Origin of the sequence: Caballeronia sp. INML2, assembly GCF_023631365.1 — a bacterium.
GTDB classification, from domain to species: domain Bacteria; phylum Pseudomonadota; class Gammaproteobacteria; order Burkholderiales; family Burkholderiaceae; genus Caballeronia; species Caballeronia turbans.
The window spans coordinates 1-52,472 of record NZ_JALQDH010000052.1; the positions used below are offsets into that span (position 1 = coordinate 1).

Annotated in this window: 45 protein-coding genes, 1 tRNA gene and 1 pseudogene; 14 read left to right on the forward strand and 33 right to left on the reverse strand. The window is 64.4% G+C overall.

The window, feature by feature from the left end; all coding sequences use genetic code 11:
• Positions 1 to 185: 185 nt before the first annotated feature.
• Positions 186 to 284: a DDE-type integrase/transposase/recombinase gene (locus NCT32_RS37620; RefSeq protein ID WP_409219297.1), complete on the reverse strand. Its 99-nt coding sequence runs from the start codon at positions 282 to 284 to the stop codon at positions 186 to 188.
• 765 nt (positions 285 to 1,049) lie between these two features.
• On the opposite strand from NCT32_RS37620, the gene NCT32_RS19380 reads away from it, so the two are divergent.
• The gene (locus NCT32_RS19380; protein WP_250490486.1) at positions 1,050 to 1,853 is read left to right on the forward strand and encodes a DUF2092 domain-containing protein; all 804 of its coding nucleotides are present in this window, start codon (positions 1,050 to 1,052) and stop codon (positions 1,851 to 1,853) included.
• Between the two features lie 485 nt (positions 1,854 to 2,338).
• Positions 2,339 to 2,671, forward strand: a complete 333-nt coding sequence (locus tag NCT32_RS19385; RefSeq protein ID WP_143756323.1) for a hypothetical protein — start codon at positions 2,339 to 2,341, stop codon at positions 2,669 to 2,671.
• Here the strand turns inward: NCT32_RS19385 and NCT32_RS19390 are convergent.
• Positions 2,670 to 3,133 (reverse strand): annotated as a pseudogene (locus NCT32_RS19390) (transposase); the annotation flags it as partial. The gene NCT32_RS19385 and the pseudogene NCT32_RS19390 overlap by 2 nt on opposite strands.
• A gap of 467 nt (positions 3,134 to 3,600) precedes the next feature.
• Between NCT32_RS19390 and NCT32_RS19395 the strand changes: the two are divergent.
• On the forward strand, positions 3,601 to 4,779 hold the full coding sequence (locus tag NCT32_RS19395) for a porin (protein WP_061117936.1): 1,179 nt from the start codon (positions 3,601 to 3,603) through the stop codon (positions 4,777 to 4,779).
• Between the two features lie 233 nt (positions 4,780 to 5,012).
• Here the strand turns inward: NCT32_RS19395 and NCT32_RS19400 are convergent, their stop codons facing one another.
• The 10 genes from NCT32_RS19400 to fdnG form a co-directional block, all read right to left on the reverse strand.
• Positions 5,013 to 5,300, reverse strand: a complete 288-nt coding sequence (locus NCT32_RS19400) for a hypothetical protein (protein ID WP_143756322.1) — start codon at positions 5,298 to 5,300, stop codon at positions 5,013 to 5,015.
• A gap of 295 nt (positions 5,301 to 5,595) precedes the next feature.
• Positions 5,596 to 5,691 (reverse strand) — tRNA-Sec (locus tag NCT32_RS19405).
• Between the two features lie 69 nt (positions 5,692 to 5,760).
• A complete protein-coding gene (locus NCT32_RS19410; RefSeq protein WP_061117935.1) occupies positions 5,761 to 6,384 on the reverse strand; it encodes a DedA family protein in 624 nt (207 codons plus the stop codon).
• A 43-nt stretch (positions 6,385 to 6,427) separates the two neighbouring features.
• Positions 6,428 to 8,431, reverse strand: a complete 2,004-nt coding sequence (locus NCT32_RS19415) for a bifunctional DedA family/phosphatase PAP2 family protein (RefSeq protein ID WP_061117934.1) — start codon at positions 8,429 to 8,431, stop codon at positions 6,428 to 6,430.
• 37 nt (positions 8,432 to 8,468) lie between these two features.
• A complete protein-coding gene (gene selB / locus NCT32_RS19420) occupies positions 8,469 to 10,376 on the reverse strand; it encodes a selenocysteine-specific translation elongation factor (protein WP_061117933.1) in 1,908 nt (635 codons plus the stop codon).
• Positions 10,373 to 11,809: an L-seryl-tRNA(Sec) selenium transferase gene (selA, locus tag NCT32_RS19425; RefSeq protein WP_061117932.1), complete on the reverse strand. Its 1,437-nt coding sequence runs from the start codon at positions 11,807 to 11,809 to the stop codon at positions 10,373 to 10,375. The genes selB and selA overlap by 4 nt, the downstream gene beginning before the upstream one ends.
• Positions 11,806 to 12,780 carry a formate dehydrogenase accessory protein FdhE gene (gene fdhE, locus NCT32_RS19430; RefSeq protein ID WP_061117931.1) on the reverse strand — a complete coding sequence of 325 codons (975 nt, stop codon included), beginning with the start codon at positions 12,778 to 12,780 and terminating at the stop codon, positions 11,806 to 11,808. The genes selA and fdhE overlap by 4 nt, the downstream gene beginning before the upstream one ends.
• A gap of 104 nt (positions 12,781 to 12,884) precedes the next feature.
• Entirely contained in the window at positions 12,885 to 13,535 is a 651-nt protein-coding gene (locus NCT32_RS19435) for a formate dehydrogenase subunit gamma (RefSeq protein WP_061117930.1), read from the reverse strand.
• Positions 13,522 to 14,466, reverse strand: a complete 945-nt coding sequence (gene fdxH / locus NCT32_RS19440; RefSeq protein ID WP_061117929.1) for a formate dehydrogenase subunit beta — start codon at positions 14,464 to 14,466, stop codon at positions 13,522 to 13,524. Before fdxH ends, NCT32_RS19435 begins: the two co-directional genes overlap by 14 nt.
• Positions 14,467 to 14,476: 10 nt before the next feature.
• Positions 14,477 to 17,545 carry a formate dehydrogenase-N subunit alpha gene (gene fdnG / locus NCT32_RS19445; protein ID WP_143756321.1) on the reverse strand — a complete coding sequence of 1,023 codons (3,069 nt, stop codon included), beginning with the start codon at positions 17,543 to 17,545 and terminating at the stop codon, positions 14,477 to 14,479.
• A 224-nt stretch (positions 17,546 to 17,769) separates the two neighbouring features.
• Between fdnG and NCT32_RS19450 the strand changes: the two genes are divergently transcribed.
• Both NCT32_RS19450 and NCT32_RS19455 read left to right on the forward strand, forming a co-directional pair.
• On the forward strand, positions 17,770 to 19,113 hold the full coding sequence (locus NCT32_RS19450; RefSeq protein ID WP_061117926.1) for a YhjD/YihY/BrkB family envelope integrity protein: 1,344 nt from the start codon (positions 17,770 to 17,772) through the stop codon (positions 19,111 to 19,113).
• A 321-nt stretch (positions 19,114 to 19,434) separates the two neighbouring features.
• Entirely contained in the window at positions 19,435 to 20,589 is a 1,155-nt protein-coding gene (locus NCT32_RS19455; protein WP_061117925.1) for a porin, read from the forward strand.
• Between the two features lie 109 nt (positions 20,590 to 20,698).
• Here NCT32_RS19455 and NCT32_RS19460 read toward each other — a convergent pair whose 3' ends face one another.
• The 4 genes from NCT32_RS19460 to NCT32_RS19475 all read right to left on the reverse strand — a co-directional run bounded on the left by NCT32_RS19460 (position 20,699) and on the right by NCT32_RS19475 (position 24,815).
• On the reverse strand, positions 20,699 to 21,562 hold the full coding sequence (locus NCT32_RS19460) for a proteasome-type protease (protein ID WP_086960970.1): 864 nt from the start codon (positions 21,560 to 21,562) through the stop codon (positions 20,699 to 20,701).
• A gap of 69 nt (positions 21,563 to 21,631) precedes the next feature.
• Positions 21,632 to 22,429 (reverse strand): transglutaminase family protein, encoded by a 798-nt coding sequence (locus tag NCT32_RS19465; protein ID WP_061117923.1) that lies wholly within the window; start codon positions 22,427 to 22,429, stop codon positions 21,632 to 21,634.
• A 3-nt stretch (positions 22,430 to 22,432) separates the two neighbouring features.
• Positions 22,433 to 23,386 (reverse strand): alpha-E domain-containing protein, encoded by a 954-nt coding sequence (locus tag NCT32_RS19470; RefSeq protein WP_061117922.1) that lies wholly within the window; start codon positions 23,384 to 23,386, stop codon positions 22,433 to 22,435.
• Between the two features lie 22 nt (positions 23,387 to 23,408).
• Positions 23,409 to 24,815, reverse strand: a complete 1,407-nt coding sequence (locus tag NCT32_RS19475; RefSeq protein ID WP_061118126.1) for a circularly permuted type 2 ATP-grasp protein — start codon at positions 24,813 to 24,815, stop codon at positions 23,409 to 23,411.
• A 140-nt stretch (positions 24,816 to 24,955) separates the two neighbouring features.
• Here NCT32_RS19475 and NCT32_RS19480 point away from each other — a divergent pair, with 140 nt between their 5' ends.
• The gene (locus NCT32_RS19480; RefSeq protein WP_061117921.1) at positions 24,956 to 26,530 is read left to right on the forward strand and encodes a 3'-5' exonuclease family protein; all 1,575 of its coding nucleotides are present in this window, start codon (positions 24,956 to 24,958) and stop codon (positions 26,528 to 26,530) included.
• A 5-nt stretch (positions 26,531 to 26,535) separates the two neighbouring features.
• Here NCT32_RS19480 and NCT32_RS19485 read toward each other — a convergent pair whose 3' ends face one another.
• Positions 26,536 to 27,279 (reverse strand): SDR family oxidoreductase, encoded by a 744-nt coding sequence (locus NCT32_RS19485; protein WP_250477486.1) that lies wholly within the window; start codon positions 27,277 to 27,279, stop codon positions 26,536 to 26,538.
• Positions 27,280 to 27,393: 114 nt separating this feature from the next.
• Between NCT32_RS19485 and NCT32_RS19490 the strand changes: the two genes are divergently transcribed.
• Complete coding sequence (locus tag NCT32_RS19490; RefSeq protein ID WP_061117919.1) at positions 27,394 to 28,293, forward strand: LysR family transcriptional regulator; 900 nt, start codon at positions 27,394 to 27,396, stop codon at positions 28,291 to 28,293.
• Between the two features lie 114 nt (positions 28,294 to 28,407).
• Here the strand turns inward: NCT32_RS19490 and NCT32_RS19495 are convergent, their stop codons facing one another.
• From NCT32_RS19495 to NCT32_RS19505, 3 genes are all read right to left on the reverse strand, one after another.
• Positions 28,408 to 28,866: an HU family DNA-binding protein gene (locus NCT32_RS19495; RefSeq protein ID WP_061117918.1), complete on the reverse strand. Its 459-nt coding sequence runs from the start codon at positions 28,864 to 28,866 to the stop codon at positions 28,408 to 28,410.
• Between the two features lie 221 nt (positions 28,867 to 29,087).
• Positions 29,088 to 29,855 carry an endonuclease/exonuclease/phosphatase family protein gene (locus tag NCT32_RS19500; protein ID WP_061117917.1) on the reverse strand — a complete coding sequence of 256 codons (768 nt, stop codon included), beginning with the start codon at positions 29,853 to 29,855 and terminating at the stop codon, positions 29,088 to 29,090.
• The gene (locus NCT32_RS19505) at positions 29,852 to 32,152 is read right to left on the reverse strand and encodes a VTT domain-containing protein (protein ID WP_061117916.1); all 2,301 of its coding nucleotides are present in this window, start codon (positions 32,150 to 32,152) and stop codon (positions 29,852 to 29,854) included. The genes NCT32_RS19500 and NCT32_RS19505 overlap by 4 nt, the downstream gene beginning before the upstream one ends.
• Before the next feature lie 113 nt (positions 32,153 to 32,265).
• Here NCT32_RS19505 and clcA point away from each other — a divergent pair, with 113 nt between their 5' ends.
• The 6 genes from clcA to NCT32_RS19535 all read left to right on the forward strand — a co-directional run bounded on the left by clcA (position 32,266) and on the right by NCT32_RS19535 (position 36,316).
• Complete coding sequence (gene clcA / locus NCT32_RS19510; protein ID WP_061117915.1) at positions 32,266 to 33,591, forward strand: H(+)/Cl(-) exchange transporter ClcA; 1,326 nt, start codon at positions 32,266 to 32,268, stop codon at positions 33,589 to 33,591.
• A gap of 115 nt (positions 33,592 to 33,706) precedes the next feature.
• Entirely contained in the window at positions 33,707 to 34,735 is a 1,029-nt protein-coding gene (locus NCT32_RS19515; protein WP_061117914.1) for an aldo/keto reductase, read from the forward strand.
• Between the two features lie 140 nt (positions 34,736 to 34,875).
• Entirely contained in the window at positions 34,876 to 35,490 is a 615-nt protein-coding gene (locus NCT32_RS19520; protein WP_061117913.1) for a LysE family translocator, read from the forward strand.
• A gap of 287 nt (positions 35,491 to 35,777) precedes the next feature.
• A complete protein-coding gene (locus NCT32_RS19525) occupies positions 35,778 to 35,945 on the forward strand; it encodes a hypothetical protein (protein ID WP_250477487.1) in 168 nt (55 codons plus the stop codon).
• Positions 35,896 to 36,078 (forward strand): hypothetical protein, encoded by a 183-nt coding sequence (locus tag NCT32_RS19530; protein ID WP_143756320.1) that lies wholly within the window; start codon positions 35,896 to 35,898, stop codon positions 36,076 to 36,078. Before NCT32_RS19525 ends, NCT32_RS19530 begins: the two co-directional genes overlap by 50 nt.
• Before the next feature lie 76 nt (positions 36,079 to 36,154).
• The gene (locus NCT32_RS19535) at positions 36,155 to 36,316 is read left to right on the forward strand and encodes a DUF1328 family protein (protein ID WP_008352793.1); all 162 of its coding nucleotides are present in this window, start codon (positions 36,155 to 36,157) and stop codon (positions 36,314 to 36,316) included.
• 171 nt (positions 36,317 to 36,487) lie between these two features.
• Here the strand turns inward: NCT32_RS19535 and NCT32_RS19540 are convergent, their stop codons facing one another.
• The 9 genes from NCT32_RS19540 to NCT32_RS19580 all read right to left on the reverse strand — a co-directional run bounded on the left by NCT32_RS19540 (position 36,488) and on the right by NCT32_RS19580 (position 47,262).
• The gene (locus tag NCT32_RS19540) at positions 36,488 to 37,018 is read right to left on the reverse strand and encodes a contractile injection system protein, VgrG/Pvc8 family (protein ID WP_250477488.1); all 531 of its coding nucleotides are present in this window, start codon (positions 37,016 to 37,018) and stop codon (positions 36,488 to 36,490) included.
• 401 nt (positions 37,019 to 37,419) lie between these two features.
• Positions 37,420 to 38,538 (reverse strand): diguanylate cyclase, encoded by a 1,119-nt coding sequence (locus NCT32_RS19545; RefSeq protein ID WP_284502335.1) that lies wholly within the window; start codon positions 38,536 to 38,538, stop codon positions 37,420 to 37,422.
• Between the two features lie 45 nt (positions 38,539 to 38,583).
• Positions 38,584 to 39,582 (reverse strand): chemotaxis response regulator protein-glutamate methylesterase, encoded by a 999-nt coding sequence (locus tag NCT32_RS19550; RefSeq protein WP_061117910.1) that lies wholly within the window; start codon positions 39,580 to 39,582, stop codon positions 38,584 to 38,586.
• Positions 39,579 to 41,843, reverse strand: a complete 2,265-nt coding sequence (locus tag NCT32_RS19555; RefSeq protein WP_061117909.1) for a hybrid sensor histidine kinase/response regulator — start codon at positions 41,841 to 41,843, stop codon at positions 39,579 to 39,581. The genes NCT32_RS19550 and NCT32_RS19555 overlap by 4 nt, the downstream gene beginning before the upstream one ends.
• Positions 41,840 to 42,571, reverse strand: coding sequence for a chemotaxis protein CheW (locus NCT32_RS19560; RefSeq protein ID WP_061117908.1), 732 nt, complete (start codon positions 42,569 to 42,571; stop codon positions 41,840 to 41,842). The genes NCT32_RS19555 and NCT32_RS19560 overlap by 4 nt, the downstream gene beginning before the upstream one ends.
• Entirely contained in the window at positions 42,568 to 43,896 is a 1,329-nt protein-coding gene (locus tag NCT32_RS19565) for a protein-glutamate O-methyltransferase CheR (protein ID WP_061117907.1), read from the reverse strand. Before NCT32_RS19565 ends, NCT32_RS19560 begins: the two co-directional genes overlap by 4 nt.
• A complete protein-coding gene (locus tag NCT32_RS19570) occupies positions 43,893 to 44,363 on the reverse strand; it encodes a chemotaxis protein CheW (protein ID WP_061118124.1) in 471 nt (156 codons plus the stop codon). Before NCT32_RS19570 ends, NCT32_RS19565 begins: the two co-directional genes overlap by 4 nt.
• A 22-nt stretch (positions 44,364 to 44,385) precedes the next feature.
• On the reverse strand, positions 44,386 to 46,011 hold the full coding sequence (locus tag NCT32_RS19575; protein ID WP_061117906.1) for a methyl-accepting chemotaxis protein: 1,626 nt from the start codon (positions 46,009 to 46,011) through the stop codon (positions 44,386 to 44,388).
• A 75-nt stretch (positions 46,012 to 46,086) separates the two neighbouring features.
• Positions 46,087 to 47,262 carry an MBL fold metallo-hydrolase gene (locus NCT32_RS19580; RefSeq protein WP_250490487.1) on the reverse strand — a complete coding sequence of 392 codons (1,176 nt, stop codon included), beginning with the start codon at positions 47,260 to 47,262 and terminating at the stop codon, positions 46,087 to 46,089.
• Positions 47,263 to 47,543: 281 nt separating this feature from the next.
• On the opposite strand from NCT32_RS19580, the gene NCT32_RS19585 reads away from it, so the two are divergent.
• Positions 47,544 to 47,876: a hypothetical protein gene (locus NCT32_RS19585; RefSeq protein WP_061117905.1), complete on the forward strand. Its 333-nt coding sequence runs from the start codon at positions 47,544 to 47,546 to the stop codon at positions 47,874 to 47,876.
• 18 nt (positions 47,877 to 47,894) lie between these two features.
• On the opposite strand, the gene NCT32_RS19590 is transcribed toward NCT32_RS19585, so the two are convergent.
• The 4 genes from NCT32_RS19590 to NCT32_RS19605 all read right to left on the reverse strand — a co-directional run bounded on the left by NCT32_RS19590 (position 47,895) and on the right by NCT32_RS19605 (position 52,251).
• Complete coding sequence (locus NCT32_RS19590) at positions 47,895 to 48,662, reverse strand: SDR family NAD(P)-dependent oxidoreductase (protein WP_061117904.1); 768 nt, start codon at positions 48,660 to 48,662, stop codon at positions 47,895 to 47,897.
• Between the two features lie 10 nt (positions 48,663 to 48,672).
• Positions 48,673 to 50,457, reverse strand: coding sequence for an IlvD/Edd family dehydratase (locus NCT32_RS19595; RefSeq protein ID WP_061117903.1), 1,785 nt, complete (start codon positions 50,455 to 50,457; stop codon positions 48,673 to 48,675).
• A gap of 79 nt (positions 50,458 to 50,536) precedes the next feature.
• Positions 50,537 to 51,577 carry a LacI family DNA-binding transcriptional regulator gene (locus NCT32_RS19600; RefSeq protein WP_061117902.1) on the reverse strand — a complete coding sequence of 347 codons (1,041 nt, stop codon included), beginning with the start codon at positions 51,575 to 51,577 and terminating at the stop codon, positions 50,537 to 50,539.
• Between the two features lie 29 nt (positions 51,578 to 51,606).
• On the reverse strand, positions 51,607 to 52,251 hold the full coding sequence (locus NCT32_RS19605) for a hypothetical protein (RefSeq protein WP_061117901.1): 645 nt from the start codon (positions 52,249 to 52,251) through the stop codon (positions 51,607 to 51,609).
• Positions 52,252 to 52,472 lie beyond the last annotated feature (221 nt).

The window sequence follows — 52,472 nt, forward strand, 5'->3', positions numbered from 1 at the left end:
GACGCCGGCCGAAGCTCTGGACGGGTATCTGCAATCTGTTCAACAATCCAGTGTTGCGACGACCGGTTGAATCCGCCTTGACAGCCCTGGTCCGAATGCAGAATAACTCCCTCATGGCGCCGCTGCTGAAACGCGATGTCCAGCGCGTGCCACATTAGTGCGGTATCCAAAGGGTTCGACATCGCTCAACCAACGATGCGCCGGCTGAATACGTCAAGCACCACGGCCAGATAGAGAAACCCCTCGCCGGTCGGAATATAAGTGACATCGGCCACCCAAAGTATGTCCGGACCCTCAGCACTGAAGTGCCGGCGTACCCGGTCCGGCGCACGTCGTGGCCCCGCACGTTGCCGCGTAGTACGCGGCCAGCGCCGTCGGCTTGCCCCGAATAGAGCAGGCGTGCCATTGTGACATGGGCCAACCGGCTCGGTCCGCTTTCAAGAATCCGCATCCTTCGAGGATGCGGCTCCTGTCCCGCCGGGAGAATCAGGCCGCCGCGTGAGCGAGAATGTCGCGCTCGATTTTTAATTGCCGATTTTCGCGGCGCAGACGTGTGAACTCCTAACGCTCGGCCGTCGTCGGGCCATCGTGACGCACGCCGGCGTCCATGTCAGCCTGTGCTACCCCGTCGACTATTGTCTGCACGCTAGGTTCGAACGCCTGCGCCGACTCCTCAGCCGTTCGCTCCGCCTTCACCAGCTCGACCAGGTGAGCCCGGAACTCCGCCGGCTACGGTGTTCGATGCTTGCCCATTTGGCACCCCTCATCCAAAGGATAGGAGTCCGTTTTGGCGGGTCAATTTCACGTTCCGATAGTTCGGCATTATTAGGTAATGCTTCACGAGCAACGGCGCGGTGATGGTCACCCCTGCGTCCTGACGCCGCTTTTCACCCGCCCAGTAAGCCACTTTAAACCGAATGGAAAAAATTCTGCGAACCACTATTCTTTATGCGGGAGGCCGGCGGTTGAGAGGTATTCGAGCAGAAGGAGTTAACAAATTGATCACTAACATATTGCGCCGCGCGTCCAGGGCTACGTGGGTATCGGTTTTGCTGCTGACCACCGCTCCTCACGCCTACTCTGGCTCCGGGCAGAAAGAACCACCGGTCCGTGCCGCGCCAGCTGAGCACGACACCGCCTCCCAAGCCCAGGCTCGGGCGATTCTGATGAAAATGGCGGAGTTCCTTGGGGGGACGCCGAGCTTTCGTGTCGGTGTGCGCAGCGGGTACGACGCCGTGCAGCCGTCCGGGCAGAAAATCGAATTCGGCGAATACCGCACCGTTACGTTGAGCCGGCCGGATCGTATGCGCGTGGAAAGCGAGCGCAGCGATGGCGCAAAAACGCTCGTTGTGCTCACCGGGAAAGAGATCGTTCTGGTCGATCTCGCCAGCAAAGTCTATGCGACGGCGCCGCAACCTGGCAGTCTGGACGAGAGCATCGTGTATTTCGTCAAGGATCTCGGCATGCGCCTGCCGCTCGCGGCGCTCCTGTTGAACTCGCTGCCTGAAGAATTGCAAGCCCGGGTACGGTCGGTGGACTATGTGGAGAAGACGAGTATCTCCGGCACTGCGTCCTATCATTTAGCCGCGCGTACCGACACGGTGGATTTTCAGGTGTGGATAGCCGATGGCGACAAACCTCTGCTGCAGCGGATCGTACTAACTTACAGAAAGGCGGTGGGCCAGCCTCAGTTCTGGGCGGACTTTGTCGACTGGGATCTTGCGCCCCAGCTTAACGATGCGACATTCTCGGCACAGATTCCCGATGGCCTGCAAAAAGTCGCGTTCGCAGCGCAGCTTCCCCGTGCGTCGCCCACGGCTCGCCAGTCGTCTGCGAAGAAGGGGGCGAAATGATGAAAACCGGATCATGGGATCGTGTCGTCACGGCACTCGTCGCCGGAGTATTCGCGCTGGGCTTGATGAATCAAGCGGAGGCACGAGGCGAGAGAGGCGGTGGTGCTCGCGGTGGTGGTGGCGGCGACGGCGGCTTTTCCCGTGGCGGGGCGGCGTCGTCTGGAGGGTTGTCATCCGGCGGCACAACCGCGGCGCAAGGAGGCGCGAAGCGTGGTGGCGGCCAATCAGCGGCGGCCCAACAAACTCTGGCCTCGCGCCAAGCCACCGCAACTTCAACTTCAAGTGCGAATCAGAGTGCGCGCCAGAGTTCGGCGAGTTCGAGGCAGGCAACCTCCAGCCAAAATCAGGCTAACCGGCAGCAGAGCACGAGCGAGAACCAGGCGCAGCGCCAAGCTACGTCGAGTCAGAACCAGAACGCACGACAGACCGCGGCGGCTCAAACGACCAGCCAAAACCAGAGTGCGCGTCAATCCACCGCTAAGGAGATGCAAAACACGCGTGCTACGAACGTGACCAACGTGCAGAACAACTACTCGGGCGGTTGTTACGACTGCAACTCGGATTGGGACGGCGGTTCTGCGGCGGCCGGATTTGTGGCCGGGGCAATGGTGGTCGGTGCGGCCGCTGCCGCAACCACACCGCCGCCCGCAACCACCACCGTCGTCGCTGCGCCTGCGCCTGTCGCGCCGCCGTGCAACGTCGCCCCCATCGCCGTTAAGGACGTGCCGTACTATAAGTGTGGCGCGACGTGGTACGCGACGGGATATGGGAGCGGCGGCGTGGTGTACACGCAAGTTCCGCCACCGCCCGGATACTAGGCAGAACGTGCAGCAAGAACCGCCGCGCGAACTCATCGAGTTCGAGTGTCATAGTCTTGTTGCACGTGCGTCCGTTGACGCGATAGTCCTTCCAGGGCGAGGTGACGCCATGTTCGTCGAGCGCCACCAGACGTTGGTTGGAGATCCGCGACTCGGTGCGTGTAACGCGACAGATAGGCCAACACCGCTTTGGGCCCGGCAAAGGGGCGCTTGGCATACACCACCCGCTTCCATGCGCGCATTGACGCGAGCCACTTGGTAAAAGCAGCCACATCGTCGAGGTGCACGTATTCGCCGAAGAAGCGCAACTGGCCGCGGCGATAGGTGGGCCTCGAGTTCTGCGAGGAAGCGTCGCCGGAACAAACGCGAGTGCACGCGCACTGGAAGGAAGAAACCCGGCCTGCATGCGACCCACCGGTTTCCATCCGGAAGATGGTCAAATCTCGAACCGCACGTAAATAGTTGGCCTGGGTCTTCGGCGCGAGTCGGCGCATGCGCATGTTGTCCATGAGGACGTTCAACTTGCTCGGCCGCATGAACGCCACTGTCGCGAACACGCGGACGAAAAAAACCCGCCGAAACGGGTGAACCACCGTGGAGATCTGCTTCAGCTCAATTCCAATGGCGAAGAGGAAGGTTATCTCGTAAACGAAAAACGCAAACCGAAGATATATCGCTGGCATTTGAACGCTATTTTTAATCGCAGGATGCCGAACGAACACACATGTTGCTTTCGTCGCGGACAGTAACTCCAGGCGACGTGACCGCGCGTGTTGCTGTCGAGCGACAAACTTTACGACACGATAGATTCGGACACCCAATTGCGATTATCGTCGTATCGCGACAGCAACTTCTCCGCAGAGAGGACGGCGCGGTACGGGGTGACGTGAAGCGTTTAACGAAGACAGCCCACAACCCTGGAGTAGCAAATGAAGAAAACTCTCATTGCCGGTGCGGCGCTGGCTACCTTGGCCGGCTCGGCGCAGGCGCAAAGCAATGTCACGCTTTACGGTCTGATCGACGCAGGTCTGACTTACACGAACAGCCAGATCACCGGCACCGGAGCAGGAGGTCACAGCAACTGGCAGATGACGAGTGGCGGCGTACAGTACAGTCGTTGGGGGCTGCGCGGAGCGGAAGATCTCGGCGGCGGGTTGCAGGCGATCTTCACTCTGGAGAACGGCTTCAATCTGAACAACGGGCAGTTGTCGTCGGCCAATCGCATCTTCAACCGCTTGGCGTACGTCGGAGTGTCCAGCCGGGATTTTGGCTCACTGACCTTGGGACGTCAGACTGACGGCATGGTTGACTTCGTAGGGCCGCTCTCGTTGACCGGCACACAGTATGGCGGCACCCACTTCGCACATCCGTTCGACGTCGACAATTTGAACGACTCGTTCCAGATCAACAATTCGGTCAAATATCAAAGCCCGAATTTTGCCGGCTTCAGGATCGGGGCCTTGTATGGCTTCTCGAACCAGGCAGGTGGTTTCGCGAACAACCGTGCGTACAGTGTCGGCATGTCGTACATGTGGGGACCGTTGAACTTTGGCGCCGGGTATTTGCATCTGAACAACTCGGCCGGCACCCCGGCACAACTCAACACGAACGGCGCTGTCACCGATACGCTCGGGACCTCGTTATCAGGTCTTCTGACGCCGACCGCCGTGCCATTAGGTGCACTCGCTCGCCGGCAACAGACGTGGGGCGGAGGCGTCAACTACGCGTTCGGTCCGTTGGTCGCGGGCATCGTCTATACACAAACGAACCTGACCGAGCTGTTCCTCACTGGCTTCAATACCCACTTCCAGAACTATGAAGGAAACATCCGGTTCGCTTTGACACCAGCCGTTATGCTGGCGGCCGCCTACACATACTCACGGGCCGGAGGCAACGCCGGGAGTGGTGCTCCGCACTGGAATCAGGTGAGCGCGCTCGGGAACTACGCCTTCTCGAAACGCACGGACGTCTATATTCAAAGCACCTATCAAAGCGTAAGCGCGAGGGCTGGCAACCCGCTGGGAGTCGCCTGGATCAACGGTGTGAGTTCACCCGCATCGACATCGAATCAGATCGAGGCCACCGTCGGCGTGCGTCACCGTTTCTGATTGGAAGCTTCGGACCGGGGAAGTCGCGCTAAGGGTCAATTCGGGAACCGCCGATTCGAATCCGCAGCCGTAACTACGGCAAGCGCGACCTGAACCAGCATTGCCGGCAAAGGAGAAGGCCATGTCTCGCATGAAATTAGGAGTGCTTTTAGTGATCGGCCCGCAGCACCTTGTTGTGATGTGCGTCGACGATGCGGACGTCGGTTGCATCGGACTTTCTCACTAGTGTCACTCTAACGACATAAGAGACGCTGGTGATGACGATGTTGTCGGGCAACATAGGTGACAGCGCATGCACGTGCCAATTCACCCGCGGAGAAACAGGCCCGCCGGGATGATCTTTCCAGCAATTCGACGTTCCAGTAGAAGGCCGCCTGCGTGCTGCGTTTGCTGGCGATGCTGACGGTCTTCGTCTGAGCGCGGTCCTTGCAGGTCGCGTGCACCGTATGGAGCTTGGCCAGCATGAACGGGCCGAGCGAATGGGGCCTTGCCCCGTGGCCTTTTGTTTTGGGCGCCTGCATGGCGTTTTGTCACTTGCCGTCCAGCTGCTCGCAGGGGGGGTGGCCGTCAATCCACGGTTGCGAACCGTTGCTTCGCGGCCTCGAGAATGCGTCGGGTCACCCTCTTATCTGGAAGGAAATGCCGGGCTCGAAAGAGCCCTGAGCAGATGACGCACGATCGGCACCCGACGATTATGCGAAAGCCAAGTCGCTCACGATCCCCTGCTCAACTTGACGGCGGCTTTCTCCGCGGCCGTCTAAATTGCCTTTCCCTGTAGCCAAACCAAATGCCGACGAACCGCTTCAATCAGCCAGGTGGCGGAAGGCAGCCGGAGTCGAACCGACCAGAGAGTGTCTGACACCCCCTACCGGGTTTGAAGCCCGGCCGCACCACCGGATACGGATGCCTTCCTTCATGGACCCACGACAAAGCCAAGTCCGGCGAGAATCCGGGCGGGCGTCCGATTATAGCGGCGCATGTTCACCCGCTGCCATCGCCCGGATGCGAACGCGGCTGTCTTCGCCGCATCAGGCGATACACGCAATACAGTAACGCCGCCGCTGCGAGCACATCCACGACCGTCGCGCCATGCGATTCGAGCGCGAGCACCGCGACATGCAGTTGGCGCTCGAAGAGCGCGCCGCCCAGAAGCCAGAACGACGCCCACGCAACGATCCCCGCCGTATCCCAGAAGAAGAATGCGAGCACGGCGATCTGCGTCGTGCCCATCAACGGCGGGGTGACGAGTCCGAGTCCCGGCACGAACTTCGATACCGCGACGATAGGCGCGCCGTGGCGCTCGAACAACTCCCCCGTCGTGCGCATGCCGCTATCGACCGCATACGATCTGCGCGAGAGCGCCGCGACGAGCCGACGCCCGTAGATGCGTCCCGCCGAAAACCACACGCTGTCGCCGAGCAGCGCGCCGCACAACGCCGCGAACAGCACGTGCGCGAAGGACAGTCGCCCGCTCGCCACGGCGGAGCCCGCGAACACGAGCAACGGCGCGGACGGCAGCGGCACGCCAAGACGCGTCAGGAGGACGTTCGCGAACACGGCCGCGCTGCCCCACTGCACGATCGCCGACGGCGGAATCTGGATCAATCGGCACCTCTCGATCGCCGGCTGCGATGCACCAACCGAAACTTCATTCGGACCCGGACTCGACGAGCATCACCGGAACGTCTCCACATCCGGCGCTGCTCGCAATTTCGATGCCGCGCCAGGGCGAACCCTCGCCGTGATCGAACGCCATCGGATCGACGCGCCGGTCCGGCCTCAGCACGTTGAACGGCCACGACGGACGCCGCAAGCGTTCGTGCACGACCGATCCGAGCCAGATTGGCGCAGGCGGCGTGCCCTCGCCCTCGCGCACCGCATAATGCGTCGGCCAGAAGCGCAGTACGTCGCGCTCGTCGGCGCCGCGAGGCGAGCGCGCGAACACGAGCTTCGACGGCTCGCCGTTGTTCAGGCGCGGCAGCGCGGGCAGATCGATCGCGGGCGCATTCGGCAACATGACCGACATCACGCTCTTCAAGCTTACATGCGACACCTCCGTCCAGCCGCGCGATATCAGCTGTGCGCGAATCTGCTCGGGCGTCGCGGCCCATTGGACGGTGATCGGCTCGCGACGATCGCCCTCCATGCTCGCTCGATAGCACGAAAACGTGCGCCACACGGTATCGGTCCATTGGATCGGCGTGACGACGATGGTCGCAGGCGCCGCGCTGTGCGCTTCCGTGTCATCGCTCAGTTGCAGGGCGACGCTCGCGCAGATCACGGCCAGCACGGCAATCGGCATCAAGGGCCGCGGTTTCGGTTTGGCGGGATTGCGCCATACGGCCGTGAGCGCGATCAGAAAGACCCACACGGCCGCGAGCGCCGTGCTGCCCAGCGCATCGGAGATGGTGAAGCGGCCGAAATACAGCCCCGCTACGCCGACCGCCGTGACGATCGCGGAGGTCGCCGTCGCGATGAACACGCCCGTCAGCAAGCCCACGCGCCGCAGCAGGAGAAACGCGAGAAAGCCATAGATGACGACGGTTGCCGCCACATGGCTGCTCGGAAAGCGGTGCTCCGCCGGCGTGAAGGAAACGAGGATCGGCTCGTGCGCGGTGAAGCGGATCGCCGCGACCAGCAACTGCGAAAACGCCACGGCCACGACCCAGTACGTGACCGTGCGCCAGCGCCGCTCGAAGCTCATCCACACGATGACCATCGCGCCGAGCGCGAGCAGCGTGGGTGTGCTGCCGAGCGTCGCCGCGCCATCGAGAATCGAATCGGTCCAGGTCGAGCGGAACGATTGCAGCAGCCGATAGATCGACACATCCACCTGCACGATCGATGCGCCGCGCGCGACATTCGCCAGCACGGAGAAAAAGACAAAGGCGGAGGCGAGCAGCAGCACCGAGATCGTCACGATGAGGCCGGTCGCCGGATTGCCCGGATCGAGCGCGCGCGACACGAGCCGTGCCGGCAGGCCGCGGCCCGTTTGCGCCCATGCGAGCAGTTTCTCGCGGGACGCGATGGTCCAGCGCATCGCGTGCGACACGATGAGGCGCGAGAGATTGAACACGATCCATCCAAGCGCGGTGACGATGATCAGGATCACGACGAGCCTGATCGACACCGCGCCCGCCAGCTCGATCGACGCGCCGAATACGACGCCCGGCAGGATATGCGTCGGCGCCCAGACGAGCGCACTCAGGATGTTGACGGCGAGAAAACGCGCAGGCGTCATCCCCGCCACGCCCGCGACGACGGGCACGACGGCGCGCATCGGCGCGACGAAGCGCGCGAGCACGACGCTCTTCGCGCCGTGGGCATCGAAATACTTCCTGCCCGCGGCGAGCGCGCCCGGATGCGCGCGAAACGGCCACATCTGCGCGATCTTGTCCGCATAGCGCTGGCCGAACCAGAAGCTCGCGGCGTCCCCTGCGATGGCGCCCGCGATCGCGCAGACGAATACCCAGCCGAGATTCAGCGCGCCTGCGCCGACGAGCGCACCGGCGATGAACATCGCGGTGCTGCCCGGCACGAAGGTGCCGATGAACGCGACCGATTCGAGAAACGACGCGAGCAGCACCACGGCGAGCGCCCACTCGGGGTGGCCCGACAAGAGGTGCAACAGCTTGAAGTAGGAATGCTCCATCGTGATCGACAGGCGAAAGCGCAGCGGTGCGCAATCGTCAGACGGACTCGTGCCAGCGGCTATCGCTGCGCAACAGGTGAAGATCGCGGTGGAATCGAGTGTACCCAACGCGGTCGAAGAACTCCAAAATCTGTATCGCGCGTTTTCGGCCGAGCGCACTCGCGTCGCGGAAGGCGGCCGCGCCGAGCGCGCCGCCCTGCGCCTCGGCCTGCTGCGCGACGAGTTGCGCCAGTGCGCCGATCGACGCGCGGCAGTAGAACAGATCGCGCACGACCTGATACACGTCGCCGCGGCGTGCGAGTTTTTTGAGGAGCCTGCGCATCTCGTCCTCGCCGATGCCGTGCGCGCGGGCGAGATCGCGCACCCAGGGCGGTTCGAAACGCCCCTCTTCGAGCGATGCCAGCACCGCGCGCGCCAGTGCTTCTTCCCTTTCGTCGAGCGTCACCGCATGCGCCGGCAGATGCAGCCACGGCCCGCTCCTCGCAATCGTTGCGCTCGCCACGGCATCGTCGACGAGCGCGCGCCACAGCGCATCAGGCGCAAGCGGCGCGGCCATGCGGCGCAGGCGCGCGGCGTCGGGGCCCTGTTCGTCGGAGAAGCGTTCGTGGAATGCGGCGAGCGCGTCGAGAAGGCGCGTCTTCATGGCGTCCCAATGACGCGATGCAATATAAAGCGTGTCGTCATGCGTGGAAACGGCGCGCAGGCCTTCCGGCGTCATCGATCGTCCGCGGAGGTGCTCGATCAGCGAACGCGGCAAGCCATACGGCGCCTGCTCGAAGAGCGCATCGACGCGGCCCGTGTCGAGCATCGCGACGAGCGCATCGAGCCACGCGCGGCGTTGCGGCGTGCGGCGCTTGCGCGCGGGCGCGAACGGATCGAGCACGCGTCCGCCGCCCACCGTCCGGTTCGCCTGCGCATTGCGCACGATGAAGCGGTCGCCGGGCAGCGCGCAAACGGGCTGATCGAAGACGAGCTGCACGCGCGCGGTGTGCCCCGATGCAAGCGTGTCGGCTTCGAGCAGCGCGACATGCGCGACGCGATGCGTCGTGCCCAGATGCACATGCAAGGGCGCCCAATGCGTGAGCGTGAGCTGCGCGTCATCGAGCAAGGTCAGCTCGACATCGAGCCGCTCGGACGCACGCGCGAGCCGCGTATCGACGATCCAGTCGCCGCGCGCGAGCGCATCCTTGTCGATGCCCGCGAGATTGAGCGCGCAGCGCTCGCCCGCCCGCCCCGTCTGCGCCGCGCGATTCTGCGCGTGAATGCTGCGCACGCGCACAGGTGCACCGGACGCTTCCCGCGGCGCGAGCGCCATCGTGTCGCCGATGTTCACGCGGCCCGCGAAGACCGTGCCCGTCGCGATCGTGCCCTGCCCTGTCAACGTGAACACGCGATCGACCGCGAGCCGGAAAAAGCCGTCGTCGCGGCGCGTGCGCCAGTGCGCGGCGGCATCGCGAAGATAAGCGCTCAGTGCGGCGACGCCTTCGTCGTCGGCCTTCGTCGCATCGGTGTCGAACAAGGGCGCAGCGCGCAACGGGCCGTCCGCGAGCAGCGCTTCGATTTGCGCGTGCACGTCGCGCACGCGCGATGCCTCCGCGCGATCGCACTTGGTCACCGCGACCGCGCCCCGCGTCACGCCGAGCAGCTCGAGTATCGCGAGATGCTCGCGCGTTTGCGGCATCACGCCATCGTCGGCGGCGATCACGAGCAAGGCGAAGTCGATGCCGCACGCGCCCGCCGCCATCGTATGCACGAGCTTCTCGTGTCCGGGCACGTCGATGAAGCCGAGCACGCCGCCGTCGTTCAACGGCACATATGCGTAACCCAGTTCGATCGAGATGCCGCGCGCTTTCTCTTCCTTCAGGCGATCGGTGTCCACGCCCGACAGCGCCCGCACGAGCGTCGTCTTGCCGTGATCGATATGCCCCGCCGTGCCGACGATCATTCGCGTGCTTCCAGTTGGGCGACGAACGCGGCTTCGTCGGCCTCTTCGAGACAGCGCAGATCGAGCCGCAATGCGCCGTCCGCGATGCGCCCGAGCACCGGCCGCGGCAAGTCGCGCAGCCGCTTCTCGACGCGGTTGAGCGCACCGCCCGGCCGCTTGCCGCTCGCGAGCCGCACGCCGAGCCCGTAGCTCGGCAGGACATCGACAGGCAACGCGCCGCTGCCGATCTGGCTGAACATCGGTTCGGCGCCAACCGTGAATTCGTCGCCGACGAAGCCTTGCAGCGCAGGCTCGATGCGCTCGGCCGCGAGGCGCATGACATCGGCGGGACGTGTGAGAAGGCGCAATGTCGTGAGACGTTCGGCGAGCGTTTCGGGCGCGCGATACAGGCGCAACACCGCTTCGAGCGCGGCGAGCGTCAGCTTGCCGACGCGCAATGCGCGCTTCAGCGGATGTTTCTTGATCTTCGCGATCAGGTCGCGCCGCCCGACGATCAGCCCCGCCTGCGGCCCGCCCAGCAGCTTGTCGCCGCTGAAGGTGACGAGATCCGCGCCTGCCGCGACGGTCTCGCGCACCGTCGCTTCGCGCGGCAAGCCCCACTGCGCGAGATCGACGAGCGTGCCGCTGCCGAGATCCATCGCGACGGGCAGCCCGCGCGCCTTCGCGAGCGGCGCGAGTTCCGCGAGGGTCACTTCCTTCGTGAAGCCGCTCACCGCGTAGTTGCTGCAATGCACCTTCATCAGGAGCGCGGTCTTCGCGTTGATCGCTTCGTCGTAGTCTTTCAGATGCGTGCGATTCGTCGTGCCGACTTCGCGCAGCTTCGCGCCCGCGCGGCTCATGATGTCGGGAATGCGAAACGCGCCGCCGATCTCGACGAGCTCGCCGCGCGACACGATCACTTCCTTTCGCGATGCGAGCGCGGACAGCGTGAGCAATACGGCCGCCGCGTTGTTGTTCACGACAGTCGCGGCTTGCGCGCCCGTCAGTTCGCAGATCAGGCCGTTGATGAGATCGTCGCGATCGCCGCGCGCGCCCGTGTCCAGATCGAATTCGAGGTTGGCGGGCCGCGTGAGCATCTCGGCCACCGCGCGCACCGCTTCGTCGGGCAGGAGCGCGCGGCCGAGGTTGGTATGCAGCACCGTGCCCGTGAGATTGAAGACGCTGCGCACGCTGCTGCGCGCGCGCTTTGCGAGCCTCGCATCGACGGTGCGCGCGAGTTGCGCATCGCTCAAGGCGTCGACGGATGCGCGGCCTGCCTGCGCATCGGCGCGCCATGCGTCGAGCGTCTCGCGCAACACGGCGAGCGTCTGCGTGCGCCCGTATCCGGCGATCACCGCCTCGAATTCTGCCGATGCCAGCACGCGCTCCACCGATGGCACGCGGGCCATCAACGCGCGCAGTTCGCCGCCCTCGCCGCCTTTGACGTCGCTCATCGATCGTCTTCCGAATGTTCGGGCCACAGCCACGGATGGGGCGCCGCGCGCCGATAGCCGGCCTCGCCCATCAACAGGTCTAGGGTGAGGCTCGCGAGATCGTCGGCGTAGGGCTCGAAATCATAGGCCTTGTCCTGATAGCCGATCTTGCGGTACGTGCCGCATTCATCGCACGACTCCGCCTTGAGCGGCGCGCTCTTCGCCCGCGCGGACTTCTCGCTTTCGGGTTCGTCGCCGGTGCCCATCACGTGATAGGCGATGCCTTTGGTCGAATCGCAGTTCGTGCACTTGGCGCGGACCACGTGAAGCTCCGTCGCGCAGAGGCCGCATTGCGCGTAGCGATAGCCGTCATACGCGCCGCCCACACGCACGATGCTCGCCACCGGCACCGAACCGCAGACCGGGCATACCCCGGGCGTGTCGAGATAGGGCACGTCCTTCGTGTCGATGCGGCTCGCGAGATCGGTCCACACGACTTGCAGCGCGGCCGCGATGAACGGCGCCGCGGCCGGATCGATCTCGGCGAAGCGCAGCGCGAGGACGGCATCGGCCTGGCTGTCGAGCGCGGCGGCGTCCGTCGCGCGCAGGCGGCCGACGAGTTGCGTGAGCGCGGGCGTCAGCGCGCCCGCGGCCTCGATGCCGTCGAGCAGCATGAAGAGCACGTCTCGCCACGCGGGATCGCGTGCGTCCGTGAGCGCGGGGACGATGGGCATCGAATGACGCTGGTTCAGTTCGATCGATGCGCGCGAGGGCATCGGCGCGTTGAATCCGGCGAGCACGCGCTGCTGGGCATCGGCGAGCGCGGCCATCAGGCGCAGATAACCGGCGATGGGATTGCTCGCGTCGGCGAGTTGCACAAGGCGCGCGGCGCGCGCGGCGAATATCGTGGCGCGCTCCGGCATGCGCAAGCGCGGAATCGCCGAGGGATCGAGCGATTCGATTCTCGCGGCTTCGACTATGCGTTGAACCACGGAAGGTTTCCTCGCGGGGATGAGCGGTCGATCAAGGATATCAGCTAATTGGACAAGAAATGGACCGCGCCCCGCGCACACTGGCCCGCCGTCGCGACAGCCCTTTACTTCCCGATAATCTCCCTGAACCAGCGCGGATGATGCTTGCGCGCCCATCCATACGTGACCGTGCCGCGCGTCATCGCGCCGATCGATCCCTTCACCCACAGCGCGGCGTAGATATGAACGATGATCGACACGATCAGCACGAACGCCGTCGCCGCATGCACCACCGACGCGATGCGAATGACCGTGATCGGGAAATAAAACGCAAAGTACGCGCGCCATATCACGATCCCGCTCAAGAGCAGCAGCACGAGACTCGCGACCATCACGAAGAACAGCAGCTTCTGCCCCGCGTTGTACTTGCCGATCTCCGGCAAGCGATCCTCGCGATTGGTGAGCACGTCGTTCATCTGCTTCATCCACTGGACATCGTTGCGGTCCAGATAATTGTGATGCCAGAAGCGCAGCGCGAGGATCAGAAACGAGATGAACATCACGCAGCCGACGAACGGATGCAGAATGCGCGTCCACTGCCCGCCGCCGAAAATCGCGTAGAGCCATGACATCGACGGATGGAACATTGCGAGCCCGGAAAGCGCGAGCAGCACGAAGGTGATCGCGGTGATCCAGTGATTGGTGCGTTCGTTCGGCGTGTAGCGCACGATCAGACGATGGCCCTTCACGTCACGCAGTTCGCTATCGTGTTTCATCTTCACGCTCCTGTCCGCCTTCCCGGCGACGCCGCACCTCTTCCGCCTCGCGGTGCGCTTCCACTTCGTCTTCCTCGCTGACTTCGTTCGGGCCGATGCGCGTGTAATGGAAGAACCCCGCGAGCGCCGCGAGCGCGATGCCCGCCATCGCGAGCGGCTTGGTCACGCCCTTCCAGATCGACACGAGCGGGCTGATGTGCGGATCCTTCGCAAGGCCGTGATACAACTCCGGCTGATCCGCGTGGTGCAGCACGTACATGACGTGCGTGCCGCCCACGCCCGGCGGATCGTACAAACCGGCATTCGCAAAGCCCCGCTCTTTCAGGTCCTCCACGCGATCGGCCGCCTGCACCTGCATGTCCGCCTTGGTGCCGAACATGATCGCGCCGGTCGGGCACGTCTTTACGCACGCGGGCTCCTGCCCGACCGCGACGCGGTCCGAGCAGAGCGTGCATTTGTACACGCGATGATCTTCCTTGGAGAGCCGCGGAATGTTGAAGGGACATCCGGTGATGCAATAGCCGCAACCGATGCAGTTCTCCTCGTGAAAATCCACGATGCCGTTCGTGTACTGCACGATCGCGCCCGGCGACGGACACGCCTTCAGACACCCTGGATCCTCGCAATGCATGCAGCCGTCCTTGCGGATCAGCCACTCGAGGTCGCCCTTCGGATTCTCGTATTCGGTGAAGCGCATCACGGTCCACGAATGCTCCGTGAGGTCGCGCGGGTTGTCGTAGATGCCGGTCGTGTGACCGATGTCGTCGCGCAGATCGTTCCACTCCATGCACGCCGTCTGACACGCCTTGCAGCCGATGCACTTCGACACGTCGATGAGCTTCGCCACCGTCCCCGTGACCGGCTCGCGCACCTGCGTCTGCGGCGTGGTCGTCGCCGAGAGACGTTTGATATCGAGCGATTGCAGAGCCATCTCGTCCCCCTTATGCCTTCTCGACCTTCACGAGAAACGACTTGAACTCGGGCGTCTGCGAGTTCCCGTCGCCTACCGAAGGCGTGAGTGTGTTGACGAGATAGCCCGGCTGCGTGAGGCCCTTGAAGCCCCAGTGCAGCGGCAGGCCCACGGTGTGCACTTTCTTGCCCTCCACGGTCAGTGGCTTGATGCGTTTCGTAACGAGCGCCACCGCGACGATATGCCCGCGATTGCTCGACACCTTCACGCGATCCCCCGCGACGACGCCCACTTCCTTTGCATGCTCCTCGCCGATCTCCACGAACTGCTGCGGCTGCACGATCGCGTTCAGGCGCGCGTGCTTGGTCCAGTAGTGGAAGTGCTCGGTGAGCCGGTACGTGGTCGCCGTGTTCGGGAACTTGTCTGCCGTGCCGAACGCGGCGCGATCGTCCGCGAATACGCGCGCGGCCGGATTGCTCGTCACCGCCTTGTTGTCCGGGAAGAACGGGTTGTAGCCGAGCGGCGTCTCGAACGGCTCGTAATGCGCGGGGAACGGCCCTTCGTTCATGCCGTCGCGCGCGAAGAAACGCGCGACGCCTTCCGGATTCATGATGAAGGGGCTCATGCCCTTGTCCGGCGGCTCGTCGACCTTGAAGTCGGGGATGTCCGAGCCCGTCCATGCGCGCCCGTTCCACGCGACGAGCTTTCTCGACGGATCGAACGGCTTGCCGTTCACATCGCACGATGCGCGGTTGTACAGCACGCGCCGGTTCGCCGGCCACGCCCACGCCCAGCCGAGCGTCTGGCCGATGCCGGTCGGGTCGGAGTTGTCGCGCCGGCCCATCTGGTTGCCCGCCTGCGTCCATGAGCCGCAGAAGATCCAGCAGCCGCTCGCGGTCGAGCCGTCGTCGCGCAGTTGCGCAAAGCTCGCGAGCTGCTCGCCGCGTTTTGCGAGCACTTTCGTCTGATCGGCGGGATCGGTGACGTCGGCAAGCGCGCGGCCGTTGAACTCCATCGCGATCTCTTCGGGCGTCGGGCTCTCCGGGTCCGCATACGGCCAGGTCATCTTCAGGATCGGGTCGGGATACTTGCCGCCCTTTTCCTGATAGGCCTTTCGCATGCGCAGCCACAGACCCGACATGATCTCGAGATCGCTCCTCGCCTCGCCCGGCGGCGTCGTGCCCTGCCAGTGCCATTGCAGCACGCGCGACGAGCTCACGAGCGAGCCGCGCTCTTCCGCGAAGCAGCTTGTCGGCAGACGGAAAACTTCTGTCTGGATCTTCGATGCATCGACATCGTTGAATTCACCGTGGTTCTTCCAGAACTCCGACGTTTCCGTCGCGAGCGGATCCATGATGACGAGCCACTTCAGCTTCGACAGGCCAAGGCCGATCTTCGCCTTGTTCGGCGCGGCCGCGAGCGGATTGAAGCCCTGGCAGATATAGCCGTTCATCTTGCCCGCGGCCATCAGTTCGAAGACCTGCAGCATGTCGTAGGACTTGTCGAGCTTCGGCAGGTAGTCGAACCCGAAGTTGTTGTCGGCCGTCGCGTTGTCGCCCCACCACGACTTCATGAAGCTCACGTGGAACGCGCGGTAGTTCTTCCAGTAGCTCAACTGGTTCGGCCGCAGTGGCTGCGCCGCGCGTTTCTTGATGTACTCCTCGTACTCCTGTTCGCCTTCCATCGGCAAGGTCATGTAGCCGGGCAGCAGGTTCGACATCAGGCCGAGGTCCGTCAGGCCCTGAATGTTCGAATGCCCGCGCAGCGCATTCATGCCGCCGCCCGCAATGCCGATATTGCCGAGCAGAAGCTGCACCATCGCGCCCGTTCGGATCATCTGCGCGCCGACCGAGTGATGCGTCCAGCCGAGCGCATAGAGGATCGTGCCCGCGCGATTGGGCGCGGCGGTCGTCGCGAGCATCTCGCAGACCTTGAGGAACTTGTCGGTCGGAGTGCCGCAGACTTTCGTCACCATCTCCGGCGTGTAGGCGGCGTAGTGCTGCTTGAGCAGGTTGTAGACGCAGCGCGGATGCTGCAACGTCGGATCGGTCTTGACGTAACCGTCCTCGCCGCGCTCGTAGTCCCAGCTCGACTTGTCGTACTTGCGATGTTCGGCGTCGTAGCCCGAGAACACGCCGTCCTTGAACGCGAAGTCCTCGCGCACGATGAACGACATGTCCGTGTAGTTCTTCACGTACTCGTGCTGGATCTTGTCGTTCGTGAGCAGATAGTTGATGACGCCGCCCAGGAACGCGATGTCCGTGCCGGTGCGAATCGGCGCGTAGAAATCCGCGACCGATGCCGTGCGCGTGAAGCGCGGATCCACCACGATGAGCCGCGCACGACGATGCGCCTTTGCCTCGGTCACCCACTTGAAGCCGCACGGGTGCGCCTCGGCCGCATTGCCGCCCATCACGAGAATCAGGTCCGTGTTCTTGATGTCGACCCAATGGTTCGTCATCGCTCCACGGCCAAACGTCGGGGCAAGACCTGCCACCGTCGGGCCATGTCAGACACGCGCCTGATTATCGAATGCGAGCATCCCCCAACTGCGCACGGTCTTGTGCGTCAGATAGCCGACCTCGTTGCTCGCCGCCGACGCCGCGAGAAAGCCCGAAGTCAGCCACCGGTTGACCTTCTTGCCGTCGGGCGTCGTCTCGACGAAATTCGCGTCGCGATCTTCCTTGAGAAGCACGGCGATGCGGTCGAGCGCCTCGTCCCACGAGATGCGCTTCCACTCGTTCGACCCGGGCGCGCGATGCTCGGGATACAGCAGCCGGCTCGGGCTATGAATGAAGTCGATGAGCGAGGCGCCTTTCGGGCAGAGCGTGCCGCGATTGACGGGATGATCCGGATCGCCTTCGATATGGATGATGCTCGGCTTGGCGTTCTTGGCGTTGTCGCCCAGGCCGTACATAAGAATGCCGCACCCGACTGAACAGTACGGGCAGGTATTGCGCGTTTCCGTGGTGCGCGACAGTTTGTATTGCCGGACTTCGGCGAGCGCGGGTGCCGGAGAAAAGCCCATTGCCACCAGGCTCGAACCGGCCAGCGTGCTCGCGGAGACCTTCAGGAACTGTCGCCGTGACATCTGGAGCATGATTGCCCTCGGCGCGTCGTAAAGTGGTTTCACAAGTATATGGTGCACGATTACATCGCGCAGACAGGTTGACACGGTGTTTGCACCAATGCGCCCATTTGCCGCGCAAACCGCGCTCCTTCAGCAAGTCACGCGCCTGCGTCGGCATGCGCTGGAATGGAACGTGCTCGACGGGATGGACATCGCCGGGCATCCGCGCTCCATCACCGATTCGAGAGGTCGTCATGAGTTCCGTCTCCACGCAGAAGATCGAAGCGGCCGTGAAAAAAGACGCTTCCTGGGTCCTCGGCGCGCTCAAGCAGTTCTCGGAAAACCGCTGCGCCGCGATGGCCGCGAGCATCGCTTTCTACTCGGCGTTCTCGCTCGCGCCGACGCTCGTCATGGTCATCGCCGTCGCCGGCTGGGTGTTCGGGCCCGAAGCCGCGCGCGGGCAGCTCTTTCATCAGGTGAACGGACTCCTCGGCGATCAGGCGGCCGCCGGCGTGCAGAGCATCGTCGAGAATGCGCATCGCAGCGGCGGAACGGGCATCGCCGCGATCATTTCGTTCGTGCTGCTGGCGGTCGGCGCGTCGGCGACGTTTTCATCGCTTAATACGGCGCTCAACATCGTCTGGCCGATGAGCGGCGAGCAGCGCTCCAGCGTCATTGCGATGGTGCGCGTGCGGCTCGTATCGTTCGGGCTCGTGCTCGGCGTCGCGTTCCTGCTGATCGTCTCGCTCGTGCTCGACACCGCGATTCAGGCCGTCGGCATGTGGCTGTGGGCGAATTCGCCGTTCGTGATCATCGGCGATGTCGTGCAGCTCGCCGTCGGCCTCGCGATTCTCACGGTCGCGTTCGGCGCGTTGCTGAAGTTTTTGCCCGACGCGCCGGTGGAGTGGCGTGATGCGCTCGTGGGCGGGCTCGTCGCCGCGCTGCTGTTTTCGGCGGGCAAGAAACTCTTCGCGCTGTATCTCACGCACGCGGGTACGGCGAGCGCGTTCGGCGCGGCCGGATCGCTCGCGGTGCTCCTGATGTGGCTGTACTTCTCCGCCGCCGTGCTCTTGCTCGGCGCGGAGTTTTCGGCGGCGCGCGCGCGTCTGCACGATCCGCGCGGCGCGTGGGGACAACAGAACAACGGCCGCGTGCCGCCCGGAAGCCGCGCGAAGATCGGCTCGATGCTCGCCGCCTCGACGCGCACCGCGGGGCCGGTGACCGCCAGCGCGTCGACGGTTGCGCCGGTTACGCCAGCGAGCGCTCGCGCGGACGCGCCGGTCACAGCAGGCGCGCGTCGCGCGATCGGTGCGCGCGCCCAGCACGCGCAGCAACTGACGGGACAGGCGCGCAAGAAGGTATCCGCCGTGACGCGGGCGCTGGAGTTGTCGCGCAAGCTCGCGCGGGCGGAATCGACCGCCACGCGCGTCACCGCACACGCGATGGTCGGGGCGGGCCGCAAGGCGTCGCATGCCAACGCGGCGGTGCGGCGGCATCCGTGGCGCGCGGTGCTCGTTGCAGCCGGCGCGGGCATGGCGCTCGCGCTGTTGTCGCGGCGCGACGCTGCGCCGGCGGACGACGCAGACGTTCGAAACTGATCCTCTGACGGCGCAGCACCGCTGTCCATCGAATCCGAAAAATCGCGTGTCGAAAAAGCGCTTTGTTATTTGAAACGCGCGTAATCGAATATCGACGCTAAAAATCACAGATTCGAACGTGCGATTCGGCGCGGAACTTTTCCGAGGCCCGCCTGTCTCCCGAAATTCGCTTTGAGATCCCCGCAGACCCTTTACAGACGGGCATCCGACCAGACTGTGTGTTTTTCGAGACAGTCAATATTTTTTCGTTTCTTAAGTTACGAAACGTTGCGTTATTCTCTGCGCCGGCAACAACGATTAATCATTCGCGTGGAGAATTCGATGAAACGAATCGCACTGACGTCCCTCTCGCTGGCGCTTCTCGGCGCAGCAGGCGCGGCACAAGCACAAAGCAGCGTCACCCTCTATGGCGTGATCGATACCGGTCTCGCGTATGTGAGCCATGCCAACACTGATGGCGACCATCTCTTCGGCATGGTCAACGGCACGCTGTCCGGCCCGCGTTGGGGCTTGAAGGGTCAGGAAGACCTCGGCGGCGGCCTGAAGGCGATCTTCCAGTTGGAAAGCGGCTTCGATCCGGGCACGGGCCAGTCGAACCAGGGCGGTCGCCTGTTCGGCCGTCAAGCGTTCGTCGGTTTGAGCGGCAACCAGTGGGGTACGGTCACGTTGGGTCGTCAGTATGATCCGTCCGTCGACATGGTTCAGGGCCTCACGGGCGACAACTACTGGGGCGCAGCGTTCGCTACGCCGGGCGACGTCGACAACTACGACAACAGCCTGCGCGTGAGCAACGCCGTCAAGTACGTGTCGCCGGTGTTCGGTGGCTTCCAGTTCGAAGGCATCTACGGCTTCAGCAATCTGGCTGGCACGACCGGCCAGGGCCAGACCTGGGGCGGCGCAGCGACGTACGGCAACGGTCCGTTCTCGATCGCGGCCAGCTACCTGTACGTGAACAACCCGAGCGCAAACCGCGCGACCGGCTGGAACAGCCCGTCGTCGGATTCGCTGTTCAACACGGTGATCAACGCCGGCTACGATACGGCCCACGCGGTCGGAATCGCGCGCGGTGCTGGCCAGTACGTGTTCGGTGCGTTCACGGTCGGTGCTTCGTACAGCTTCGCGCAGTACAAGAACGACGGCAACTCGGCGTTCACGGAACAAGAGAAGTTCAACGTGGCCAACGGCTACGTGAACTTCCAGCTGACGCCGGCTACGCTGCTCGGCCTGGGCTACACGTACACGCACGCCAGCGGCGACACCTCGGCGAACTACCACCAGGTCAGCCTGGGTGCCGACTACTCGCTGTCGAAGCGCACCGACGTGTACGCTGTCGGCGCCTATCAGCACGCGAGCGGCACGCAGCGCAACGCTGACGGCACGACGCAAGACGCGCAAGCTTCGATCAGCGACTTCGGTTTTGCCAGCGGCCGCAACCACCAGGAACTGGTGCTCATCGGTCTGCGCCACAAGTTCTAAGAACAACCGACTGGCGCGGCACGCAAGTGCCGCGTCGGAGGATCGCAGTACCCTCGAACAGCCATCGGTTTTCCGATGGCTGTTTTTTTATGTGCTCGCGAATGTGACGTCAGAGTTGCGGCGCGTTGCCCTTTTCGACGTCTTCCGCGAGCGTCTGCGCGGGCGCGCCCGGGCAAGGCAGGTCCCCGATGACGAGCCGCGGCACCGTGCTGCGCGTTTCGCGCGGGCGCAGCGGCACGTTGTCGAGTTCGGTCCAGGAAGGGTTCGGAATCTCGCCGAAGAGCTGCCTCAGACGCTCGCCCCACGTCTTGTTGATCATCTGGTAGTAGGCGCTGTTGTTGTCGAGCGTGGCGAAGCGCGTGACGCGCAGCGAGTCCTTTTCATAGACCAGCAGGTCGAGCGGCAGACCGACCGAAAGATTCGAGCGCAATGTCGAATCCATCGAAATGAGCGCGCATTTCGCGGCTTCGTCGAGCGGCGATGTGGGCGTGATGACGCGGTCGATGATCGGCTTGCCGTACTTCGATTCGCCGATCTGAAAATACGGCGACACGCGCGTCGATTCGATGAAATTGCCCGCCGCATAAATCATGAAAAGACGCGGCGGCTGGCCGCAAATCTGTCCGCCGAGAATGAAGCTGCAATTGAAGTCGACGCTGAATTCCGCGAGCGACAGCGCATCGCGCCGATGCACCTCCCGCACCGCATCGCCGACGATGCGCGCCGCTTCCGCCATCGTCGGGACGCTGTAGAGCGTAGGCGCGGCGGGATCGGACGGCTCCGCGAGCAGATGCGTCACCGCCTGTGTCAGCGCAAGATTGCCGGCCGCGAGCAGGACGATCACGCGCTCTCCCGGCTGTTCGAAAACAACCATCTTGCGCGCGGCGCTTACGTGGTCCACGCCGGCGTTGGTGCGCGTGTCGGACAGGAACACGAGTCCCTCGTCCACGCACATGCCCACGCAATAAGTCATGTCGATCGATCCTGAAAAACGAGCAAACCCTCATTGTACTGAGCGCGACCGCGCGTCGCATCCGCCCGTTCACTGATCCCGGTGCGCATCGATCCCGATGTGCACCGAGAGCGTCTCCTCCTTGCCGCCCACGCGCGAGCCGCGCACCGGCGCCGCGGCCTCGTAGTCCCGGGCCACCGCGAGACGGCAATGACGCTCGCCCGCGAATGCGGCCTGCGTCGCGTCCACCGAGACCCAGCCGTGCTCCGCCCAGACATCGGTCCATGCGTGCGCGGCCACGGCCTCGGTCGCGCCCGCGTCGAAATAGCCGCTCACGCAGCGGGCGGGCACGCCTCGCGCCCGGCAGCACGCGAGCAGCAGATGCGCGAAATCGCGGGCATCGCCGAAGCCGCTCGCGAGCGCCTGCGCGGCCGTGCCCGCGGCATACGCCGGCTCGTTGCGATACTGCACGCTCTCGCCGATGCGCTCCGCCAGCGCGATGAGCGACGCCGGCGTATCGAGCGACGGCACGCGATGCGCGAGCGCGCGGATCGCGGCATCGGGCATCGTCAGCGGCGTCGCGCAGGTGAAATGCTCGAGCGGAATCGGTCCGGCTTCGTCGAACAGGCGGCCATCGGGCAACGCTTGCGTCACGACTTCGCCCGCCACGCTCACATGGATCTCACCGTGCGGCTTCGTCAGCACGAGCGTGTGCAACGCGTTGCCATACGCATCGCGCGCCGCATCGAGCTTGCCCGGCGCTGCGACACGCCAGTGCCGCACGAGCTGCGACGCGCCGCTTGCCGGCGTCACACGAAACTGCTGGATCGAATACGTGACCGGCGTGGCGTAGCGGTAGCGGATGTCGTGGCGTATGGTCAGCAGCATGATTCACGCAATGGGCAACATGAGGAAGGTGTGCATCACGCGCAGGCCGAGTTCATCGACGCGCTTCAGAAACTGCGTGAGCCACGCGTGCACGCCCGTCTCCAGAATCAGCCGGATGTCGGAGTACAGCACGTCCGCGCGCAGCTTGCCCGCGAAGCGCTCGCATTCCTTCGACGCATCCGTGCGCAGCTTCGCGAGCGTCTCGCAGACGCCGTCGAGCGATGCGAGCAGCGAGCGCGGCATCTGCTCGTTGAGAATCAGAAGTTCGACGACGCGCGTCGGCGTCACGACATCGCGATACACCTTGCGATAGATCTCGAGCGCCGACACGGAACTGAGAATCGACGTCCAGTAATAGAAGTCTTCGAGCTGGCGCGCCGCCTCGCGCGAGTTGGGCGTCGCATCGGCGAAGCGCACGTCGAGAATCCGCGCGGTGTTGTCCGCGCGCTCGAGATAGGTGCCGAGCTGCATGAAGAAGAACGCGTCGTCGCGCAGCGCGGTGCCCTGCATCACGCCGCGGCACAGATTGGAGCGGTACTTGACCCATTCGAACAGGGCATCCGGGCCCGTTTCGAGCTCCATGTTCGCGAGCCGCTGATTGAATTCGAGCCAGGTGAAGTTGATCGTTTCCCAGCCTTCCGTCGTGAGCGTGCCACGCACCGCGCGCGCGTTCTCGCGCGTCGCCTGCAGGCAGGACAGGATGCTCGACGGATTGCGCGCATCGGCGACCATGAAATGCAGCATGTCCTCGCGCGAGCGCGATCCCGGATGACGCTCGTCGAACATCTCCTCCAGCTCGGAAATCTTCAGCACCGAGCGTTGCCCGCGCGCCGCCTGCTCGGGCGTTTGCGGCAGGAGCGCGCCTTCCATGTCGATGTCGAGCATGCGCGCGGTGTTCTCCGCGCGTTCCATGTAGCGCGCCATCCAGAACAGGTGATCGGCAGTGCGGCTCAGCATGTGGTGATGTGCAGTGAGTTAGTCAATCGACCATCCACGTGTCCTTCGTCCCGCCGCCTTGCGACGAATTGACGACGAGCGAGCCTTCCCGCAGCGCGACGCGCGTGAGGCCGCCTGCGCACATCGACACCTCGCGGCCGGAAAGCACGAACGGCCGCAAGTCGATATGACGCGGCGCAATGCCCGCGTCCACGAACGTCGGACATGCGGAGAGCGCGAGCGTCGGCTGGGCGATATAGCCTTCGGGGCGCGCGAGAAGCAGCGCGCGGAACGCTTCGATCTCATCGTTCGTCGATGCCGGCCCGACGAGCATGCCGTAGCCGCCCGCGCCGTGCACTTCCTTGACGACGAGCTCCGGCAGATGCGCGAGCGTATAGGCGAGATCGTCCGCCTTGCGGCATTGATACGTCGGCACGTTGTTGAGAATCGGTTTCTCGCCGAGATAGAACTCGATCATGTCGGGCACGAACGGATAGATCGATTTGTCGTCGGCGATGCCGGTGCCCATCGCGTTCGCGAGCGTCACGCGGCCCGCGCGATACGACGTCAGCAAGCCCGGAATCCCGAGCGCCGAATCCGCGCGGAAGGCGAGCGGATCGAGAAAGTCGTCGTCCACGCGGCGATAGATCACGTCGACGCGGCGCGGCCCGTGCGTCGTGCGCATGAAGACGTAGTTGTCGTCAACGAAGAGATCCTTGCCTTCGACCAGTTCCACGCCCATTTGCTGCGCGAGGAACGTGTGCTCGAAATAGGCCGAGTTGTACATGCCGGGCGTCAGCACGACGACGGTTGGATCGTCGACGCCTTCGGGCGCGATAGAACGCAGCGTCTCGAGCAGCAAGTCGGGGTAATGCGCGACCGGCGCGACGCGATTCTGCACGAAGAGCTCGGGAAAGAGCCGCATCATCATCTTGCGGTTTTCGAGCATGTACGACACACCCGAGGGCACGCGCAGATTGTCTTCGAGCACGTAGAACTCGCCCGCCGCGCCGGCGCGCACGACATCGACGCCCGCGATATGCGCGTAGACGTCGAGCGGCACGTCCACGCCCTGCATCTCCGGCCGGTATTGCGCGTTCGTATAGACCTGCTCTGCGGGAATGCGCCCGGCGAGCACGATATCGCCGTTGTGATAGATGTCGTGCAGAAAGAAATTGAGCGCCTGCACGCGCTGCCGCAAGCCGGCTTCGAGCACGCGCCATTCGTCGCCGGGAATAATGCGCGGAATCATGTCGAAGGGAATGAGCCGCTCGGTGCCGGACAGATCGCCGTTCACCGCGAACGTGATGCCGACGCGCCGGAACAGCACGTCCGCCTCCGCGCGCTTGCGCGCGATCGTCTCAGGGCTCTGCATCGCGAGCCAGCGCGAAAACCGTGCGTAGTGACGGCGCACGGAGTCGTCCTGACGCATTTCATCGTAGATCTGCATCATTGCGTCCTTCGCGGTTTTTTCAGCGGCTTTTTCGAAGTATCGAACGAAAGCACCGGGCGCGTGCAGCTTTTTTCGCGCGCCGCGATGCTGCGGACTCGTTTGCGCTAGACTCCCGACTCATGCTCAACGTTTCATCCATGTCCGACGCGCTCGAAGACGAACCCGATTCCCTCGCCGACGCCCTGCTCGCGCGACTCGCGCGCCCGATCGTGTTCGTCGATCTGGAAACCACGGGCTCGAACGCAAACGAGGATCGCATCACCGAAATCGGCGTTGTCGAAGCGAGCACGGCCGGCATCGAGCGCTGGAGCGTGCTGGTCGATCCGGGCGTGCCGGTGCCGCCGTTCATCTCGCGCCTGACCGGCATCGAGGATTCAATGCTGCGCGGCCAGCCGAGCTTCGAATCGCTCGCGCCCGCGCTCGCCGAGCGCCTTCACGGCAAGCTCTTCGTCGCGCACAACGCGCGCTTCGACTACGGCTTTCTCAAGAACGAATTCCGGCGCGCGGGCATCGCGTTTCGCGCGGATACGCTGTGCACGGTGAGACTGTCGCGCGCGCTGTTTCCATCGGTCGAGCGGCATGGTCTCGATGCGCTCATCGCGCGGTTGAATCTCGCGCCGGAAGGACGCCATCGCGCGCTCGCCGATGCCGATCTCCTGTGGCAGTTCTGGCAGAAGATTCACGCGCTCTATCCGCAGGATCTCGTCGATGCCGCCATCAAGACGCTGGTCCGTCGCGCGAGCTTGCCCGCCGCGCTGCCCGAAGGCGCGCTCGACGCGCTGCCATCGACGCCCGGCGTCTACCTCTTTCACGGCGACGACGACGTCCCGCTCTATGTCGGCAAGAGCATCAACCTGAAACAGCGCGTCGCAGCCCATTTTTCGGGCGATCACAGGCTTCAGAAAGACTTGTCGATTTCACAGGCCATCAGGCGCATCGAATGCCGGGAGACGGTCGGAGAGCTCGGCGCGCTGCTGCTCGAAGCGAAGCTCGTGAAGGCATTGAAGCCGACGCACAACCGCTTGCTCAAGGGCGCCTCGGGCACGTGCGCGTGGCAATGGCTGCCGGGCGCGAGCGCGCCGACGCTCCTGAAGGCGAACCGGCGCGATCTGTCGCGCGAGGACCATCTCTTCGGCGTGTTCGCATCGCGGGCGAAGGCACTTGCATTCATGCGCCATATCGCCGACGAGCACACGCTCTGTCACGCGACGCTCGGACTCGAAAAAGCGCCGCTGTCGCGCGGTCGCGGCTGCTTCGGCTATCAGGTGAAACGCTGCCTCGGATCGTGTGCGGGAATCGAAGCACTTGCGGATCACGCGGCGCGCGCGCTCGCCGCAATCGAGCACGCACGCCTCGTGAAATGGCCGCATGAAGGGCCGATCGCCGTCGCCGAGCGCGACGAACAAACGGGCCGCGAGGCGTGGCACGTGATCGATCGATGGTGTTATGTCGGCACATGCGCGACGCGCGCCGACATCGCCCCGCTGCTCGCCGATGCAGTGGAAATGCGCCCTTTCGATGCCGACGTGTACAGCCTGATCGCGAAGCGTCTTGCAACCGGACAACTCACGTGGATCGCCTGCGATGCGCGGCCGGCGTTTCATCTCGTCGTTCAAGATGCGCCGGCGCGTGCAGTCGTCGCCACACAGCAGACGAAACGCGCGATGAAGCCGCGCGCCATCGCCGCCGATCAGTTCGCCCTGACGTTCTAGACGTTTCAGGCGATGCCGCCGTTCGCGCGCAGCACTTGCCCGTTGACCCAACCGGCATCCGGCCCGACGAGAAACGCGACGACCGACGCGATATCGTCCGGCTGACCGAGTCTTTCCAGCGGCGCCATCTTCGAGAACGTGGCGATCTGTTCGTCGGTCTTGCCGTCGAGGAAGAGCGACGTCGCCACCGGCCCCGGCGCGACCGCGTTCACCGTGATGCCGCGCCCGCGCAATTCCTTCGCGAACACATGCGTGAACGATTCGACCGCGGCCTTCGTCGCGTTGTAGATCGCATAGCCCGGCATGTTGAGCGCGAGCGTCGTGCTCGAAAAATTGACGATACGCCCGCCGCCGTTCATGCGCGCCGCCGCTTCGCGAAGCGTGTTGAACGTGCCGCGCACGTTGATGCCGAAGGTCTTGTCGTAGAGCGCGTCGCTCGTGTCGGCGAGTGGCGTGGTCGTCAGCACGCCGGCGTTGTTGATCAGCGCGTCGACCGGGCCGAGTTCCGCTTCGACGGTCTCGAACATACGGCGCACGTCGTCGGGTCTGGCAACATCCGCCTTCACCGCGATCGATGCGCTGCCTGCTTCGCGCAATTCGGCAACGAGCGCATCCGCTTCCTTCGCGCTCGCCGCATAGTTCACCGCAACCGCGAAGCCGTCGCGTGCGAGACGCCGTGCGATCTGCGCGCCGATGCCGCGCGACGCACCCGTGACGATGGCAACGCGCTTCGAATCGATCTGATTCATGATGTGCTCCCAAAGTAAGCTGTTCGATGGCAAGCATGATGAATCATTCCGTTTCCGCGATCATCGCGTGTGGCTTAGTATCATCGTTCCAGTTGCTTCAACAATCTCGAGCCCATGGATCGATTCCAGGAAATGCAGGTATTCGTGCGTATCGCGGAGCGGCACAGCTTCACGCAGGCCGCCGACGATTTGCAGATACCGCGTGCCACCGTCACCAATCTGATGAAGCGCATGGAAGAGCGGCTCGGCGCGCGCCTGCTCGAACGCACGACGCGCACGGTGCGCCTCACGCATGATGGCGAAGAGCACTATCGGCGTTGCGTGCGTCTGATCGCGGATCTCGAAGAAGCGGAAGGCTCGTTCAGACATGCGGAGCCGAAGGGCATGTTGCGTGTGAATCTGCAAGGCACGCTCGCGCGGCACTTCGTCATGCCGGGACTGCCTGCGTTTCTCGAACGGCATAAGCAGATCGAACTGCACATCGGAGAGGACGACAGACTCGTCGATCTCGTGCGCGAAGGCGTCGACTGCGTTTTGCGCGCGGGCACGTTGCAGGATTCGTCGATGATCGGCCGGCGCGTCGCGCTGCTCGAACAGGTGACCGTCGCGAGTCCCGCGTATCTCGCGCGTGAAGGCGTGCCGGACGATCTCGCAGCGCTCGCGTCGCATCGCGCGGTGAATTTCGTGTCGAGTGCGACGGGCCGCGCGCTGCCGCTGGAATTCACCGTCGATGAGCGTATCGAGACCATCGAATTGAGAGCGGCGATGTCGGTGTCGGGCGTCGAACTTTATACGCAAGCGGCTATCGCGGGGCTCGGCATCGTTCAGGTGCCGCGCTATCACATCGACGATGCGCTCGCCCATGGCCGCCTGCAAGTCGTGCTCCCAGACCTTGCCCCTCCACCGATGCCGGTCTCCGTGCTCTATCCGCATAACCGTCAGCTCTCCGCGCGCGTACGGGTTTTCGCGGATTGGTTGGGCGAGATCTTCGCTCCATTCAACGTGCGCGGCTGATCAAAACCGCGAAAGCAAAAGAGGCCAGCATCCCGATGAAGGGAAGCTGGCCTCTTTTTCATCGCGCTTCGATTTCGCCAACGAAACCGAAGCCACAACGCCGGCTGACGAAACTTAAGCCGCGGCGTCCTTCAGCTTCTTCAGCGCGCGCGCCTTGATGCGAACGCTTGCCGGCTTGGCCGGGAACCAGCGCTCCTCACCCGTGAACGGGTCCTTGCCGAAGCGCTTCTTCTTAGCCGGCACGGCTTGCGCGGAGATCTTCAGCAGACCCGACAGCGTGAATTCGCCAGCGCCCTTCTTGTGGATCGAACCGAGGATGGTGTCTTCCAGCGCGACCAGCACGGCCTTCACCGCCTTCAGGTCGACGGCGGCGCGGTCTGCAAGGTGCGTCGCGAGCGATGCCTTCGTGAACGTATCCTTGATCGGCGAGGGAGCGCCCGTGGTCTTCTTCGCGGCTACTTTCTTCGCGGCAACCTTCGGTGCTGCAGCTTTCTTCGCCGGTGCGGCGGCGGTCTTCGCCGTGGCCTTCTTGGCCGGGACCTTCTTTGCAGCGGTTTTAGCGGAAGTCGGCATGTTTCTCCTACCTGTTTTTTGGTCAGTGATATTCGAATACGTTCGCACCGATGCGTTCGTATCACGCCGGATTCTACATAGGCCAAGCGAGTTCGTGCGAGTCTTTTGCGCTTTTGTATCGTTTTTATAGGGGTTTTTCGTGGCGCGGCGCTGACACGTGCGTCATGAAGGCATCGTTTGCGATGTGCTTCGCTGCGTTTGCGTTGCACACGTCATGCGTTTTAGCGCTGCATGGACGATGCAAACGCACGATGCGCGATATGCGCGATGAGCGGATAGTGATCGGAAGCGATGCGCGACAGCCGTGTGCGATGCACGTCGACACGCATGAGGCGCTCGCCCGGATGCACCCAGATGCGATCGAGCGCGAAGAGCGGATAGCGCGTCGGAAAGGTGCGCAACGCACTCGCGCGATGAAAGTGCGTGACGAGACGCCGCAATGTCCGGCCATACACGAACCATTCGTTCAGATCGCCGAGCAGGATCACGGGCAGCGCGGGGGTATCGAAGTTCTGCAACACCAGCTCCACTTGCGCACGCCTTTCGCTGGATGCAAGTCCGAGATGCGTCGCGACTACACGCCATAGTTCGCCGCCGCAGTCGATGTCGGCGTCGAGCGCGCCGCGCGGCTCGCGGCTTCTGAACGACAGATCGAGTGTACGCACCGCGCGCACCGGATAGCGGGTGAGCACCGCGTTGCCGTAACGGCGCTCGGGCGTGTCGAGCGTCGGGCCGGCGACAGCATGCAGGTTCGTCATGCGTTGCAGCACATCGAGCACATCGGGTGAGCCGTTGCCGCCGAGCGGCACTTCCTGCAACGCGAAGATGTCCGCATCGATCTCGGCGAGCACCTCGCCGATGCGCTCCGGCGCGAACTTGCCGTCGATGCCTATCGCGCCATGCAAGTTATACGTCGCGATACGCAACTCGCGAGCGCGGGTGTCGGCCAGGTCTTCGTTTTCTATTCCGGCTTCGTGCATCAGCGTCATTGGTTGACCTCATCGGGACGCTCGTTTCTCGACGATGCGCGCGCCGCCGCATCGCGCGGCATGGTGCCGTTCTCGCGCAGTTCGCTCGCGCGTCTGGCCTCGTCGCTTGCGCGCGGCTTGTCGGCATCGCCCGGCGCGCCTTCGTGCGTTTCCTGACGATCCGCGCGGCCGAGAAAGCGCTGCAACAGCAGCGACACGCCGATCAAGGTCGCGCCGATGCCGATCAGCACCGCGAACGAGCCGATCGTCGGCCGATGCAACGAAGCGACGAGCTGATGCGCGAACGCAACCGTCAGAAAGATGCCCGGCCCCATGCCGAGCATCGTGCCGATCATGAAATCGCGCATGCGGATATGCGATGCGCCCGCGACGAGATTGACGATCGAAAACGGCGCGACCGGCAAGAGCCGCAACACGACGACCGCGACGATGCCGCGCTTCGCGACGCGTTCGGACAGCCGGTTCACGCGCGCGCCCGCCAGCTTGCGCACCGCATCGCGCCCGAGCCAGTTGCCGAGCGAATACGAAATGGCGGCCGCGGCCATCGTGCCCAAGAACGCGTACATGCCGCCCCATGACGCGCCGAAGACGATGCCCGTAGCCGCGATGAGCAGCGTGATCGGCACCGAGACGACCGCGGCGACGACATAGCAGAGGACGATCCACAGCGGCGCGAACGGCAACGCGTCGATATGGCGCGTCGCGTTCGTGAGCGACTTCAGGTTCGCGTAATCGCCGAGCGGCGTCCAGTGCCACAGCGCCGCGAAGAGCACGATCATCAGCGCGAACCCGCCGAGCAGCGCAAAGCGTCCGATGAGCGGGCGCGTCCGCTCCGCGGGCACGAACTGATCGACGAGTTCGTCGGCGGCGATCGGCGTTTCGGGATCGATCAGCGCTTCGGGCGGAATCAGTTGATCGAGTTCGGGCGATACTTGCGGGTCGAGCGGCACCAGCGTGCGATGCGCGTCGCGCTCGCGCAGCAGCGCCTGAATCGCGGCGTTCATGCCGCCGCGTGCGTCGCGCTCGCGCACGATATCCGCGATCTCGCAGCCGAGATGCTCCGCGAGCAGCGTGTCGCGCATCGTCGCGATCGCGCGGCGGATGCGCGCGTCGGCGCCCGCGTCGATCGACACGTTGCACTCGCTGTCGAGCACCATCGAGCGATTGTTCAGGTTGGCCGAGCCGACGATCAGCAATTCATCGTCGACGATCATCAGCTTGCTGTGCACGTTGACGATCTGGTCGCCCAGATTCGGCACGCTCGGGCACAGCAGGCGATAGCGGCCGTGCGTATCGGCACGCTTGAGCAGCGTATGCAGGCGCGCACGCAGCACGCCCATCGTCACTTCCTGCAGCCAGCCACTCTGATTGCGCGGCACGACGATGGCAAGATCGGGGCCATCGTCGCGCGCGAGCGAATCGGCGAGCGCCGCGCCGACGGTGCCCGATGTGAAGTACTGGTTCTCGATATAGATGCTGCGCCGCGCCCGCGCGATGGCGTCGAGATACTGCGTGCGAATCTGCTGCACCGGTGGGCGGCCGAGATAGTCGGGCTCGGTGAGGGAGATGGCGATATCGACGTCCTCGAGATCGACACGTCGCGAAGGCGGCCACGGGTCCTGGGCAAGCGCGGCGCGATGCGCGCGGATCGCGAGTCGCTTGTCGCATGCGCGCGTCCATCGTTCGCGTGCGAGCAGGCCGATCTCGCGCGCGGCGTCGCCGTCGAACATCGTGTGGACGTCGTGGAACGGCTGATACGCCGCGCCGTTCGCATCGCGGCGCAGCGGCTCGTCCGGGGCGTGCGCGGTGGTATCCCAGCGCGAGCGCGTGAGATCGAGACCGCCGACGAACGCAAGGCGATCGTCGATCACGACGATCTTCTGATGCTGCGAGCCGCCGAGCGGATGCTTGCCGTCCATCTGGAACGCGATGCGCCGGTTCGTGCGCCAGCCCATCTTGTAGACCGGCAGCCACTCGCGCTCGAATGCATAGAGCATCGCGAAATCCCACGCGAGTATGTAGATGCGCAGCCGCCGCTTGTCGCCAGCAAGCGCGTGGAGAAAATCGCCGAGCGCTTCGGGATAGCCGTCGTCGGCGCCTTCGGGCGTGAGCTTCATGCGGCTGTCGATGTCCCAGCCGAGGATGAACACCGTGCGTTCGGCGCGCGTGAGCGCCTCGCGCAGCACGCGAAAATAATCCGCGCCGTCGATGAGCAGGCTGAAGCGATCTGCGTGACGCACGCTCGCGCAATTGCGTCCCGGCTGGAAAAACGGCTCGTCGTGGTTTGCGTGGGTCATCTGCTGTTTACAGCACTCCCGGCGAAATGACTTTCGTTTTGCAAGCACCATGCCCGCCGCGCGACGCGGTGATACGCTTCGTTGCATTTGCCGATTCCGGAGCGACCTGCGCGATGAACGATAACGAAGTCACCCATCAGGACGACGAGCGCGCAGGACTCGTTGCGCTCGCGGCGGCATCGGTCGTCGTGGGCGCGGCGACGGGCGCGATCGGCGTGCTCTTTCGCTTCGCCCTCGAACGCGCCGATACATGGCGCAACGCGTTCGTTGCGTGGGCGCACGCGGGACACGATGCGGCGATCGTGCTCGTCGTGCTCGCTGCATCGGCCGCCGCCGCGCTCGCCGCGTGGCTCGTCGCGCGCTACGCGCCGATGGCGAGCGGCAGCGGCATTCCCCATGTCGAAGCGGTGCTGCACGGCAAAGTGCCGCCCGCGCCGCTCGTGCTCGTTCCGATCAAGTTCGTGGGCGGCGTGCTCGCCATTGGCGCGGGGCTCGCGCTCGGCCGCGAAGGCCCGACGGTGCAGATGGGCGCATCGATCGCGCATGCCGTCGGCAGGTTCTTCAGGCGCAACGTGGGCGATTGCCGGGTGCTGCTCGCGGCCGGCGCGGGCGCCGGGCTTGCGACCGCATTCAATGCGCCGATCGCGGGCGCCGTATTCGTGCTCGAAGAACTGACGCGCCGTTTCGATACCCGCACGGCGGTCGCGGCGCTCGGCGCATCGGCGAGCGCGATCGCAATGGCGCGTCTGCTGCATGGCGACTTCCCCGACTTTCACGTCCCGCCGCAACCATTCCCCGGCTTCGAAATGAGCGGCGCGCATCTCGTGCTCGGCGCGCTGCTGGGACTGCTGGGCGCGGCGTATAGCCGTCTCATCGTCTGGACGCTCGACGCCGCCGAATCGGTCGCGCCGTCCGGCTCGGTGAAGCACGCGACCATGCGCGCGGCGACGATCGGCGCGGCGGTCGGTCTGCTCGCCTGGTTCGCGCCGGACCTCGCCGGCGGCGGCGACGCGCTGACCGAGCGCGCGCTTCTCGGCACCGGCACCCTGGCGGGCGTGACGGCGATGTTCGCGTTGCGCTTCATACTCGGCCCGGTGTCGTACGCGGCGGGCGCACCCGGCGGCATCTTCGCGCCGATGCTCGTGCTCGGTGCGCAGACGGGCCTTCTGTTCGGCCGCGTCTGTCTCGACTGGTTCCCCGGCATGGCACCCGCCGCCGGCGACACGAGCACGTTCGCGGTGGTCGGCATGGCGGCTTTCTTCGTCGCGGTGGTGCGCGCGCCGGTCACGGGCATCGTGCTCGTCACCGAGATGACGGCGAGCTTCACCCTGCTCCTGCCGATGCTCACCGCCTGCTTCACCGCGATGGTCGTGCCGATGCTCCTGCGCGTGCCGCCGATCTACGATTCGCTCGGCGAGCGTGCCGCGACCAGACGCTAGCGCCCGCGTCCTGCATGCGCGGGACGGTTGCGGTAGTCTCGTCGATGAACGTTCGTTGCGCCGCGTTTCACGCACGAAGCGCGGCGCCTTCCGACTTCATTAACGAGGACAGGCAATGGAATATCGACATCTCGGTGCTTCGGGCTTCAAGGTTCCAGTATTGAGCTTCGGGACCGGCACCTTTGGCGGCAAGGGCGAATTCTTTCAGGCATGGGGCGAAACCGACGTGAGCGAGGCGCGCAAGCTCGTCGACATCTGTCTCGATGCGGGCGTCACGATGTTCGACACCGCGGACATCTACTCGCGCGGCGCATCGGAATCGATACTCGGCGAAGCGCTCAAGGGCCGGCGCGACAAGGTCATCGTCTCGACCAAGGCCACGTTCCGTTTCGACCAGGACGATCCGAACGCGGTCGGATCGTCGCGCTTTCATCTCATCCAGGCAGTGAACGCGGCGCTCCAGCGCCTGCAGACGGATTACATCGACGTGTTCCAGTTGCACGGCTTCGATGCGAAGACGCCTGTCGAGGAAACGCTTTCCACACTCGACGATCTCGTGCGCGCGGGCAAGATCCGCTATACGGGCGTGTCGAATTTCTCGGGCTGGCATCTACAGAAATCGCTCGACGTGGCGGACCGCTACGGCTATCCGCGCTATGTCGCGAATCAGACGTATTACTCGCTCATCGGCCGCGATTACGAATGGGAGCTGATGCCACTCGGGCTCGATCAGGGCGTCGGTGCGATCGTGTGGAGCCCGCTCGGATGGGGACGGCTCACCGGCAAGATCCGTCGCGGCCAGCCGCTGCCCGCGACGAGCCGCCTGCACAAGACCGCCGACATGGGCCCGCCGGTGCCGGACGAGTACCTGTATCGCGTCGTCGATGCGCTCGACGCCATCGCCGAGGAAACCGGCAAGACCGTCCCGCAGATCGCGCTCAACTGGCTGCTGCAACGTCCGACGGTGGCGACGGTGCTCATCGGCGCGCGCAATGAAGAGCAACTGCGTCAGAACCTCGGCGCGGTCGGGTGGAATCTGACTGCCGAGCAGGTGAAGAAACTGGATGAGGCGAGCACGGTGCGGCCGGCGTACCCGTATTGGCATCAGCAAGGATTCGCGGAACGCAATCCGTTCCCGGTGTAAGGCTTAAGTCTGCGCGTGGCGGGTGCCGCCCGCCACATTCAGAATCCGTACCGGGAGGCTTCCGTAAATCTGTATCGGTACTGTACCGGACACGTCCCGTACACTTGGCGCCATCGAGCCTGAAACCACCGGAGCGCGCCATGCCGACCGAACTCATGAATGCCCTGCCCGCCGCCGCGCTGTTCGCGCTGGTGACGACAATCACGCCCGGCCCCAACAACACGATGCTCCTCGCCTCGGGCGTCAATTTCGGCCTGAAGCGAACGGTGCCGCATGTGCTCGGCATCAGCGCCGGCATGGCGATTCTCATGATCGCGGTCGGTCTCGGGCTCGCGCAGGCGTTCGAGCATGTGCCGTGGCTCTATACCGTGCTGGAAGCGGCGAGCGTCGCGTATCTGCTGTATCTGGCATGGAAGATCGGCACGTCGTCGTCGGTGCAGATGCGCGATGGGCAGGGCCGCCCGATGCGCTTTCACGAAGCGATCGCGTTCCAGTGGATCAATCCCAAGGCGTGGATGATGGTGCTCACGGCCGCGACGACCATCCATCTGCACGCGAGCCTCTCGCTGAATGCGGCGCTGATGGCGCTGGTGCTGGTTGTGATCGGGCTGCCGTGCATCACGATGTGGGCCGCGTTCGGCATGTCGCTGCGGCGTTTTCTTGCGAATCCGCGCTCGCTGCGCGTCTTCAACATCACGATGGCCGTGCTGCTGGTGCTGTCGCTGTATCCGATCGTCGCCCATTTGTTCGATTGATGCGTGAGGAGAAACGCGCGCCGCATGAAAAGCGCGCGCGCTCTTTGCCTCGACGCCTGTCGGGTGCATACTGGACTCACGCGCCGGCACGCAAAATCTGCCGTCCCGCTTGCAAGTTTGGGACTGCGTTTCTTCTCGCCAGCATCGTCTGTCCACCTTGCCGCCCGACCGGTCCTTAAGCGATCCTTTAAGGCGGCGTTTTCAGCCCGGCGCGTACATGCCTTGCTAGTCCGTTGGTTCGCGCCGAATCGTCGGCGCGGCTTTGAAATCTGTCCAAGGAGTACGCCATGTCTGGAGCCAATCGCCCATCCGGTCCCGCCACGCGCAAATCCCTCGACCTGGCCGATCAGATCGAACGCGATGAACTGGAGAACAACCTGCCGGATGCGCTAAACGGCGTCGACGATGAAGATGACGCCGAAGATTCCGACTCCGATCGCACAGCAGGCCGTTAGCCTCGACAGCCGGGCCCATCGCGCCAATGAGGACGCGATCCGCAACGCCGCAATGTTTCCCGTTGCGGCGTTTTTGCATCTGAGCGCCTTCGATACGCTGGGCACGCCTGTTGCTTTGAACGATGCGCGGTAAGAACCTGATGAGCGAAAGCAGCGGCATCGACCCGCCTGCGAATCGACCGATCAACCGAACCCCACGGGAGGGCTCCATGCTCCGTTACGCTGTCATCTTCTTCATCATCGCGATCATCGCGGCCGTCTTCGGCTTCGGCGGGATCGCAACGGGCGCGGCGGAAATCGCCAAGATCCTGTTCTTCATCTTCATCGTGATCTTTCTGGCGACGTTGCTGCTTGGCGTGTTCAGGCGATGACGCTGGGTGTGTAGTGGGCGTTGCAAAAAGCGAAACGCGCGGGCTCTTTTGAGGCCGCGCGTTTCGCGTCTATGCGGGTTCCGAGACAGCGCTTTATGTTAGTCAGAAACCAGCAAATGCCCCTACGTTTCGCGTAACGTGTGATGAAGTCCCAGACGGACTCCCCGTACATCACGCCCTGCTCCATCTTCTCCTGCGCGCCTTCCAGATGGAACTCGATATCGAAAGCATCGAAGTTCTTCGATCCACCAGCAACTGCGTCACCATCTCCTGAAAGGTGACGTCCTTGTACACGTCTGAACGATGCACGCGCTTGCAAAGCGCGGCAAATCTGGGCTCGATGCGGAGTTTATAGGTCGCCTCCTCGCGGCTCGCGCTGATGCGTTTAAAGCATGTGACGATGCCATTGAAGGTGGCGGCCTCGTGATCGACAGGCTCGATGTAGTTCACCGACGGCACGGCCACGCGCTCGTCGATCTGCAAACCTGCGCGCCGTCCTACGCACAGCTTGCCGTCGATATCGAGTTGCGGCGAGGTCACGGTCACCTCCACCGTGTAGTCATCGCATAGCCCCGCTTTGACCTTGAACTTGAGCACGTCAAGGCCGAGATCGAGCGTGCCGATCCATATGCTCAGATGCTGGGTGAGCCGCGCGCTCGGACGGCTCAGTGCATCAGTTAGATTTTTTGTGACAGCATTCATATGCATACCTATCTTGTTGAATGAAACGATGTCTTATCGTTCGTTCAAGCTTCGCATTGGAATTTAGGATTGCAACGAAAGGCTGTCAATTAACACGTCATATCAACGACGGCAAATAAGATTACTCTTACGAGTGGGGGAAAGCGGTCACCTGCGCGTTGCGTTTAGCTTTAGCACGCTCAACGATCCGCTGCGACCACCGCTATCGGCGATGCTGTTGGAATTGCCTTCGATCTCGATGAACTGTGCCTCATCGACTGCCGTAATCGGCAACGCCTACATGAGCACGAGCGAATTGAGCGTGCCGCCCTGCCGCCTAGGGTGTCATGTGCGTTGAATCGGTCGCTCACCACGACGCAATATGCCGCCGCGCGTTTTTGCATGCCTCTACGCGCCGCAAATCACGTAATCACCACCCGATTTTTCCCATCCCTTTTCGCCCGATAAAGCGCGAGATCCGCCGCTTCCACGAGCTGCTTGGACGCATCGTCCTGCATGGCGATCTGAGTCGCACCGCCGATGCTGATCGTCACGCGCCCGCTCGCGGAACCCGCGTGCGGCACGTCGAGCGCCTCCACCGCGATGCGTATCTTCTCGCCAAGCAACCGCAATCCCGGCGCCGATGTCGACAACAACACCACCGCGAACTCCTCGCCGCCGAAACGCGCGGCCAGGTCCGTTGGGCTGTTGAGGCTCGTCTCGATCGTATGCGCGACGAGCTTCAATACATCGTCGCCAGCGACGTGTCCATACGTATCGTTGTACGACTTGAAGTTATCGACATCGATCATCAGGAAGCCGATGGCCGCATGCTCGCGTGCCGCACGCCGCCATTCGGCGTTCAGATAATCATCGAGACGGCGACGATTCGACAGCCCCGTCAGCCCGTCCGAATGCGTCAGCCGCTGCAATTCCAGATTCGTTTCGAGCAGCTTCTGCTGCGACTGACGCAGCGCGCGATACGCCTCGTCGCGCTGCAACAGGTTCTGATACGAACGCGAGTGATAGCGCACCCGCGCGACGAGCTCGATCGTATCGGGCAGCTTCACGAGGTAATCGTTCGCGCCCGCCGCGAACGCCGCGCTCTTGATCCGCGGCTCTTCCTTCGTCGAGAGCACGATGATCGGAATGTCGCGCGTCGCGGGATGCTCGCGGTACTGACGCACGAGCGTCAAGCCATCGACGCCGGGCATCACGAGGTCTTGCAGAATCACCGTCGGCCGCGTTTCCTGCGCGGTGCGCAGCGCCTCTTCCGGATTGGCGCAGTAATGCAGATCGACGTTCGTCTCTTCCGCGAGCGCACGGCGCAGCGCCTCCGCGATGATCGCCTGATCGTCCACGAGCAAAACCATCACCGGCAACTCGGCCGCGGGCGGCGCGTTCAATGCGGCTGCGAGCAAATCGGACACGGCGCGCTCGTCCACCATCGCACGCGAACCCGCGCGCCCGATGCTCGGCGTTCCTGCCGCCGCGGCCCGTTTCGCACGCTCGGCCAGCGGATCGGGATGAGGAAGTTTCATGAACGTGTCCTTGATTGATTGCTTATCGGTTGGTTCGTGGCGCTATCAGTAAAATGCCCTGGCGATTGCGTCGGCGATGCGCGGCAGCGGCAATATCGACGCCGCCGCGTTGAGCGCGGCCGCGGCCTTCGGCATGCCGTACACCGCGCTCGTCGCCTCGTCCTGCGCGATCGTGTGATAGCCCTTCGCGCGCATCGCCTTCAGGCCGATCGCGCCGTCGCGGCCCATGCCCGTCAGCAGCACGCCGATCGCGCGGCCGGTCCAGCGCTCGGTCACGCTCTGAAAAAACACATCGACGGAAGGCCGGTAAGGCAGCTGCTCGGGATGCGCGGTGTAACCGAGGCGTAAAGCATCGGCGAAATGGAGATGATCGTTGGTCGCAGCGAGCAGCACTTCGCCCGGCACCGGTTTGTCGCCCTCGCGCGCGACGCGCACGGGCAGCACCGATTGCGCATGGAGCCACTGCGCCATGCCTTCCGCGAACGCGCGATCCACATGCTGCACGATGACGATCGCCGCAGCGAAGTCCTTCGGCAACGCGCCGAGCACCGTTGCGAGCGCGGACGGGCCGCCCGCCGACGCGCCGATCGCAACGAGTCGCGCATGGCTTTTCGGCATGCTCATCGCGCTGACGGACGAGGCACCCGACGACGCGAGCCGGGCGCCGATCTGATCGATCTTCGCAATCAATGCCGCCGCGCCGCGACGCGCATCGGCGCCGGAGAGCGCGGGCGTATCGACGGCATCGAGCGCGCCCGCGCCCATCGCTTCGTACACGCGCCACGCGTTCGCGCCGACATCCACGGTGACGACGAGAATCGCGCACGGCGAACGCGCCATGATGGTCCGCGACGCCTGCACGCCATCGACGTTCGGCATCACGAGATCCATCAGCACGACATCGGGCGTGTGGGCCGCGCAATAGTCGACCGCCTGCCGACCGTCGTGCGCGACCCACGCGATCTCGAAGTCGGGCCGCGCCGCGAGCGCGCGCCGCAGCGCTTCCACCGCGAGCGGAACGTCGTTGACGATGCCGATCTTCATGATTTCGCCTCGCCTATGAGATCGCGCACCGCCTCGATGAGCGCCTGATCGTGGAAACTGCCTTTCGCGAGGTAATAATCCGCGCCCGCATCGAGGCCGCGCTGACGGTCTTCCGCGCGATCCTTGTACGACACGATCATCACCGGCAGGCCGGAAAGCTGCGCATCGCGCTTGATGAGCGTGACGAGCTCGATGCCATCGAGACGCGGCATGTCGATATCGGTGATGACGAGGTCGAAGCGTTCGCCACGCACCGCATTCCAGCCGTCCATGCCATCTACCGCGACGGACACGTCGTAGCCGCGCGAGGCGAGCAGCTTGCGCTCCAGCTCGCGCACGGTGAGCGAATCGTCGACGACGAGCACGCGCTTTGCGCTCGTCACGCTCGAGCGTGCCGCGTTCGGGCCCACGCGCCCGAGTTCGCCGCTGCCAACGAGCTTTTCGACCGAGCGCAGCCAGTCGTCCAGATCGGCGATGAGCAGCGGGTCGCCGTTCTCCATCAGCGCGCCCGCCGCGATGTTGCGCACCTTGCCGAGCCGCTTGTCGAGCGGCTGCACGACCAGCATGCGCTCGCCCAGAAATCGATCGATGACGATGCCGTAGCTCGCCGCGCCCTGCCCGATCACGACGACGTTGAGCGCATCGCTCGCCGCTTCGAATGCGGCGGTCTGCAAGATCTGATGCGCGGTGACGAGGCCGACGCGCTTTCCGTCGAACGAGAAGTGCTGCTGGCCTTCGAGCGTGTCGATAGCGCTCGCGGGCAGCACGAGCGTGCGCGCGACATGCGCGAGCGGCAGGCCGTAAGGCTCGCCCGCCACCTCGACGATCAGGCTGCGGATCACCGACAGCGTGAGGGGCAATTGCAACGTGAAGCGCGTGCCCGCGTGCACGTCCTGCGTCACGCGCACACTGCCGCGCACCTGCCGCACGACGTCCTGCACCGCATCGAGGCCGACGCCGCGCCCGGATACATCCGTGACCGCATCGCGCATCGAGAAGCCGGGCAGGAAAAGAAATTCGAGCAGCTCGGCTTCGGTGAGACGCGCGGCAGTGTCCTCGTTCGCGAGATTCTTGCGCACGACCGCGCGACGCAGCGCATCGAGATCGACGCCCGCGCCATCGTCGGATACGCTGATGAAGAGCGAACCCGCGCTATGGCGCGCTTCGAGCGTGATCGTGCCGGTGTCGGGCTTGCCGAGCGCGCGCCTGAGCGCGGGTTGCTCGATGCCGTGATCGACCGCGTTGCGCAACAGATGGCCGAGCGGCGCGTCGAGCAGATCGAGAATGTCGCGATCGACCTGCGTCGTTTCGCCGGCGATCTCGAGCCGCACGTCCTTGCCGAGCCCGCGCGCGACATCGCGCACCATGCGCGCGAAGCCGCCGGTCGCATCGACGAAAGGACGCATGCGGCACGCGAGCGCTTCGTCGTAGATCTGCTGCGCGAGATGCGTCGAGCGGCGATCGAAGTTTTCGAGTTCCGCCAGGCGCTCGCTCAATTGACGATGTGCTTCGGCCGTCAGGCGCCGCACTTCGTCGAGCGCGGCATGCGCGCGTGCGTCGAGTTGCGTCGCGTTCGTCTCGGTGAGCGTTTCGTGCAGACGTTCGAGCGCGCGGCTCGCGTCGTGCTGAATGCGCTTCACGCGCAGCATCGATTGCGAAAACGGCTTCAGCCAGCGCGATTCGACGAGCGATTCGCCCGAGTGGCTCAACAGGCGGTCGAGCGTGTCGGCACGCATGCGCAGCATGCGCGCTTCATTCGTGCGCGAAGGCGTCTGGACCAGCTCGGGCGCATTGTCGAGCGTAAGTTCTTGCGAAAGATCCAGCGCAACGTGGCTCGAAAGCGGCGCTTCGGCCACTTGCGTGCCTTCGAGACGCGCGTTGAGCGCATCGACGAACGCATCCACGTCGCGTTCGAGCGCCGTTTGCGCATCGATGTCGCGCGCCTCGCCGATCTGCACGATGAGATCGACGCCGCGCAGCAGCATGTCGATATAGCCTGCGTCGAGCACGACGCGCCCGTCCTGCGCGGCGACGAAGCAATCCTCCATCACATGCGCGAGCGTCACGCCGACCGGCACGCCGACCACGCGCGCAGCGCCTTTCAGCGAATGCGCGGCGCGCATGCTCGCTTCGAGCGTGACGGGATCGCGCGGTGCGCGTTCGAGCGCGATGAGGCCATCGGAGAGAATCTGCGCCTGCGCGCGCGCTTCTTCCTGAAAGAGTTCGAGCAACGACGAGCGGCCGGGATCGATGCTCGTCATGTGAGACTCCGGTTCATGCTGTCGATGAGACGATCGGCGTCGAGCAGGCCGACGGTCGCGTCCTTGAACGCGGCCACCGCATGCGCATGCGACGCCACGCGCTGCGCGAGCGTCGCGGGCACGGGCTGAAGCTGGGCGCTCGTGAAACGATGCACGCCGTCGACGGCATCGACGGGAAAAGCGATCGGACCTTCATGATCGCCGTTCGCATGATCGCGGCCTTGCGCGCGCTGGATGACGAGCAGACGGCCGAGCTCGCGCGCATCGAGCGTCCGGTTATGCGATACGTCGTTCACAGCGCGTTCTTCGATGCCGAAGAGCCGCGCAAGCGAGGCGCACACGATCAGTCGGCCACGCACGTTGACGATGCCGAGCACCGCGCGATGCCGCCGATGCGGCAGCGAATGCACCGGACGCAGTTGAGCGACTTGCGCGCAAACGGTCGTCGGCAAGCCGAGCCATTCGCCGCCGATGCGAAACACGAGACACGAATGCGCGCCGGTCTGGCCGACGCTCTGCGTCTCGTTCGACGAAACCGCGCTCGTCTGTTCGATCGACGTGCGTGCTTCCACGCGATCGAGCACGCGCGCGGCCGCTTCGTCGTGAATCGGGCAATTGCGGCAATGCACGTAGCGTTCGAGCTTCGGACACGACGCATCGCCGCGCACGCCGATGCGGTTCCAGCAATCGTCGATATCGATCGCGATATGGGTGTCGCGTGCGTTCATCGCGCGCTCCCGGTGACGCGCCCGGCGCGTGCGAGCAAGAGGCGCGCGCCGCTTTCATCGCCGTCGAGCGAGAGGCAAGCGGCCAGATGCGCGAGCGCTTCGGGATGCGCGGGTTCGAGATACAGCGCGCGACGATAATGACCGCGCGCTGCCTGATGCTCGCCACGCGCATCCGCGATCACGCCGAGCAGATAGTACGCATCCGCGTTCGATGGATTCACGCGCAGATACGCATGCGCCGCGTTCGCCGCGGCTTCGAGCTGTCCGGCATCGGCGAGTTCGCGCGCATGCGTGAGGCTGATCGCGGGCTCGGGCCGAACGCGCGCGTCTTCGCGCGCCCCGGGAACCGGCACCGGCACCGCACGAACCGGGGGCGGCGCGCTGGCCCATGCGGGCAGGACGAACGCGGACTTCATGGGCGGCGGCGTCTTCACGGCGGGCAGGCTCGGCCACGCCGCATCGAAGACGCTGACATGCTCGCGCTCGGCCCGGTTGAACGCGAACGCGAGCGGAATGTTCGAGGAGCTCATGCCCTCGCGCATCAGAAGACCCGTCTCCGCCGGACCCACGAATAAGGTGCCGCCATGCGCGAGCAGTGCATCGAGCACACGGAAAACCGCGGACTGTGTGTCGCGGTCGAAATAGATGAGCACGTTGCGGCACAGAATGAAATCGAACTGCTCGAACGCGTGCGTGTCGAGTTGCAGAAGATTCGCTTGCGAGAAGCGCACGGTCTGCGCGACGGCGGGATCGAGTTGCCAGCCGCCATCGGCTGCGCGGAAGTGACGGTCGCGAAAATCGAGCGCGCGCTGGCGAAACGCGTTGCGCCCGTAGTGCGCGCGGCGCGCGACGGCAAGCGCGCGTTCGCTCACGTCGATCGCGTCGATCGAGAAGCGCTCGGCGGGGATGCCCGCTTCGATCAGCGCGATCGCAACGGTATAGGCTTCCTCGCCGGTCGAGCACGGCGCGCTCAGCACGCGCACCGGCTTCGCGGGCCGCTCGTGCAGACGCACGCGCGCAAGACGCGCGAGCGCGGCGAAGGCTTCGGGATCGCGAAAGTACCATGTCTCCGGCACGACGACCGCTTCGATCAGTTCCTGCATGTGCGCGGCATCTTGCGTCACCGCGCGATAGTAGTCGTCCAGTGTGCCGCCGTGCTCGTCTCGCCACAGGGTGTAACGCTCGCGCACCGCACGCGACACCGCGTTCGCGCCGATCGATTCGGCATCGAGCCCGATCGTGCGATGCAGCAGGTCGATGAATCGGCCCATGCCGAACGGCTCGTCATGACGGGCATCGGCGAATGATGTCGGCAGCGCGCTCATGCGTCGCTCCCGGCGAAAAGCAGCGCCTGCACGTCGTCGGGCAACAGATGCTCGATGCGCACCCATTGCAGCAGCCCCGCTTCGTCGCGCGTGAGCGGGCCGAGATAGCGCGCGTGCGGCGTGTCGATGCCCGCATCGCTGAACGAAGCGGCATCGAATGTGACGGTGCGCGTCGCCTGTTCGAGCAGAAGACCGAGCCGATGAAGCGTCGTCACGCCGTCGTCGCCGCAACGCGGATACGCGACGAGCGCGAGCCGCGTCGAAAGCCTTTCCTGCGATGCGCGCCCGAGCGCAAGCGCCGCGATATCGATGACGGGCACGCTCGCGCCTTCGTAATCGAGCACGCCCGCGACCCAGGCGGGCGCGCCCGGCAACGCCTTCAGCGGCGCGAGCGGCAGCATGCGTTCGACGTGCGCGCTGTCGAGCAGATAGCGGTCGGACCCGAGCGTGAACTGGACGAAGAGCATCGCGGCGCGCCTCAATGGAACGTCAAGCCGCCACCTTGAAGCGCGACACGCCCGTGCGCAGGCCGTTCGCGACATGCGTGAGATCGTCGATCGCCTGCGTCGACTGGCGCAGCGATTCGGCCGTCTGCTGCGCGGCTTCGGACAGTTGCGACAGCGCCTGCGAGATCTGGTCCGCGCCGGTGGCCTGCGTCTGCATGCCTTCGTTGATCATCGAGAAGCGCGGCGCGAGCGTCTGTACCTGATGGATGATCTGCGAAAGCTGACCGCCGACTTGCTGCACATCGAGCATGCCGCGGCGCACTTCCTCGGAGAACTTGTCCATGCCCATCACGCCTGCCGCGACGGCGGACTGGATCTCCTTCACCATCTGTTCGATGTCGAACGTGGCGACGGCCGTCTGATCCGCGAGACGGCGAATCTCGGTCGCGACGACCGCGAAGCCGCGCCCATACTCGCCCGCCTTCTCCGCCTCGATCGCCGCGTTCAGCGAGAGCAAGTTGGTCTGATCCGCGACTTTCGTGATGGTCGCGACGACCTGATTGATATTGCCCGCCTTTTCGTTGAGGATCGCGAGCTTGCCGTTCACCGAGCCCGCCGCTTCCATCACGAGGCGCATGGTTTCCTCCATGCGCGTGAGTCCCGCCTGACCCGTGCCCGCGAGCGCCGCCGATTGCTCCGCCACGCCCGACACTTCGTTCATCGTGCGCACGAGGTCGCGCGCCGTGGCGAAAATCTCGCGCGAGGTCGCGCCGATTTCCGTCGTCGTCGCGGCCGTCTCGCTCGCGGTGGCCTGCTGCTCGCGCGCGGTCGCCGCGATCTCAGATACCGATGTCGTCACCTGCACAGCCGATTTCTGCGCCTGGCCGACAAGACCCGTGAGCTCGTCGGTCATGCGATTGAAGCCCGCTTCCAGCGTGCCGAATTCGTCGCGGCGCGCGAGCGCGAGCCGCTGCGTGAGGTCGCCGGTGCGCATCTTGTCCACCACATCGACCATGCGCAGCATCGGCACCGTCAGCGCCTTCATCAGCATGAAGCCGAGCACCGCTGCCGCCGCAATCGCAATGAGCATGATGACGATGAGCGTCGCTTCCGACTTCTGCACCGAGCCGCGAATGCTTTCCACGGATTTCGCGTTGAAGCTCTCGTTATGGTCGACGAGCGCGCGCGTCGCGGTCTGTCCTGCTTCCCATACCGGCGCGAGACGCGTGTTGAAGGTCGCGGCGGCCGCGTCCTTCGAGCTCGCGAGTTCGCGCAGCGTCTCGTCCTGAACCGGAAGGTAAAGGTCGCGCTGGCGCTTGAAATCGTTGAAGAGGCGCCGGTCATCTTCTTCGAAGATGGTAGGCACGTAGGTGTCCATCAGCTTGTCGATCGTGGCGCGCGTTTCGGCGAGACGCTGCGTATCGCGGCGCACCTGTTCGGCGTCCTTGTCGATGAAGACGAGCCGCTGCGTGATCGCGTAGTTCTCGAACCATGTCGCGCGCAGATCGCTGGAAAGCGAGACGCCGAGCATCGAATCGTCTTCGAGACTCTTGGCTTCGCGATCGATTCCGCCAAGCAGCGTGTACGACAGTGCCGCCATGACGAGCATCAGTGAAAGAATGATGCCGAAGCTGGCCAGAATGCGATGCCGAATGGACAGTTGCTTCACGCGATGAGCCCCATCAGTGATAAAGACGATTGCCGCGCCGCGCACAACCGCGAGTCGCCTCGACGATGAGGCGCCTCAATTTGCAGGAAGAATTCGTGCGCGTGAAAGCCGCGCTCCCAGACCGTGTTTACGGCCGCTTGTGGCTGCGCTTGAGTTCGGCGTGTCGAGGCGAATCATTTCACCGTGTTTCAGTACGGTGAAGGCGTCTGCGGGCAGGCCGGCGCGGCGCACGGCGTCGGCGAGCCGGCGTGGCGGTTCGTCGAGCGGCTCGTCGGTCAGTTCGAATGAACCCCAGTGAATGCCGATCGCCTTCTTCGCGTGGACGTCCTGGAAAACACGCACCGCTTCCTCGGGATCGACGTGCTGCGCGTGCATGAACCAGCGCGGATCGTAGGCGCCGATCGGAATCAGCGCGAGATCGAAACCGCCGAACCGCGCGCCGATATCGCGAAAGTCCGGCGAATAGCCCGTGTCGCCCGCGAAGTAAAACGAGTACGGATGCGCCGCGCCTGCCGGCGTCTTCACGACCCAGCCGCCCCACAGGGTTTCCGCGCGGTCGAACGGCGTGCGCGCCGACCAGTGCTGGCTCGGCACGAACCAGATATTCAGCCCGGCAGCGTGCGTCTCGTCGCTCCAGTCGAGTTCTTCGACGTTCGTCACGCCGATGTCCTTCATCCACTGCCTGATCCCGAGCGGCACGAGAAAGCGCGGAGGGCCGCCCGGTTGCCGGTTGAGCGCTTCGATACTCGGCTTGTCGAGATGATCGTAGTGATTGTGCGAAATCAGCACGATGTCGATGTGCGGCAGCTCGTTCAGCGTGAGGCCGGGCGGCGTCTTGCGCTTCGGGCCCGCGAACGAGAACGGCGATGCGCGCTCGGAGAACACCGGATCGGTGAGGATGTTCACGCCGTCGATCTGTACCAGCGCGCTCGCATGGCCGATCCACGTGAGCGTATCGGCGGTGCGGTTGGCCTTGAGCCACGCGATGTCGGGATGCGCCATCGGAAAGTGATAGCCGTTCGCGGGCGGTTTCGGCAAGCCATGCGTGAAGCGCTCCCAGCGCCACTTCAGAAACGATTCGCGCGGCAGATGACCATAATCGTTTTCGAAGCCGGACGCGGTGCGCTTCGCGTGGTGCAGCGCTTGCGGCTGTTGCGATTCCGGTGCATGCGCGGATTCATCACTGCGCGCGGTTGCGCCCGACGAGCAGCCCGCGATCAAAGCGAATACAGCCGACCAAAAGTAGGACATAAGACGCATGTTTTGATGGATTGCTTGCCGCACACGGCGCTGAATTGTATGAAATGCATGCGCGATCGTCTTTACACGCTTTTTTCTCCGTTCCCAGCAGGATGCGTGCTGCGCCGTTATATAAGGCGCGAAACGAAGTTCGCCGGTCGAAGTGGACCGTCGGCCCGCTTCTTGCGTAAGTCGACCCCATCGCCTAAGAAAAGGCGCATTCGAAGAATCACTCGCGGCGCGCACGCAATTCCAATGCCGTCGCCGCATGCCGAGCCAGAGACGGGGGTTTCATGGGCAGCAGTCAAAGAAAAAACGCCGCAAGCACGTTCAATCCGCAACTGCATACGATGCACGCGATGCTGGTATCGCGCACGGCATCGCATGTCGCGAGCGCGATGCAGCCCGAGGGCCGCAACGACGCGCTCGCGGAAGGCATCGCCGAGGTAATCGCCCATTGCGGGCATGCGGGACTCGGCCTCTTTCTCGCGGCAGTCTGGCACTGGCTCGATGAACGCGACTATGACGAAGCCGCAGATGCCGTGCAGCATTGCATCGAAAGCGGCACGATGCCGACCGTCAGGGCGACGCCGAAGGTGACGCGGCGTCGCGATGCGCGCATCTGAAACGCATTACGTCATGCGTCACGTGCCGAACCAGCCCGCATCGACGTAATAGTCGCGCGCGGTGCAGCGTGCCGCGTCGTCCGATGCGAGAAACAGCACCATGCGGGCGATGTGTTCCGGGTCGATCCGCTCGTGCAGGCATTGCTGCGCGAGCAGTTTCGCCCCGCTTTCGGGCGATTGCCACAGCTTCGTCTGACGCGGCGTGCGCACGGCGCCGGGAATCACCGTGTTCACGCGGATGCCATGCTCGCCGAGTTCGCGCGCGAGCCCGCGCGTGAGTCCTTCGATCGCGGCCTTCGCGGTCATGTAGAGCGTGAGATCGGGCAACGCGAGATGCCACGAAATCGAGCCCATATTGACGATCGCGCCGTGCTTCTGCGTGCGCATGCGCTCTGCCGCGGCCTGCGCGCAGAAAAACTGATGCCGCAGATTGACGGCCATGCGCTCGTCCCAGTACGCGCTGCTCACGTTGTCCCACTGATGGCGGTCGTCGTTCGCGGCGTTGTTGACCAGCACGTCGATTGAACCGGCTTCGCTGGCGATGTCGTCGAAGGCCTTTTCGATGGCGGCCGTGTCGCGCAGATCGCAATGCAGAAACGTCGGCGCATGCTTCTCGCTCGCGAGGGCCTGTTCGAGTTGCCGCGAATCGGCCTCGGCGACATCGATGAAGAACACGCGCGCGCCCTGCTTCGCGAACGCCTCGACGATCGCCGCGCCGATGCCGCTGCCGCCGCCCGTCACGACGACGCGCTTGTCCGCAAGACTCGGGTAGATGGCGTAGGACATGGCGGCTCGCTCAGTGTGAATGGCGCGGATTGCCGCGCGTTTCGATCACCTTCAGATACAGGGTCGCGGGTTCGAGACAGCCGCCCGTCGACAACTGTCCTACCGTTTGTCGATACAACTCCTGCCACGGCGTCTGCGCGACCGGCGCGGCGAATGCGGATTGCGCGCGGCGGCTTTCGAGCTCGGCTTCGTCCAGCAGCACGTTCACGCTGCGCGCGTTCAGATCGACGCGAATCCTGTCGTTCGTGCGCAGGAGCGCGAGACCGCCGCCCACCGCCGCTTCGGGTGACATGTTGAGAATCGACGGGCTCGCGGACGTCCCGCTCTGGCGTCCGTCTCCCATGCAGGGCAGCGAATCGATGCCGCGCTTGATCAGTTCGGCGGGCGGCGCCATGTTCACGACTTCCGCGCTGCCCGGATAACCCACCGTGCCGCAGCCGCGAATCACGAGGATGCAATGTTCGTCGATGTCGAGCGACGGATCGTTGATGCGCGCGTGGTAATCCTCGGGGCCATCGAAGACGATTGCGCGCGCCTCGAAAGCGTTTTCCGCACCGGGCTCGCTCAAGTACGTCTTTCTGAACGCATCGCCGACGACCGACATCTTCATGATCGCGCTATCGAAGAAATTGCCCGACAGGACCATGAAGCCCGCGCCGTGTTTCAGCGGATCGTCCGTGGTGCGGATGACTTCATTGTCGGCGGCCGGCGCATCGTTCGCGATCTCGCCGATCGTGCGGCCCGACACGGTCAGGCAATCGCGTCTGATGAGTCCCGCCTTGTCGAGTTGCCGCATGACCGCGGGCACCCCGCCCGAGCGATGAAAGCTCTCGCCGAGATATTCGCCGGCGGGCATGCAGTTCACGATGAGCGGCACCTGTTCGCCATGGCGTTGCCAATCATCGAGACTCAACTCGATGCCTATGTGCCGCGCGATCGCGATCAGATGCGGGGGGCAATTCGTCGATGCGCCGAGCGCTGAGGCGACCACGATTGCGTTGATGAACGCGTCGTGCGTCATGATTTTCGACGGCTTCAGATCCTCGCGCACCATATCGACGATGCGCTTGCCAGTCGCGTACGCCATCTGCCCGCGCTCGCGATATGCGGCGGGAATGCTCGCGCACGTCGGCAGGGACATGCCGAGCGCTTCGGCGAGACTGTTCATCGAAAGCGCGGTGCCCATCGTATTGCAATGGCCGATGGACGGCGACGACGCCGTCGTCAGGCGCATGAAGCCTTCGTAATCGATCTCGCCCGCCGCGAGCAGGTTGCGCGCATGCCAGATCACGGTGCCTGAACCGACGCGCTTGCCTTCGTGCCAGCCGTCGAGCATCGGGCCGCCCGAGAGCACGATCGCGGGCATGTCGACGGTGGCCGCGGCCATCAGGCACGCCGGCGTCGTCTTGTCGCAACCGGTGGTGAGCACGACGCCGTCGAGCGGAAAGCCGTGCAGGATTTCAACCAGACCGAGATAGGCGAGATTGCGATCGAGCGCGGCGGTCGGGCGGCGGCTCTGCTCCGCGAGCGGATGCACGGGGAACTCCATTGGAATGCCACCGGCATCGCGAATGCCTGCCTTCGTTCGCGCGGCGAGTTCGATGTGATGGCGATTGCACGGCGCCAGATCGCTGCCGGTCTGCGCAATGCCGATGATCGGTCGGCCCGATTGCAATTCCTCGCGCGTCAGGCCGTAGTTCATGAAACGCTCGACGTATAGAGCCGTCATGTCGGCGTGCGAGGGATCGTCGAACCATTCCTGGCTGCGCAGTCGCCTGGGATTCTGTTGGGGCATGGGATGTCTCTCTGTTTATATTTACGTTACCGGTAACATTCGACTCAATGTTAGCACGCACTCGGCGCACTGCTTCGGCTCAGGCGCTTTCGCGCGGCACCACGGAATAAGCGACGCGCACGCGCTTGCCGCTCGGCCCGACGATGCCTTGCTCGCGCGCCTCCAGCGCCGCCAGCAAGGTCGCGCCGGTCCGCGAGCCGATCCCGTATGCATCGACGGAAATCGTCGTGATCGATGGCGTGCAGCAGGCGGCTACTTCGAAGTTACCGAAGCCCGCGACGGCGATGTCGTCCGGCACGACGAGGCCGCGCCGGTGACATTCCATTATCGCGCCGAACGCAGACATGTCGCTGACGCACATCACGGCTTGCGTGTCGGGCCAGGTGTCGAGCAATTCGGCCATCGCGGGGCCGCCGTGACTCATCGTGATCGGAGAATCGCCGAGACGAATGATGCGTTCGTCGTCCAGACCGAGCGCCTTCATCTGCGCGCGAAAGCCCTTCAAACGATCCAGGCCGCGACGGTCCAGCTCGCTCGCCCCGCCGAGAAAGCCGATGCGTTCGTGGCCTTTGTCCGCCAGATAGCGCACCATCTCTCTTGCGGCGCTGACGTTGGAGAACCCGACGGCGGCATCGATCGGATCGGACGGCGAATCCCACATCTCCACGACGGGCACGCCGGAGCGGCGCAGCAGCGTGCGCGTCGCTTCCGTATGACGCGAACCGGTCAGCGCGATGCAGCGCGGCTGATGACGCAGCATCGAGCGCACGAGCCGTTCTTCGCGATCCAGATGGTAGTCCGTGTCTCCGATCAGCAATTGCAGGCCGTGCGGCTCGAGCGACGCGGAAAGACCGCGTACGGTGTCCGAAAAGTTGGAACTTGCGAGCGACGGAACCAGCACGGCGACGAACTCCGAGCGTCCGGACGACAAGGCGCCCGCGGCGGCATCGGCGACGTAGCCGAGTTCGTCGATTGCCTTCTGGACGCGAGCGCGCGTCGCCACCGCGACACTGTGGCCGGCGAGCACGCGGGATACGGTCATCTTCGAAACGCCGGCGAGACGCGCGACATCAGACATGCGCGGCGGGCCGGCGGAAGGATCGAAGGACGATGGCGGCATGTGTGATTTCGAAAGCGGGGCCGGCGGCTTCAATCCACCCGCACCCAGCCGTCCTCGCGCTGCTCGAGAATAATGTGCAGCTTCGTTTCACCGGCCTCGCGGTCGGCGGCGGTCACGTCGGGAAAGGCGCGCTTGATGTCACGATCGTCCATCCACGGGGCCACGCTTTCGAGCTTGTAGGTGTACGTGACGTCCGAGCGGTGAGCCGTAGGATCGGGCTCCGTCCAGCCGACGACCTTGTCCAGCTTGACGTGCGCATAGCAAAGCATCCAGGCGCGCGGGTCGCTCGTGGCGTTGGGGTCGCCGGCGGGGCGGTTGGTTTCGACCGCATATTTCTGCCCTTCGCCAGTGAGACCGTACGCGATGCCGTTCTGCTTGGCGTTGGCGTTCGCCGGAGTCGGCGCCGCGCGCGCAATGAGCCCGCTTTTTTCGAGCGCGGCGAGTTGCTCGCGCAGTGCGGCAGCGGAATATTCGTTGAGGTCGCGATTGCTATAGACAGATGGGAACGCGTACGGCCCACGACCACTTCGATTCAGGCATAGCAGGCCGCGATTCGTTTTCATGTCGGCGGAAATCGCAGCGCCCAGGCTGGACTCGCTTGCATCGTTCTTCTTGCCACACGCCGCGACAAGCAACGCGGCGCTGACGGCGGCAATCAACAGGCTCGTTCTCATATGCGCTCCGGGAAGGGTCGGCATGATGGTTACAACCTTTCGACGCCATTCTACCGACTGAAACCGTGCATCGGAGATGGGATGGTGTTGGAACGAACTTTCTTGGAAGAATTCGGTTCCCAAACGCAAAAACCCCACCTTTGCGGGGTGGGGTTTTTGTTTATCGCATGAGGAGCCTGACGATTACCTACTTTCACACGGGTATCCGCACTATCATCGGC

Coding starts and splice junctions, on each gene's coding strand:
- NCT32_RS19385 (WP_143756323.1), top strand. CDS start 2,339: ATGCAAAACACGCGTGCTACGAACGTGACCAACGTGCAGAACAACTAC.
- NCT32_RS19395 (WP_061117936.1), top strand. CDS start 3,601: ATGAAGAAAACTCTCATTGCCGGTGCGGCGCTGGCTACCTTGGCCGGC.
- NCT32_RS19400 (WP_143756322.1), bottom strand. CDS start 5,300: ATGCAGGCGCCCAAAACAAAAGGCCACGGGGCAAGGCCCCATTCGCTC.
- NCT32_RS19415 (WP_061117934.1), bottom strand. CDS start 8,431: ATGGAGCATTCCTACTTCAAGCTGTTGCACCTCTTGTCGGGCCACCCC.
- selB (WP_061117933.1), bottom strand. CDS start 10,376: ATGATCGTCGGCACGGCGGGGCATATCGATCACGGCAAGACGACGCTC.
- selA (WP_061117932.1), bottom strand. CDS start 11,809: ATGAGCGACGTCAAAGGCGGCGAGGGCGGCGAACTGCGCGCGTTGATG.
- NCT32_RS19435 (WP_061117930.1), bottom strand. CDS start 13,535: ATGAAACACGATAGCGAACTGCGTGACGTGAAGGGCCATCGTCTGATC.
- fdxH (WP_061117929.1), bottom strand. CDS start 14,466: ATGGCTCTGCAATCGCTCGATATCAAACGTCTCTCGGCGACGACCACG.
- NCT32_RS19450 (WP_061117926.1), top strand. CDS start 17,770: ATGAGTTCCGTCTCCACGCAGAAGATCGAAGCGGCCGTGAAAAAAGAC.
- NCT32_RS19455 (WP_061117925.1), top strand. CDS start 19,435: ATGAAACGAATCGCACTGACGTCCCTCTCGCTGGCGCTTCTCGGCGCA.
- NCT32_RS19460 (WP_086960970.1), bottom strand. CDS start 21,562: ATGACTTATTGCGTGGGCATGTGCGTGGACGAGGGACTCGTGTTCCTG.
- NCT32_RS19465 (WP_061117923.1), bottom strand. CDS start 22,429: ATGCTGCTGACCATACGCCACGACATCCGCTACCGCTACGCCACGCCG.
- NCT32_RS19470 (WP_061117922.1), bottom strand. CDS start 23,386: ATGCTGAGCCGCACTGCCGATCACCTGTTCTGGATGGCGCGCTACATG.
- NCT32_RS19475 (WP_061118126.1), bottom strand. CDS start 24,815: ATGCAGATCTACGATGAAATGCGTCAGGACGACTCCGTGCGCCGTCAC.
- NCT32_RS19480 (WP_061117921.1), top strand. CDS start 24,956: ATGTCCGACGCGCTCGAAGACGAACCCGATTCCCTCGCCGACGCCCTG.
- NCT32_RS19485 (WP_250477486.1), bottom strand. CDS start 27,279: ATGAATCAGATCGATTCGAAGCGCGTTGCCATCGTCACGGGTGCGTCG.
- NCT32_RS19490 (WP_061117919.1), top strand. CDS start 27,394: ATGGATCGATTCCAGGAAATGCAGGTATTCGTGCGTATCGCGGAGCGG.
- NCT32_RS19495 (WP_061117918.1), bottom strand. CDS start 28,866: ATGCCGACTTCCGCTAAAACCGCTGCAAAGAAGGTCCCGGCCAAGAAG.
- NCT32_RS19500 (WP_061117917.1), bottom strand. CDS start 29,855: ATGACGCTGATGCACGAAGCCGGAATAGAAAACGAAGACCTGGCCGAC.
- NCT32_RS19505 (WP_061117916.1), bottom strand. CDS start 32,152: ATGACCCACGCAAACCACGACGAGCCGTTTTTCCAGCCGGGACGCAAT.
- clcA (WP_061117915.1), top strand. CDS start 32,266: ATGAACGATAACGAAGTCACCCATCAGGACGACGAGCGCGCAGGACTC.
- NCT32_RS19515 (WP_061117914.1), top strand. CDS start 33,707: ATGGAATATCGACATCTCGGTGCTTCGGGCTTCAAGGTTCCAGTATTG.
- NCT32_RS19520 (WP_061117913.1), top strand. CDS start 34,876: ATGCCGACCGAACTCATGAATGCCCTGCCCGCCGCCGCGCTGTTCGCG.
- NCT32_RS19525 (WP_250477487.1), top strand. CDS start 35,778: ATGTCTGGAGCCAATCGCCCATCCGGTCCCGCCACGCGCAAATCCCTC.
- NCT32_RS19530 (WP_143756320.1), top strand. CDS start 35,896: ATGAAGATGACGCCGAAGATTCCGACTCCGATCGCACAGCAGGCCGTT.
- NCT32_RS19535 (WP_008352793.1), top strand. CDS start 36,155: ATGCTCCGTTACGCTGTCATCTTCTTCATCATCGCGATCATCGCGGCC.
- NCT32_RS19540 (WP_250477488.1), bottom strand. CDS start 37,018: ATGAATGCTGTCACAAAAAATCTAACTGATGCACTGAGCCGTCCGAGC.
- NCT32_RS19545 (WP_284502335.1), bottom strand. CDS start 38,538: ATGAAACTTCCTCATCCCGATCCGCTGGCCGAGCGTGCGAAACGGGCC.
- NCT32_RS19550 (WP_061117910.1), bottom strand. CDS start 39,582: ATGAAGATCGGCATCGTCAACGACGTTCCGCTCGCGGTGGAAGCGCTG.
- NCT32_RS19555 (WP_061117909.1), bottom strand. CDS start 41,843: ATGACGAGCATCGATCCCGGCCGCTCGTCGTTGCTCGAACTCTTTCAG.
- NCT32_RS19560 (WP_061117908.1), bottom strand. CDS start 42,571: ATGAACGCACGCGACACCCATATCGCGATCGATATCGACGATTGCTGG.
- NCT32_RS19565 (WP_061117907.1), bottom strand. CDS start 43,896: ATGAGCGCGCTGCCGACATCATTCGCCGATGCCCGTCATGACGAGCCG.
- NCT32_RS19570 (WP_061118124.1), bottom strand. CDS start 44,363: ATGCTCTTCGTCCAGTTCACGCTCGGGTCCGACCGCTATCTGCTCGAC.
- NCT32_RS19580 (WP_250490487.1), bottom strand. CDS start 47,262: ATGTCCTACTTTTGGTCGGCTGTATTCGCTTTGATCGCGGGCTGCTCG.
- NCT32_RS19585 (WP_061117905.1), top strand. CDS start 47,544: ATGGGCAGCAGTCAAAGAAAAAACGCCGCAAGCACGTTCAATCCGCAA.
- NCT32_RS19590 (WP_061117904.1), bottom strand. CDS start 48,662: ATGTCCTACGCCATCTACCCGAGTCTTGCGGACAAGCGCGTCGTCGTG.
- NCT32_RS19595 (WP_061117903.1), bottom strand. CDS start 50,457: ATGCCCCAACAGAATCCCAGGCGACTGCGCAGCCAGGAATGGTTCGAC.
- NCT32_RS19600 (WP_061117902.1), bottom strand. CDS start 51,577: ATGCCGCCATCGTCCTTCGATCCTTCCGCCGGCCCGCCGCGCATGTCT.
- NCT32_RS19605 (WP_061117901.1), bottom strand. CDS start 52,251: ATGAGAACGAGCCTGTTGATTGCCGCCGTCAGCGCCGCGTTGCTTGTC.